Below are 56577 nucleotides of genomic sequence, written 5' to 3'. Positions count from 1 at the left end.
GGACAAGGGCGCGTCCGGGGTTCCCGCCCTGACGGGTTCCGCCTCGCTGACCCTGCGGACCTCCTTCCGCGAGGCCGAGCACCGCACCGCCACCGGCGGGGCGCACGGCGGCGTGGACACCGGTGAGCGCGCGGACGCATCCGGCGGCAAGCGGCTCATCGAGATCGAGGACGGCGACTGGGTCTCCTTCGACCCCGTCAACTTCAAGGGCGTCGACTCCGTGACGGTGGGCGCGTCCTCGGGCGGGCTCGGCGGTGACATCGAGTTCCGCGCCGGGTCTCCCACGGGCAAGCTGCTCGGCAAGGCGACCGTGCCGAACACGGGCGGCTGGAGCAACTTCATCTCGCCGACCGTCGACCTGGCCGACCACGACGGCACGACGAAGCTGTACGCCGTCTTCACCAACCCCGAGTGGTCGTCCGAGAAGGCCGATCTCCTCAGCGTCGACTGGCTGCACTTCAACGGCCCCGGCGTCGAGAAGAAGGCCGGCGCGAAGGTGACGGTCAAGGCGGCCCCGGCAGACGGCTCCGCGCCGCTCGCCGTCAAGCTCACCAGCACGGTGAAGCTCCCGCAGGGCCGTAGCGCGGCCTCGTACCACTGGGACTTCGGCGACAACGCCAAGCCCTCCGGCACGGAGAGCGACAGCGCCGAGCACACCTACGCACGCGCGGGGACGTACACGGCGCACCTGACCGTCACCGACGACAAGGGCGACACGACGACCGGCGCGGTCCGGATCACGGCGAAGTGAGGGGGCGGACATGACAGCCAAGAGGAGAACCGGCATGGAGAGAACCGGCCTGAACGGGACCAGGCGAGCCTTTCTCGGTACGGCGATGGGGCTCGGGGCAGCGCTCGGTACCGCGCTGCCCGCGCACGCGGGTGAGGCGTCGAAGCGCCGGCGTATCCCGCGCGGCGGCATCGGCATGCACCTCTACACGATGCGCGATGTCCTGGCCCGGGACTTCGCGGGCACGCTGGAGCAGCTCGCCGACATCGGCTACGCGACCGTGGGCGTGAGCGGCAGGCACGGGAACAGCGCGGCCGACATCCGGCGGATGCTCGACGCGGTGGACCTGAAGGCGGTCCTCGAACATGTCGCGTACGACACGCTCAAGGGCAGCGGCCTCCCGCAGGCCCTGGAGGATCTGCACACCCTGGGCGCGAAGTGGCCGGTGGTGCCGAGCCTGCCCGGCTCCATGCACACACCGGACGGGTTCCGGGAAGCGGCACGGCAGTTCAATCTCATCGGGCAGGCATCGCGCGACGCCGGTCTGGGCCCGGTCCTCTTCCACAACCACGGCTCCGACCATGTGGTGGTGGACGGCACGAGCCTGTACGACATCCTCCTGACCGAGACCGATCCGCATCTGGTCGGCTTCGAACTGGACGTGTACTGGGCGGCCAAGGGCGGCGGTTCGGATCCGGGGCGGTACTTCGTACGGCATCCGCGTCGGTTCCCCGCGCTCCACGTGAAGGACATGGCACCGGACGGCGGCTTCGCCGACGTCGGTTCGGGGACGCTGGACTTCGCCGCGATGTTCGACAACGCGCGCGTGGGCGGCGTCAAGCAGTGGCTGGTGGAGCACGACACCCCCACCGATCCGTTCGCCACGGCACGCAACAGTTACCGGTATCTGGCGGCGCTGCGGTACTGACGTACTGACAGGCGGTGCACGCACTGCGGCCGAGCTCCCCGGCGGGGGCTCGGCCGCTGTGTGGGTTCGCGCCTCACTCGTGCGCCGACACCGCCCCGAGGAGTTCGCGGATCCGGCCCGTGGCCTCGCCGAACTCGGGTGTCGCCAGCGTCGTCGCGTAGGAACGCTCCGGGGGCAGGCCGACGTCGATGATCTCCGTGATGGTGCCGGGTCGCGGGCTCATCACGACGACGCGGTCCGCGAGATAGACGGCCTCCGGGATCGAGTGGGTCACCAGGAGCACCGTGGTGCCGGTCTCGCGCCAGATCCGGTTCAGTTCGACGTTCATCTGCTCGCGCGTGAGCGCGTCGAGCGCTCCGAAGGGCTCGTCCATGAGCAGGACCGGCGGTTCGTGCAGGAGCGCGCGGCAGAGGGCGACGCGCTGTTGCATGCCGCCGGACAGCTCGTGCGGATAGGCGTCCTCGAAGCCGCCGAGTCCCGTCATGCGGATCAGATCGTCGGCACGCGCGCGTGCCTCGGCGCCCGGGATGCCCCGCATCTCCGCCTGGAGCAGGATGTTGCGGCGTGCCGTGCGCCAGTCCAGGAGGGCGGCGCGCTGGAAGACGTAGCCGATGTCGCGCCGCGGCCCGCGCACCTGTTCGCCGCCGAGGAGCACATCGCCCGACGACGGTGTGAGCAGACCGGCGACGAGCTTCAGGAGGGTGGACTTGCCGCAGCCCGAGGGTCCGACGATCGCCACGAACTCGCCCGCGCGGACGTCGAGCGAGACGTCCTGCAACGCGGTGACGTCCTTCTTCTTCGTACGGAAGCGGACGGCGACGTCGTCGAGGCGCACCGCGGACGACGTCGCATCCCCCGCCGTCGCTCGTGGATGGCCGGTGGTCCGCGGGTCGTCGGTCATCTTGTGAGTCGCGTCCGTCTTGAGAGTCGTATCCGTCTTGAGAGTCGTATCCGTCTTGAGCGTCGCGTCCTTCGTCATTCCCCTGCCGCCCCTCAGCCCTTGATCCCCTTGGCCGCGTCCCAGTAGTCCGCGACGGGCTTGGCCTCCTTGACGAGGCCCGCCTTCGAGAAGACGTCGATGGTCTGCTGCCAGTCCGCCTCGGTGTTGGCGCCGGGCGCCTTGCCCTGTGTCGCGTCGGTGTGCAGCAGGGTGAGCGTCGTCTTGAACTGCTCGGACAGGACGTCCTTGGGCGGCAGTTGCTCGGACGCGCCCTCCATCGAGGCGACCGCGGGCTTAGGGCTCTTCTCGGCGGCGGCCCACGACTCGCTCACCGCGGCGGTCATGCGCTTGGCCAGATCGCCGTTGCCCTGGAGGGTCTTGGGCCCGGCGATGAGGCCGTTGGAGTAGAAGTTCAGGCCGTTCTCGGAGAAGCGCAGGTACGAGACGTTCTTCTTGGCCTTGTTCTGCATGGTGGGGCCCTGGTCGCTCGCGTAGCCGAGCAGCGCGTCCGTCTTGCCGGAGATCACCGCGGCGATCTTGCCCGCCGGGTCGGTGTTCTGGACCTTGACGTCGGAGAGTTCCAGGCCGTTCTTCTCCAGGAAGATCGGGAACGTCTTGGTGAGCGCGTCGCCCGCCGTGCCCGCGATCATCTTGCCCTTGAGGTCGCCGGGCGCCTTGATGCCCTGCGCGTCGAAGAACTGGACCGAGGCGGGCGTCGTCTGGAGGAACACCCCGAGGCTCTTCACCTTGACGCCCTGATCGACGCCCGCGAGCACCGCGGGCGTGTCCGCCCAGCCGAAGTCGGTCTGTCCGGCGCCGGTGGCCTGCACGGTCTTCTGCGAGCCCTGGCCCGCCCTGATGTCCAGGTCGATGCCGTGCTTCTCGAAGATCTTCTGCTGTTTGCCGTAGTAGAACGGCGCGTGTTCGCCGTACGGGTACCAATTGAGCGTCAGCGTCACCTTGTTGAGTTTCTTGCCGGAGTCGCTGGTGCTCGTCTTGTCGTCGTCGCCGCCGCAGGCCGTCGCGGTCACCGCGACGAGGGTCAGGGGGACGAGGCCGGTGAGGAGTCTGCGCGCGTGCATGGGGCGGCCCTTCTCGCGTACGTCGAGCGTTGGACATGGCGGGGTGGGTGCGCCGGCACCGCGTAGTGGCTGTCAGGGGCAGTGGTGGGTGTCAGTGGGCAGAGGTGGGTGTCAGCGGCCGGTGGTGGGTGTCAGTACGTCGTGGTGGCGGCCACGTCCCTGCGGCTCGCGTGCCAGGGGAGCAGCAGCTTCTCGGCGATCTCGACGATCACGAAGAGGACGACACCGATGAGCGACATGACGAGCAGGCCCGCGAAGAGCATCGGGGTGTCGAGGTTTCCGTTGGCCTGGAGGATCACATATCCGAGGCCTTCGTTCGCGCCGACGAACTCGCCCACGACGGCGCCGGTCACGGCGAGGGTGACGGCCACCTTCAGGCCGGAGAACAGGTGCGGAAGCGACGCCGGGAAGCGGATCTTGAGGAAGGTCTGCCAGGGCCGCGCGCCCATGGTGGAGGAGAGCTGGAGCATCTCCGGGTCGACGGCCTTCAGCCCGGTCACCATTGAGATGACGACGGGGAAGAAGGCGATCAGTACGGCGATGAGGATCTTCGGCGCGATGCCGAAGCCGAGCCAGACGACGAACAGCGGGGCGATCGCGATCTTCGGTACGACCTGGGCGAAGAGCAGGATCGGGTAGAGCGTCTTCTCGACGGTCGTCGAGTAGACCATGACGACCGCGGAGAGGATGCCGACGGCCACGGCGATGACGAAACCGAGCAGGGTCTCGTACGTGGTGACCCAGGTGTGCTGCCACAGGTAGTCGGGCTTGTCGAGGATCACGTCGAACGTCGCGCCGGGCGAGGGCACGAGGTACGCCTCGACCATCTCGGTGGCCGCGATCAGCCACCAGGCCCCGAAGCAGACGAGGAGCAGGACGAGCGGACGCCAGCTCTTCTCGGCCGCCTCGGCGGTACGTTGTCGCAGGGTGGGGCGGCTGCGTTCGGCAACGCCTGCCGTTGTGACGGGAGTTGCCTGCAGTGCGCTCTGGCTCACGGTGAACTCCCCTGGCATTCAGTGAACTTCGGCGGCGGTTGCGGAGGTTTCAGCTTCGATGGTGCGGGGTTTCTGTGGTGCGGAAACCGCTTTCAGAAAGCGCTTTCTGGTAAGGTGTCCGCCACGCTAATGACTGGCTGACCGCAGGGTCAATAGGTCGGCTCGAAGTTTCGCGGCGCGAGACGAAGGGGGCGCGGTGCGGGCGCTAGGGCGCGAGCAGGAACCCGGAGCAGAGCGTGGACGCGGGGTGCCCGTGGGCGGGCGGGGGCGTGCGGGGCCGCCCGTGGACGGGGACGAGCAGGCGTCCGCGGTCGGGCGTCGGTTCGAGCAGGCGCCCCTCGTAGGACGAGGGCGGGAGCACGGGCCTCATGTCACCCTGCATGCCGTGGCCCGGACCGCCGGGGTTTCGCCGGCCACCGCGTCGCGGGCCCTGAACGGGACCACGCGGGTCCGCGAGGACCTGCGGCGCCGGGTGCTCGAAGCGGCGGATCGGCTGGGGTACATCCCCAACGCCCATGCGCAGGCGCTCGCCAGCTCCTCCAACAACACGGTCGGCGTCATCTGTCACGACGTCGGCGACCCCTACTTCGCGGCGATCGCGAGCGGCGTGATGGCGGCGGCCGCCGAGCAGGATGTGCTGGTCATGCTGGCCAGCACCTTCCGCGCCCCGGAACGGGAGATCGCGTACGTCTCGATGCTGCGGGCACAGCGGGCCCGCGCGATCCTGCTCATCGGCTCCGGGTTCCAGGACCCGGCGTGGGAAAGGGCGTTGGAGTCGGAGCTGGGTCCCTACATACGTGACGGAGGCCGCGTCGCCGTGATCAGCAGGCACCGGAGCCTCCGCGTGGACACGGTGCAGCCCGAGAACCGGGCGGGAGCGGGCGCGCTGGCGCGGGCCCTGCTCTCGCTGGGCCACCGGGAGTTCGCCGTCCTCACCGGACCCGAGCGGCTCACCACGGTCGCGGACCGCCTGGCCGGATTCCGCACGGCGCTGGCCGACGCGGGGATCGACCTGCCCCCGGAGCGGATCGTGGAGGGTGCCTTCACCCGGGACGGGGGCCATGCAGCGGCGGTCGAACTGCTGCGCCGGGGGCAGCGGCCGACGTGCGTCTTCGCGGTGACGGACGTGATGGCGGTGGGGGCGCTGGGTGCGCTGCGGGAGCGGGGGCTCCGAGTGCCGGACGACGTGTCTCTGGCGGGCTTCGACGACATCCCCTTGGTCGGCGAACTGACACCGCCGCTGACCACGGTGGCACTGCCGCTGACCCGCATGGGCCGGGACGTGCTGTCCCTCGCCCTGCGCGAGCAGGGCACGAGGTCACGCGTGGAGCGGGTACAGGGCGAGGTCGTACTCCGAGCCAGCACGGGACGGCCTACTGTCTGAGGGTCTGCGGCCGGGGGCAACGGCCCGGGGTCTACGGCCCGGGGGCAACGGCCTGCGGGGCTAGGCCCGAGGGGCCGCCAGGCCCGCGTGGCCGCCAGGCCCGCGTGGCCGCCAGGCCCGCGTGGCCGCCAGGCCCGCGTGGCCGCCAGCACCTGACCGCACGACGCGGAAACACGAAGCAAGCCCAAGCAGGAGCACCGCAGAGCAACGCGGCACGCCACCCGCGGGCCGGAGATCACACGGGGCCCGCGGCCTGCGGGATCACCGCAGCCGGCGCCGTCCAGCCCGCCTCATCCCCGCCCCGCCGCCCCGTACCCCGGCAGTATCGGTTCCGAAGTGGACGCCGTGCGGAGGTAGTCGGCCAGGGCCTCCGCGGCGGGAGACGCGGGGCCCGTCTTCGCGCCCCAGGCCAGGAGGTGGTGGCGGTGGGCCCAGGGGTCCTGGAGGGCGCAGGCGTCCAGCGCCAGGGCGGGGTCGATCACGCGGCGGGGGACGATGGCGAGGCCGATTCCCGCCGCGGCCAGCGCGACCAGGACATTGAGGTCGGCGACCGTGGTGCGGTAGCGCACGACCGGCGCGTGCGGGCCGACGTGCCTCTCGATCCAGCGACGCAGCGAGGCACCGGCGTCGAGCCCGACCAGGGGATGCTCGGCGGCCTCGCTGTAGGTGAGCGACGTGCGGCCCGCGAGGATCCCGCCCGCCTGGCCGACCACCACGAGGGAGTCGTCGCCCAGGGGTTCCATGGCCAGACCGCAGTCGCGTGCCTCGTCGTCGAGGACGATGCCCAGGTCCGCCTCGCCGTCGGTCAACATGCGCACGATCTGCGGGGTGCGGTGTTCGGAGACCTGTACGTCGACGTCCGGATGGTCCCTGAGGAACGGTACGAGGGCCTGCGGCACGAGCCTGTGCACCGCGGAACCGCCCCCGAGGAGGGTCAGGGGCGCGGTCGGGGATCTCGTATAGCTCGCGACGGCGCTTTCGAGCCGGACGGTCTGCGCGAGGACCTCGCGCGCGTGCCGGGCCAGCGTGGTCCCCGCCGGGGTGGGTCGCACGCCCCTCCTGCCGCGGATCAGCAGCGCCACACCGGCCTGCTGTTCGAGGGAACGGACCCGGGCGCTCGCCGACGGCAGGCTCAGGTGCATGCGCCGGGCGCCTGCCGTGATCGACCCTTCCGTCACCGTGTCGAGGAAGAGCCGCAGGTCGTCCAGGTCGTAGCGCACGCGTCCAGCCTATGGCACAGCCTTAGGCTGGGTACACCGATAACGCATTGTGGACCCACCGGTCACAGGGCGATGCTCGGCAGGTGTCCGAACTCCTTCTCGTCCTGCTGGCAGGCATCGCCGCCGGAGTGCTGAACTCCGTCGGCGGCGGAGGCACGTTCGTGGCACTGCCCGCCCTGGTCGCCGTCGGCCTGTCCCCGGTGACGGCGAACGCCACGTCGACCATCGCCCTGGTGCCGGGAGCCGTGGCCAGCGGATGGGTCTACCGGCGTGACATCACACCGGTCGGGGCGACATCCCTGACGGCCCTCACGACGGTCAGCGTGGTCGGCGGCGGGCTCGGCGCCGCCCTGCTCCTCACCCTTCCCGCGGCCTCGTTCGACGCCGCGGTGCCGTGGCTGCTTGCCTTCGCCACGGTGGTCCTTGCCTTCGGGCGCCGCCTCTCCCGCACGATCAGCGGCGCGCTGGGCCGCCAGCTCGACATGACTCCGCGGGCCGTCCTGATCGGCCAGTTCCTGCTCGCTCTGTACGGCGGATACTTCGGCGGTGCCGTAGGCATCATGATGTTCGCCCTGTGGGGCATCGGCCTCGGCCTCGACGCCGCCGTCAGCAATCCGATGCGGATCACCCAGATCGCGGCCATCAATCTCAGCGCGACGGCACTGCTCCTGGTCGCCTCGGACGCGCTGAGCGCTCCGACGACGCTCGGCGCCATGTTCGCCGGAGCCCTTGCGGGCGGCTTCACCGGCGCGCACTTCGCACGCCGCCTCTCCGCGAGGCTGCTGCGGGGCATCATCCTGACCACCGCCGTGACGATGACCGTCCTCTATTTCGTGCGTGGTTGAGGTGATCGACATGGCCGGTGCGGCCGACGAGGACCCCGGCGCCGCCGCGTCGCCGTACACCGACGCGACCCGGGCCCGTCTGGCCATGGCCCAGGAGGCGCGCGAGCTCGCGGACCTCGCGCGTGCCGCCGTACCGATCGGGGCATACGAGCTGCTTTCCGACGGTACGACCCGCTCCCCCGGCTCCGTACTGTCCGGCGCCGCCGACGTGCTCAGGGCCGCACACCGGCTCTTCGAGGCCGCCGTCGTGAGCGAACGGCTCGGCGGCGCGAGCTGGCAGCTCATCGGCGAGGTCCTGGGCATCGAGGCGCAGACCGCGCGGGCACGCTTCGCCGCGGCCGAGTCCTGTTTCCGGGAGGAACCGCACTCCCCCACGAGCCACGGCGAAGACGGCTGGTGGCGGGCCTACACGTCGGGCAACCCCCTCGAAGCCGCACTCGACCTCGACGACTGGGTCCTGCGCCACGAGGACGGGGACGAAGGCGGCGACGCAGAGGGCGCCCTCGGCGCCGCGCCGGTCTCCGGCGGTCTGGCGCGGCGCGACCGGCGTACTCACGGGTGAGAACCGGACCCCGTACACCGGGCGCGCCCCGCCCCCGCACGTGCTCCCCCCAACGGGTGTGCCGCCGGTGAGAGTTGATGTCACCTGGGTCGACGCCCGTCCGCGCAGCTGTCCCAACTCCCGGTAATTGAGGGGTAAATAGCAGCCGAATTCCACCCGTATCGGTAATCATGCCGAGCTCCTACTCTGTGAGGCGCACACGCGGGGGATCACCGGGGGGATCACCGGTGGATCACTGTCCGTCTTTCACGGAGGTTGGCAATGTCTGCGTTGTCCGAGGGGATCTACCTGCTCAAGAACGAGGAGAGCGGGCTGTACGCGGGAGTGCAGGGCGCCAAGACGGCACAGAGCGTGCCGATCGTGCAGCAGGAACTGCTCCCGCGAGGACCCGCCCGGTACAGCCAGTTGTGGCATCTGCGGCCCAACGCCGCCGAGAAGGACACCTGGACGCTGCAGAGCGTGCACAGCGCCCTGCGCATGGACATCATGACGGGCCGCGGCCGTGCGGGCTCCCCGGTGCAGCAGTGCCCGGCCGAGACCCGGCGGGACCTGCTGGTGTCCCAGCTGTGGCGTCCGGTGGACATCGGCGACGGCCGGTACACGCTGGTCAACGCGAACAGCGGTCATCTGCTGTCCGTGCACGACGACAGCAGCTCACCGGACGCTGCCCTGGAGCAGGCGGCCAAGCCCGCCCTGGGTCCCCGCACCGCCCAGCAGTGGATCCTGGAGCGGGTGCCCGGCCGCGGCGAGGCCAAGGCGTTCGACGCACTGACGGCCACCCTGGTCTCCGCCGGCGGCGGCGTGCTCGGCACGGTGCTCGGCTCCTTGAGCGGCGCGACCAAGAGGGCGCTCGACGCGGGCGGCGGGATCTTCGAGGCGGCGGCCAAGTCGATCCCGGACAGCGACACGCCCTACGTACGCTTCGACGGTTTCCGCGGGGACGAGTTCGTGCGCTTCTCGAAGCGGCGCGGCATCGAGGCGGGCCCGCGCCGGATCGCCGATCAGTTCCCGCATCTGCCCAAGCCGTTCAGCGACGGCTTCGACGCCGTCGGCCCGGCGCCCGAGGGCAGCGGACACGCCTATCTGGGTTTCGTGCAGGACCAGGCCGTCGAGTTCTCCGAGAAGAGCCACGGTCCCGTCCAGTACGCGGAACACTTCCTGCACCCCGAACTCCTGCACACGGTCGGCGAGTTGTGTGACGTCACCGCCTTCGGTTCCGACGACGGGAGGCTTCTGGTCTTCGGCCGCAAGGGCAGTTGCACGGTCGATCCCGCGAAGGTCGACCTGGCGCGCGGCCCCGTCCACCAGTTGTTCCAGCTGCCAGCCGCGCCGGAGGCCTTCGGGTTCGGGCCTGACGCGGCGTGCACGGCCGTCTCCGGGTCGACGGCCCACTACTTCCTCACCAAGGGCGACGAATTCGTCGTCGTCTCCGAGGACAAGCTGCTTCAGGGCCCGGCCGGGCTCACCGAGGTCTACCCGTGCCTGGACGGCCTCTGGATGTAACCGCGCACGGCATGAGGCCGCTGCCGCGCCGCTACTGCGCCGCTTCCCCCAGCGCGTCGAGGACGGGGCGGATCAGCGGATGCTCCTCGGCCCCGCAGCGCACCGCCGCGAACACCCGGCGGGTGGGGGCGACGCCCTCCACGGGGCGGATCACCACCCCGGAGACGTCCATGCCGCGCAGTGCCGAGCGGGGTACGAGGGCCACGCCCGCGCCCGCCGACGCCAGGGCGACCACGGCCCGGAAATCGTCCGACCAGTGTTCGAGCAGGGGCTGGAAGCCCGCCGCCTCGCAGGCGAGTATCACCACGTCATGGCAGGGGTTCCCGGCGAAGGGGCCGATCCACGCGTCCTTGGCCAGCTCCGCGAGCGGCACCCGCTCCGCGTCCGCGAGGCGATGTGTCTCGGGGAGCACCGCGTCGAACGGCTCCGCGTACAGCGGGACCCGCGTGAGGCGCGGGTCGTCCGCGCCCGGCGCGCCCCGGTACTCCACCGCCACGGCGACGTCCACCTGCCGGTCGAGCACCATCGGAAGGCTCGCGTCGCCCTCCGCGTCCTGGACCCGTACGCGTATGCCGGGCGCCGCGGACGAGAGGCGGGCCAGGGCCGGGCCGACCACCAGGGCGATCCCCGTGGCGAAGGAGGCCACGGTCACCGTCCCCGCCGCGCCCGAGCTGTACGCGGCGAGCTCCGCCTCGGCCCTCTCCAGCTGGGCGAGGACCGCGTTCGTGTGGGAGAGCAGGATCTCGCCCGCCGGGGTCAGCCGGACCCCGCGGGCGCCCCGCTCGACCAGGCGGTGCCCCGTCTCCTGCTCCAGGGCGGTCAGCTGCTGGGAGACCGCGGACGGAGTGAGATAGAGCGCGGCGGCAGCGGCCGTGACCGTGCGGTGGTCGGCCACCGCACGGAGGATGTGCAGCCGTCGCGCTTCGATCATGAGGTCGATTCTCCCAAACCGCGGACCCCAGCGACACCGGCGGCCCGGCCGGCACGCCCGGGCACCCGCGGGCGCCCGGACATCCGCGGCCCCTCAGGCACCCGTGGCGTCCAGCTCCGTCCGCGCCGCCACGAACGCGTCCACCGCGCGGTTCACGTCGTCCGTGGAGTGCGCGGCCGACAGCTGGACGCGGATACGGGCCGCGCCCTGCGGCACCACGGGGTACGAGAAGCCGATCACGTACACGCCGCGCTCCAGGAGCAGCTCGGCCATCCGGCCCGCGACCGAGGCGTCGCCGATCATCACCGGGGCGATCGCGTGGTCGCCCGGCAGGATGTCGAAGCCCTCCTCCGTCATCCGCGAGCGGAAGAGCGCGGTGTTCGCGGCGAGCCGTTCGCGCAGGTTACCCGCCGACTCCAGGAGGTCGATGACCTTCAGCGAGGCGGCCGCGATCACCGGGGCGAGGGTGTTGGAGAAGAGGTACGGGCGCGAGCGCTGGCGAAGCAGGGCGACGATCTCCGCGCGGGCCGCCACGTAACCGCCGGAGGCACCGCCGAGCGCCTTGCCGAGCGTGCCGGTGATGATGTCGACGCGGTCCATGACGCCGTGCAGCTCGGGGGTGCCACGACCGCCGGGGCCGACGAAGCCGACGGCGTGCGAGTCGTCGACCATCACCATCGCGTCGTACCGCTCGGCGAGGTCGCAGATCTCCCGCAGCGGGGCGACGTATCCGTCCATGGAGAAGACGCCGTCGGTGACGATCAGCTTCCGGCGTGCGCCGCCCTCGGCGGCCTCCTTGAGCTGCTGCTCCAGGTCGGCCATGTCGCGGTTGGCGTAGCGGAAGCGGCGGGCCTTGGACAGGCGGATGCCGTCGATGATGGAGGCGTGGTTGAGGGCGTCGGAGATGACCGCGTCCTCGGCGCCGAGCAGGGTCTCGAAGACGCCGCCGTTGGCGTCGAAGCAGGACGAGTAGAGGATCGTGTCCTCCTGGCCGAGGAACGCGGAGAGGCGTCCCTCCAGCTCCTTGTGCACCTCCTGCGTGCCGCAGATGAAGCGCACGGACGCCATGCCGTAGCCCCAGCGGTCCAGTGCCTCGTGCGCGGCGGCGATCACCTCGGGGTGGTCGGCGAGGCCGAGGTAGTTGTTCGCGCAGAAGTTCAGCACCTCGCCGGGGCGCCCGCCCGCGGTGACGGCGACCGTGGCGGACTGCGGGGTGCCGATGACGCGCTCGGGCTTGTGCAGGCCCGCGGCGCGGATCTCGTCGAGGGTGGCGCGCAGATCGTCGCGTACGGAGTCGAACATGCTTGGTTCCTTCAGCAGCTGAGGCGGTCGGGACGGTCGGTGATCAGGAGGTCCGGTCTCAGGAGGTCCAGTCGAGGATGACCTTGCCGCCGCGGCCGCTCGCCGCGTCGTCGAAGGCCGCCTCGAAGTCACGGTGTCCGTAGCGTCCGGTGATCACGGGGGCGAGGTCGAGGCCGCCTTCGAGCAGCACCGACATGGAGTACCAGGTCTCGAACATCTCGCGGCCGTAGATGCCCTTGATCGTGATCATGGAGGTGACGATCCGGGACCAGTCGACGGCGAACTCCTCGGCCGGCAGACCGAGCATGGCGATCTTGCCGCCGTGCGTCATGTTGGCGAGCATGTCGCGCATCGCGACGGGGTTGCCGGACATCTCCAGGCCGACGTCGAAGCCCTCGCGCAGGCCCAGTTCACGCTGCCCCTCGGCGATCGGGGTCTCGGCGACGTTCAGCGCCAGGCTCACGCCGATCTTGCGGGCGAGGTCGAGGCGGTCATCGCTGACGTCGGTGACGACGACGTTGCGGGCGCCCGCGTGCCGGGCCACGGCGGCGGCCATCAGACCGATCGGTCCCGCCCCGGTGATCAGTACGTCCTCGCCGACCAGCGGGAACGACAGCGCGGTGTGCACGGCGTTGCCGAACGGGTCGAAGATCGCGGCCACGTCGAGGTCCACGGGAACGCGGTGCACCCACACATTGGCGGCGGGCAGCGCGACGAACTCCGCGAACGCCCCGTCCCTGCCGACGCCGAGGCCCACCGTGGCGCGGCACAGGTGGCGGCGGCCCGCCTGGCAGTTGCGGCACTTGCCGCAGACGAGGTGGCCCTCGCCGCTGACCCGGTCGCCGATCTTGATGTCCGCGACGTCACGTCCGGTCCCGACGACCTCGCCGACGAACTCGTGGCCGACGACCAGCGGCGCCTTGATCGCCTGCTGCGCCCAGCCGTCCCAGGCCCGGATGTGCAGATCGGTGCCGCAGATCCCGGTGCGGAGCACCTTGATCAGGACGTCGCCGTGGCCGATCACCGGCTCCGGTACGTCCATCAGCCGGAGTCCCGGCTCCGCTTTCTCCTTGACCAGCGCCTTCAACGCAGCGGCTCCTGTCGTACGTCGCTTCTTCCACCGACGACACAGGAATCTTCCCTACGGCGGCGCCCTGGTCCATCGAGGATTTCTTAAGCGCCGCCGCAGCTTTCCTTCAGGCCCTGGTCTGGCCCCGCTCGAAGTAGGCCACGAGCTCCGGATCCAGGTCCGGCACCTCACGCGGCGTGCCCCCGTCGCGCAGCGACTGCGTGGCGCGTACGCCCGCCGCGACCGCCATCCGGGCCGCGACCGGCGACGTGTCGGTGCGCCCGCCCTCGCGCACGAAACGGACGAACTCGTCGATGAGCAGCGGGTCGGAGCCGCCGTGCCCGCCCTCGTCCTGCTCGTCCGGCACCAGGTACTCGGCGTCGGCGTCGGCGCGGTAGGCCGAGCGCCGCGAGTTCCAGACCTTCACCACACCGCCGGGGCCGTCGCCGAAGTTCTCCAGGCGGCCCGCGTCCCCGATGACGGTGTAGTTGCGCCAGTAGTCGGGCGTGAAGTGGCACTGCTGGTAGGAGGCGAGGACGCCGTTGTCGAGGCGCATGTTGACCAGCGAGACGTCCTCGACGTCGATGACCGGGTTGAGGTCGCGCTGGGTGGCCGCCGGCCAGTGCCCGTCCTCGGTGTACCAGTCGTCCGTCTTGGGCTCGCCCGGCGCGCGGCGGTGCGGGTTGTCGCCGTAGACCATGAGGTCGCCCAGGGCCTGGACCTGGCGGGTGTAGCCGCCCGCGAGCCAGTGCAGGACGTCGATGTCGTGGGCGGCCTTCTGGAGCAGCAGGCCGGTGGTGTTCCGCCGTTCGGCGTGCCAGTCCTTGAAGTACCAGTCGCCTCCGTAGGCGACGAAGTGGCGTACCCAGACCGTCTTGACCTCGCCGATGTCACCGCGCCCGATGATGTCGCGCATCAGCCGGATCACGGGCATGTGGCGCATGTTGTGGCCTACGTAGAGGCGTGTTCCCGTCTCGTACGCGGTCCGCAGGATCTCGTCGCAGGCCTCGATGCCGATGTCCAGGGGCTTCTCGACGAACACGGGCTTGTTCTCGCGCAGTGCCTCGCAGGCGAGCGACGCGTGGGTGTGGTCGGGGGTGAGGATCACGAGGGCGTCGACGTCCGGGTCCTCGACGACCTTGCGGTGGTCGGTGGATATCCGGGCGTCGGGGAAGGCCGTGGCCGCCTCCGTCCGCGCGGTGACGTCGTGGTCGGCGAGCGCGATGACGCGGGAGCCCGCGCCGGGCCGGTGTGCGGTGCGGGCGAGCGAACCGCGCAAGCCGTAGCCGAGGACGCCGAGACGGAGGTCGGTCATGGTGTGCCTTTCCGTACAAAAACCTGTGCGAGTGCGGATGTTGCCTATGTACGTGCAGGGTGCACGAGTACGTGCGAAAGCGCCACGCGTCCCGTGCCGGTGAGCTTGATCCTTATGTATCTGGCTTCCGTGTCCGTGTCGAGGAGTGTGGGCCGAAGTGATCGTCCGTCGACGTGCACGGTGGTGGCGTCGGCGAAGTCCGCGTCCTTCGCAAGCCGGACGTCGAAGCCGGACGTCGTCATGGACGCGTTGTTCCAGACCTCGACCTGTCCCACGCGCCGGACATCGCCGAGGTCGACCTGCCACCAGGCGCCCGCTTCGGACAGGGTGCGGGTGTCGGTGGAGGTGTCCCCGTCGGTCGCGTACGCCGCCGGGGCCGCGCCGTCCGTGGAGGACTGGGAGGCGGTGCCGGAGCGGGCGAGGTCCGGGCGGAGCTGTTCGGCCGCCTCCTTGTGCGCGCCGGAGCGGGCGGCCACGGCGAGGGCTTCGGGGGGCAGCCGGTCGAGCTTGGTGTGGTTGTCCTCCATCGTCGATCCGGTGCCGGTCAGGGCCGGGGTGTCGGTGTCGGTCCAGTTGCCGGTGGCCTGGTTCCGGATGCCGTAATCGGCCCAGTTGGAGACCCACTTGTAGCCGATGCGGGTGATGACGTTGCCTTCGACGCGGATGTACGAGGACTGCTCGTCCAAGTAGATGCCGTTGCCGTCGCGTTCGGTGTTGCCGTAGGCGGAGCGGTTGATGTAGTTGCCGGAGACGACCGTGCCGGGCTGGGCGCCCTGGGTGTAGATGGCGCCGCCGTCGTGCTGGGCGTGCTCGACGCGCATCACGTTCGTGATCCGGTTGTCCGTGATCCTGTTGTCCCGCAGGACGGACTCCCTGGCCTCGGGCTGGTTCCAGCCCCAGCCGACGGAGATCCCCGAGTAGGGCAGGTCGTCGAGGGTGTTGTGGTCGACGGTGAGCCCGGCCTCGTATCCGGCCCAGACGCCGACCGCGTCGGTGTACTCGACGCCGGTGCGGCGGATCGTGTTGTAGGCGACGGTGTTGCGCTCACCGGCGAGTTCGGATGCCGGCTTCGGCTCGGTGTCGCCGACGTACACGGCGCCGGACGAGAGGTCCGTGAAGCGGGAGCGGGTCACCGATGTGTCCTTGGTGCCCGCTTCGAGGACGACACCGGCGCCGCCCAGATGCGTGAACTCGGCCCCGGTGACGCTCACATGACGGCCGCCGCGCACGGTGAGGGCCGCGCTCGGCTTGGTGTAGTGACGGCCCGCGTGGTCGACGGGCCCGCTCGCCCCGGTGAGGGTGAGTCCTGCCTGTGTACCCGCGTAGCCCTCGTCGGTGGACGGCTGTCCGTACGCGGCGTACGCGAAGCCGATGCCCTGGACGCGGAGATCGCGGGCGCCGTCGACGACCATCAGCTGCTCGGTCACCGGGGTGAGCACCCGCGCGTGGCGCATGTTCTCGCCCTTGCGCGGGAGGTAGGTGACGGTGCGTTCCCGGGCGTCCCAAACGAACTCGCCCGGCTTGTCGAGGAGTTCGCGGGCATTTTCGAAGTATGCGACCCCGGAGTAGCGCGCCGAGTCGACGGTGGTGGAGTCCCAGGCGGGGCCCGTACGGTTCGTGCCGCTCGCGGAGTTGGTCCAACAGGGCTGCGCGAAGGTGAGGTTGTCGCCTTCGACGCCCGTGATCCGGCAGTGGTAGTCGCGCCAGCGGACCTTGATGACGGCTTCCGCGCCGGTGGGCCGCTGCCATCGGTCGATACCGGTGGCCGTGGCGCCCGTCATGCCGGTCTTCGTGGCGTCGCAGGTGCCCGCCGCGCAGGCCTCGCCCCGCGCGCGTACGGCCCGCTCGCCGTCCACGAACAGCTGGCGCGGGGTGACCCCTTCGGGGACAGCCGCCGTCCAGGTGCCGTCGGCACCCTTGTCCCATCCGGTCAGGGCACGACCGCCGGACAGGACGGGGCGGGCGCCGCGCGCCGCCGCCCAGGTGACGGTGTGCCCGTCGCGCCCGGAGTCGGCGGCGACCAGCTTCAAGGGCTCGCTCAACTCGTAAGTACCGTCTGCCAGTTCAACGCGTACGTCTCGTCCGTCGATGGTGCGGGCGACGTCGCGGGCTGCCTGCGGGGAGCAGGGGCGGGTGGTGGTGCAGGACTCTCCCGAGCCGTTCGGGGCCGCGTGGAGGATCTTGGGGCCGGGGGCGGCGTGTGCGCTCTGCGGGGCGTTGACGGGGCCGCCGGCGCCGACGGCGCCGATCGCCGCTATCGCGAGCGCCGCCGCTGCGATGCGCGGGCGCTGACCCGCGCTCTGCCGCCGCCTCACTTCGCGACACCCCAGTCCGGGTGGCCCGGCATGGGCGGATTGTCGAGGTCGAACAGCCAGTGGTGCAGGAACGTGCCGACCGACTCGTCGCCGGTGACCTCGACGGCGTTGTCGATGAAGTCCCGCGTCGAGGCGTTGCCGTGCCGGTGCTCGGTCAGCCATGACTTCATGACGGCCTCGAACTTCTCCTGGCCGATCTGCTGGTTGAGGGCGTAGAGGGAGACCGCGGCGCCGTCGTAGATGTTGAAGCCGCCGAGCCCGGTGGGTTTTCCGGGCGGGCCGTCGCTCTTGCGGACCGCGTCGAGCTTTGCGTACGCGGTCTTCATCTTCTCCTCGATGGTCTGGAAGCCCTTCTGGTCGGCCCACACGGCCGCGTAGTAGACGGCGGGGCCTTCGTTCAGCCAGGCGTCCTGCCAGGTGGCGGGGGTGACGGAGTCGCCGAACCACTGGTGGGTCAGCTCGTGGACCATGGTGGTCGAGTAGGTGGGCCGGTCGAACCAGGAGGGCCCGAAGAGCGAGAGGGTCTGGTTCTCCAACGCGTCGCCGTAGCCGTCCCGCACGATCTGCACGCCGTAGGTGTCGAACGGGTAGCGCACGCCGAGGGTCTTCTCCAGCCAGGCCAGTTGCCCGCCGGTCTCCTCGGCGATGGGCTTGTACTTCGCCTGCTGGTCCGTGGGGACGAGGTGGCGCAGCTTCACTCCGTGCGGTCCGCGTCCGTACAGGTAGGTCTGCTTGTTGACGGAGATGCCGAGCAGTTCGGGGGCCATGGGGGACTTGAGGGAGAAGTCCCATGTTTTCTTGACCCCGGTGTCGCGGGTGCCGGTGAGGTTGCCGTTGGCGGCGGGTGTCCAGCCGTCGGGGGCGGTGAGGTGGAAGGACCAGGTGGCCTTGTCCGAGGGGTGGTCGTTGACCGGCGCGAAGGTGTCGGCGCGGGAGGCCTGGGCGGCGGAGGCGAAGCCGCCGTCGGACATGTACCTCCAGCCCGGCTGGCCGACCGGCTTGGTCTTGCCGTTGCCGTGGTAGGTCAGTTCGACGTCGAAGGCGCGGCGGTCGCGCAGGCCGCCCGCCGGGGTGACGGTGAGCTCCTGACCGGTCTGGCCGGGGCCGATCACCCACTGCGCCTTCCTGCCGTTGACCTTGATGGCGTCGATGGCCAGCGAGTCGACGTCGAGGTTGAAGGACGACAGGTCTCGGGTGGCTCTCGCCTTGATCTTCATGGTGCCGGTGAAGTCGTACGTCACCGGCGTGAAGTCGAAGGAGAGGTCGTAGTGGCGGACGTCGTAGCCGCCGTTGCCGAGCGTCGGGAAGAGGGGGTCGCCGACGCCGTCCGCTCCGGGGGCCGGGTCGAAGGGCGCGGCGTGGGCGGGGAGGGCGAGCGCGAGGGTGGCGGCCGCGGCTGCGGTCGCCGTCGCGGCGCGGACGGCGCGGGTACTGCGAGGACGGACGGTCCGGGTACCGCGAGTGCGTACGTTTCGGGTCCAGTTCTCAGCCATGGGGCCGCAACGTAGTAATCGCTTACTGTCAGCGTCAATACCTCCGATGTATCCGATGACCCCTCGGACACCGGGCGCAGAGGCCTCGGCAGGCCGCGGCCCGGACAGAAAGACGTAGAAAGATTCCCGGCCCTCTTGCGTGGCATAGCAACCGCTTACATGCTGTCGCGGGATCACTGCCTCACTCCCCCGCCCCACGCCCCGACGCCTCACGGGAGTTCCCCATGCGCATGCCCCGCTCCGGCTCCACCGGGCCACGACGCCGCACGATCCTCGCCGCGAGTGCCGCATCGGCCTTCCTGCCCCTCGCCGCGGGCGGCCCGGCGCGGGCGGCTTCGGACGCGGACCCGTACGACACCCTCCTGGCCCGCGCGGCGACCCAGCTCACCGGCGGGGATTTCGACGCCGCCGACCCGGACTTCGCCGCGGCGCTGAAGGTCCTGGACACCCAGGCGTCCGCGTGGTGGCGGGACTTGGACCGGTCGGCGGGACGCACCGCCCTGTGGGCCGACCTCTCCCCCGCCAAGGAGCCGGGCAACTTCGGCCAGAGCTACACCCGCCTGCGCACGATCGCGACCGCCCTGGCCACCCCCGGCACCTCCCTCAGCGACAGCGCCGAAGCGGCCGCCGCCCTGCTCGAAGCCCTGCGCTTCCTGCACGCCGACGCCTACAACACCGGCCGCCCCGAATCCGGCAACTGGTGGTTCTGGGAGATCGGCGCGCCCCGCGCCCTGATGGACACCTGCGTACTGCTGCGGGAGAAGATCCCCGCGGCCGATCTGACGAAGTACGTCTCCACGGTGGCGAAGTTCGTCCCGGACCCGGATCGCCGCACCAACGCCCCGACCCTCTCCGAGACCGGCGCCAACCGCGCCGACAAAGCCGTCATCGTGGCGCTGCGCGGCCTGCTGGCCCGCGACGCGGACACGCTCGCCCTGGCCCGCGACGGCCTCTCCGACGTCCGGGACAAGGGCAGGAACAGCCTGTTCACGTACGTCACTTCGGGCGACGGGTTCTACGAGGACGGCTCGTTCGTGCAGCACGGCTCCGTCGCCTACACGGGGACGTACGGCAGTGTCCTGCTCGGCAGCGCGGGACAGCTCATCGCGCTGCTCGCCGACTCCGACTGGGCCGTCACCGACCCCAAGACGTCCGTGCTGTACGAAGCGGTGGACCGGACCTTCTCGCCGGTGGTCTTCGACGGCCTGATGATGGACGCGCTGCGCGGCCGTGCCACGTCCCGCGAGAAGGCGCCGGACCACAAGGACGGCGCGGCGGCCCTCACCAACATCCTGCAACTGGCGGACGGCGCCCCGGCCGCGTACGCCGCACGCTGGCGGGCCCTGGCCAAGGGATGGATACGCCGCAACACCTCCCACCCCTATCTGGGCCTGGTCGGCGTCCCCGCGATCGCCCGCGCCAAGTCCGTCGTCGACGACTCCTCGATTCCGGCCACCGACCGGCTCACCGGGCACTTCGCGTTCGCCGGCATGGACCGCTCGGTGCACCGGCGCCCCGGCTGGGCGCTCACGCTCTCACTCTCCTCGAAGCGCATCGCCGCGTACGAGGCGGGCAACGGCGAGAACCTGCACGGCTGGTACACCGGCGACGGCATGACCTATCTCTACGACGGCGATGACCTCGGCCAGTTCGGGGACGGCTTCTGGGCGACGGTCGATCCGTACCGCCTGCCGGGCACCACCGTGGACACGCGCGAACGCGCCGACATCGGCACCGGCGGCGGAACGGGGACCTACCTCCCGAAGAACGCCGTCGCGGGCGGTGCGGTGCTCGACGGCCGGTACGGCGCCGCCGCGATGGAGCTCATGGCCGACGGCAGCACGCTGCGCGCCAGGAAGGCGTGGTTCTTCCTCGACAACGCGGTCGTCGCCCTGGGCACCGGCATCACCGCGAGCGACGGCCGGAGCATCGAGACGGTCGTCGAGAACCGCAACCTGCACGAGAGCGGCACGCCCCGGCTCACGGTCGACGGCCACCGGCAGCCCTCGCACCCCGACTGGTCGGCGACCCTGCCCGGCGCCGACTGGGCCCACCTCGAAGGCACCGGCGGCTACGTCTTCCCCGATCACCCCGACCGGCCCGCACACCCCGCCCGCCTGCACGCCCTGCGCGAGGAGCGGACCGGCACCTGGCGGGCGGTCAACACCGGCGCGGACACCGGAGGCAGCACCACCCCGCTCACCCGCCGCTATCTGACCCTGTGGCTCGACCACGGCGTCTCCCCCGCCGCGTCCTCGTACGCCTACGTCCTGCTGCCCGGTGCGAGCGCCGCCGCGACCGCCGTCTGGTCCCTTTCACGGCCGGTGCGCATCGTCGCCAACAGCGCCACCGCACAGGCCGTCGAGGCCCGCCGCGACGGGCTGCTCGCCGCGCACTTCTGGCAGCCGGGCAGCGCGGCCGGGATCACGGCATCGGACCCCTGCACCGTGATCGTGCGACGCGGCGGCGACGGCATATCGCTCGCCGTGGCCGACCCGGGCCGCACCGGCACGACCCTCACCCTGGAACTGCCCTTCCCCGTACGCAAGGTGGTCCGCGCCGATGACACGGTCACCGTCACGCCGGGCCGCCGCCCCGTCGTCACCGTCCGCGTCGACGGCTCCCGCGGCCGTTCGCACACCGCGCACCTGCGGTGACTCACCTGCCACGAAGGAAACACGGACCCGCCATGCCCGCACCGCACCTGGCCCTGCCGCCCACCGACCGCGTCCTGTCCCCGCTCACGGGCTGGACCCGGTCCCACTGGGAGGCGCTCGCCGACCGGCAGCTCGACGCTCTGGTTCCCTACGCGACGCCGAACTTCGCGCAGTACCGGCTGCCGGGGCGGGGCAGTTGGTCGGGGGTCGTGTCGGACGGGCTCGAAGGCTACGCACGGTCATTCCTCCTCGCCTCCTTCCGGATCGCGGGAGCGGGCGGCGATGGCGGCAACGTCGACCCCCACCTCCTGGAACGCTACGCGCAGGGTCTGACAACGGGCACGGACCAGGACCGCGCGGGCGGCGAGGCCTGGCCCCGACTCAGCGACTGCTCCCAGCAGATGGTGGAGGCCGCGTCGATCGCGATCGGCCTGCACGAGACCCGCCCCTGGATCTGGGACAAGCTCGACAGCCGGGTCCAGGAACGGGTCGTCGACTGGTTCTCCGGCTTCGTCGGCGGCCGGACCTGGGACAACAACTGGCGTCTCTTCCAGGTGGTGTCCGAGCAGTTCCTGGCTTCGGTCGGCGCCCCGTACAGCAAGGCGGACATCGACGGCGGCCTCGACCGCATCGAGGACTGGTACCGCGGGGACGGCTGGTACACGGACGGCGACGGGCGCAACTTCGACTACTACATCGGCTGGGCGATGCATCTGTACCCCCTGCTGTGGGCGCGCATGGCGGGCGAGGACGACGGAGGGCGCACCGAGGTCTACCGCGAGCGCCTGGCCCAGTTCCTGGCCACGTACCCGCACTTCTTCGGCGCCGACGGCGCCCCCGTCCACCAGGGCCGCTCCCTCACCTACCGCTTCGCCGCGACCGCCCCCGTCTGGATGGGCGCCCTCGCGAACTGCACGCCCCTGGCCCCTGGTCTCACGCGCCGCCTGGCGTCCGGCACCGCACGGCACTTCGTGGAACGCGGCGTTCCTGACGAGCGGGGGCTGCTGCCGCTCGGCTGGTACGGGACGTTCCTGCCGTCCACCCAGGCCTACTCGGGTCCGGCGTCCCCGTACTGGGCCAGCAAGGGTTTCCTCGGTCTGCTCCTGCCCGCCGATCACCCGGTGTGGACGGAGCGCGAAGTCCCGCTCCCCGTCGAGGAGTCCGACCAGTACACGGCGCTCCCCCAGCCCGGCTGGCTCCTGCACGGCACCCGCCACGACGGCATCGTCCGCCTCGTCAACCACGGCAGCGACCACAACCCCCTGGAAGGCGAGGCGACCGACGACCCGCATTACGCGAAGTTCGGCTACTCCACGGCGACCGCCCCCGAGACCGCACCTAGCGCGTGGGACCGCAACGTGGACAACCACCTCGCCCTGCTCGCACCGGACGGCACCGCTTCCCGCCGCCGCCGTATCCACCCGCTGCGCTGCGAAGGACGCACGGCCGTCTCGCGTCACGACGCGCTGCTGCCGGGCACGGAGGGCGAGTTCCCGGTTCTGACGACCAGCGTGCTGCACGGGCCCTGGGAGATCCGCGTCCACCGCATCCAGGCCCCGGCGGGCACGACCGTCCGTGAGGGCGGCTACGCGGTGGCCGACGAGAAGCCGCCGTACGCCGAGCAGGGGCCCGGCTGGGCGCTCGCCCGTACGGAATCCGGGCTGACCAGCGCCCTGGTCGCACTCCACGGATGGGACGAGGAGACGGGCATCGCCCGCGAGGTGGCGGCCAACGCCTACGGGCCGCACTCGGCGACGCCCTGTCTGACGTTCGCCGGGCATCCGGGCGGCACCGGCATCCACGTCACGCTCGTCGCCCTGTCCGGGGACACCGTCCGTCCTGCGGCTCTGCGGGAGTCCGTCGCGTGCACGGTGGAGGGCGACTCCGTCCGCGTCCGTTTCCCCGACGGAACGGTACTCACGGCGTGAGTCAGATCCCGCCGTCCTCCCGGCGGTGGATCTGCTCGATCAGCTCCGCCGCCATCGCCTTGATCGTCTCGAGGCCCGCCCTGCCCCACGGCCGGGGCTCGACGTCCACGACGCAGACCGTGCCGAGCGCCGTGCCCGTGCGGTCGATGAGCGGGGCGCCCAGATAGGAGCGGATCCCGATCTCGTCGACCACCGGATTGCCCGCGAACCGCGGATAGTCGACGACGTCCTCCAGGACCAGGGCCTTGCGCCGCACGACGACATGCGGGCAGTACCCGTGGTCGCGGGCCATGTAGCGGTGCCCGGTGTCGTCGGGGGTGTGCAGGCCCGCGAAGAACTGCTGGTTCTCGTCGATGAAGTTGACCATGGAGTACGGCGCGCCCGTGACCTCGGCGAGCCGGTCGGCGAAGGCGTCGAAGGCGAGGTCGGGGCGCAGGCCTATGCCGAGCCTGCGCAGCCGCCGCACCCGGCTCGGCGCCTCCTTGTCGACGGGGGTGAGCAGCAGGTGCGCTGTCGTGTCGTACATCAGGTGTGGGCTCCGTAGCTCGGGGCGGCCGGGGCATGGGCGAGCAGGTGCTTGACGAGGGTGAGCAGTGTCGCGATGCCGGAGCTGGAGATCCGCGCGTCGCAGCGCACGACGGGCACCCGGGGGTCGAGGTCGATGGCGGAGCGCACTTCTTCGGGTTCGTAGCGGTAGCCGCCGTCGAATTCGTTGATCGCGACGATGAAGCCCATGCCGCGCTGCTCGAAGAAGTCGACGGCCGCGAAGCAGTCCTCCAGACGGCGGGTGTCGGCCAGGACCACCGCGCCGAGCGCGCCTTCGGAGAGCTCGTCCCACATGAACCAGAAGCGTTCCTGCCCGGGCGTTCCGAAGAGGTAGAGCACATGTTCGGGATCGAGGGTGATGCGCCCGAAGTCCATGGCCACGGTGGTCGTCGTCTTGTTCTCGACGCCCGACAGATCGTCGGTGCCCTCGCTGACCGTGGTGAGGAGCTCCTCCGTGCTGAGCGGCGCGATCTCGCTCACCGCGCCCGTGAAGGTCGTCTTGCCGACCCCGAAACCGCCCGCGATCAGGATCTTCAGCGCGGTGGGGAAGGGGTCAGAGCTGTCGTCGTAGTCCATCGAGCACTGCCTCCAACAGGGACCGGTCGGTGGGGTTGTGGTAGAAGTCCGGGGCTCTCAGGGTGAGCGCCCCGCAGTCGACGAGATCGGAGAGCAGCACCTTGGTCACGGCCGCGGGCAGCTTCAGCTGCGCGGCGATCTCCGCGACCGACGTGGGTGCCGCGCAGAGCCCGAGCGCCGCCGTGTGATCGGGCCCCGGGTAACCGATGACCGGTGTTCCGGTGGCCATCACCTGGGTGAGCAGGTCCATGTGGGCGGTCGGCCGGGTCCGTCCGTCGCTGACGGTGTAGGGGCGGACGAGCCGCCCGGCGGATTCGTCGAGCCATGGCCCGTCGTGCGGGGCCGCCACGCTCAATGCCTCATCGGCGCGGGTTCGCCGGCGAGCTGCCGGGGGGCGGTCATCAGGTAGGGGCGCACGCTCTTGACGAGCATCGCCATTTCGTAGCCGAGCACCGCCGCGTCCGCGTCGCGCCCGGCGAGCACCGCCAGACAGGTGCCCGAGCCCGCCGTGGAGACGAACAGGAGGGTGGAGTCGAGCTCCACGACGACCTGGCGTACGTCGCCGCCGTCGCCGAACCGGATGCCCGCGCTGCGTCCCAGTGAGTAGAGCCCGGAGGCCAGGGCCGCCATGTGGTCGGCGCTGTCCGGGTCGAGGCCGTGGACCGACTTCACGAGTCCGTCCGAGGAGAGCAGGACCGCGCTGTGGGTGTGCGGAACGCGCTGCACGAGTCCGCTCATCAGCCAGTCGAGGTCGGATACCTGCCCTGTCGGCGCATCGCTCACCATGGTGGATCGACTCCTTGCGTACGAGGATCTGCCGGGGCAGATGGGGTGGTGGCCGGGTGGTGAGGTTCAGCCACCCTGGTCGCCTCCGTCACGGGGGACGTTGAGGTCGGGTGCGGGTGCCGGGTCGCGCGTCTCCTGCGCGGCGGCGAGTCCGATGCCGCGCTGGAAGGCGGCCATCAGGCCCGGGTCGTGGCCGACGTGGTGTTCGCTCTCCGGGCGGGGAGCGGGGGCGTCCCGCAGCTGGGGCGCGATGTGTTCCTGGGCGCGGCGCTTGGGCAGCTGGGGCTTGCCGACCCGGCCGCGTACGGCGCCGTTGAGGGGGGTCGGCGGTGTCCCGGCGTGCTCGGCGACGGCCTGCCGGTCGTGCGGCCTGATCCCCGGCACGGCTTCGGCCGGGGTCGCTCTGCCCTCCCTGCCCCGCACGGGCAGCGGGGCGGGCGCGGAGCCGTTCGCCGCGGGGATCGGTTGCGGGCGGGCGGCGGCGGGGACCGGCTCCGGGCGGGGGGCCGCCGGGGGCGCGGGTGCCGCTTCGTGTACGGCGGCGGGGGCGGTCGGCGGGACGGGCTGCGGGGCGATCGGCGGCATGGACTGCGGGGCCGCTTGCGGATGCTCGGCGATGCCCGGATCGTGCTGCGGCTCGGTGCCGAGGAGGCCCTGCGGCAGGATCAGTACGGCCTGCACGCCTCCGTAGATGTTGGTCTGGAGGCGGACCGCGATGCCGTGCCTGCGGGCGAGCGCGGAGACGACGTAGAGGCCGATCCGCCCGTCCTGGAGGAGGCTCGCGACGTTGACCTGGTCCGGGTCGGCGAGCAGGTGGTTCATCTTGTTCTGCTCGGTCAGCGGCATGCCGAGCCCGCGGTCCTCGACCTCGACGGCGAGTCCGGCCGTCACCAGGTTGGCGCGCAGCAGGACCTGGGTGTGCGGGGCGGAGAACACCGTGGCGTTCTCGACGAGTTCGGCCAGGAGGTGGATGACGTCGGCGACGGCGTGGCCGCGCAGGGTGCCCGCGATCGGCGGCACCAGCTTGACGCGTGAGTACTGCTCGACCTCCGCGATGGCCGAGCGGAGCACCTCCGTCATGGAGACGGGGCTGCTCCACTGGCGGCGCGAGATGGCGCCGCCGAGGACGGCGAGGTTCTCGGCGTGCCTGCGGATGCGGGTGGCCAGGTGGTCGACGTGGAAGAGGCCCTTGAGCAGGTCCGGGTCCTCGACGTCGTTCTCCAGCTCGTCGAGGATGGAGATCTCGCGGTGCACGAGGGACTGCAGGCGCCGGGCCAGATTGACGAAGACTTCGACCTTCTGTTCGCTGCCCGCGTGGCTGGAGAGCTGCGAGGCCTGCACGACGGCGGCGACGGCGACGTCCTGGGCCCGCGAGAGCTCGTCGGCGAGCAGCCCGAACTCGTCGCCGTCCGGGGCGGTTCTGACGGGCGCCCGGCGCGGGGGCGGTCCGTCGCCGCGGCGCAGTTTCTCGACGACTTCGCGCAGTTCGGCCTGGCCGCGGGCGGTGGTGCGGCGCAGGGTGCCGACGCGCTCGCGTACGGCGGTCGCGGTGCGGTCGGCGGCGATGGCGGCGATCACGACGCTGGCCAGGCTGATGGCCCCGGCGGCGCCGAGGACGAGGAGGAGCGGGGGTTCGAGCGGGCCGGGGGCCGACCGGACGATGAACAGGACGGCGGCACCGGCGCAGAGCAGCACCGCGACGACGGGGAGCACGGCGATGCGCAGGAGCTGCGGCCGTATCCGGGCCTCGGGCAGCGGCGCGGCGGGTCGGCTCCCTGGTCTCCCGTGCCGTCCGCCCTCACGGCGGTCTGCGCGGGCGGCCGGTGAGCGAAGGTGAGACATCAGCGTCCTCGGTCAGGGAGCGGGCTCCGACGGGCGCGCGACGCGTGGCTTCGCGGCATCGCCGTACCGGTCGGGAGGGCTCGGGCGGGATGGCCGTCATGATCCCTGCGTCGACCGGCGGACACTCACGGTAGTCACCAACGCTTGAAGTGCGTGGGGCAGTTGACAAAGTCCGGCACTCAGCATCCCGCTCTGGTATGACGCGTCGCACGACCGTCTGATTACGACGGGAACTCGGCACCCGATCAGGACGTGGACTCGCGCCTGCCCGAATCCCGTTGAGAATCCGACGTCGATTGACGAAAGTCGGTGCCATGCTTTTCTTCTGCTATCACCGCGACCGGTCCGGCTCCCTGAAGCTGCGCGAAGAGCTCCTGGAGGACCACTGGTCCTACATGGACCGGTACGCGGCGGAGCTGATCGCCCGCGGCCCGACGTTCGCCGCCGACGGCGAGACGCCCACCGGAAGCGTGCACATCGTCGACCTGCCGGATCCCGCTGCCGCACGCGCGTTCGCCTTCGACGAGCCGAACTACCAGGCGGGCGCCTACCGCGACGTGCTGCTGCGCCGCTGGCGCAACACGCTGGGGCGCACCATGTGGGATTTCCCCGGCGGGAACGAGGGCGGCAACAGGTACCTGGTCATCGGCCTCGGCTCGGGGTACTCCGCGGATCTCGACGTGCCGCCCGGCGGGGACGAGGTCATCGCGTACGGGCCGCTGCTGTCCGACGACGACGCCACCTGGCTGGGCACGGCGGCGCTGGTCCGGGCCGCGGACCCGGACGCGGCCCGCGCCGTCCTGGTCCCGCGGCGCTACGCCTCGGTCGAGGTCCACGACTGGGAGTTCGGCGGTCGGCGGTGATCCGGCGAACGGCATGACGCAGCGGCCGTCCGGCACGGCTGCTGGGCGGCGCGTCGCCTACGGCCGCGTCGCCTACGGCCGCCCCGCAGCGCCAGGCGCGACCGGAGCCATCGGCCGCGCCCGGAGCCGTCAGCCGACCCGCGCCGCCTCGGGCTCCCCGGTGCCCTCCGTGCCCGTCCCGCGAGCGGCGGGCTGCGCCCGCCCGGTGGCCGCGACGACGGTCTCCGGAGAGGTCCATCCGCCCGCCGGCTCGATCGCGACGCCGCGCCACCACGGCTGCGCCGGGACGGAGTCCGACGCGGGCTCGAACGGCTCCCCCGGCACGGGCAGCGCGATCTTCGCCCCCGCGGCGCCCGCCGCGGCCACCGTGCCCTCACCGGGTGCGGACCACGGGTGCGGTGCGAGGTTGAACGTGCCCCAGTGGATCGGCAGCATCACACCGTCGGGCCGCCCGCCCTGGAGATCCAGGTGCGCGCGCACGCCCTCCTCGGGCGTCATGTGGATGTCGGGCCAGAACTCGGAGTAGGCGCCGATCTGGATCATCGTGACGTCGAACGGGCCGTGTTCGGCGCCGATCTCCCGGAAACCGCTGAAGTAGCCGGTGTCCCCGCTGTGGTAAACGCTGTGCTCGGGTCCCGTGACGGCCCAGGACGCCCAGAGCGTGTGCTGGAAGTTGCGCACGCCGCGACCGCAGAAGTGGCGCGCGGGCGTCGCCGTCAAGGTCAGGTCCCCGACCTTCGCGGTCTCGTTCCAGTCCAGCTCGCGCAGCCGGTCGGCGGGGACGCCCCAGCGCTCCAGGTGGGCGCCGACGCCGAGCGGCACGGCGAACACCGTGTCCGTGCCGGCCAGGGCCCTGATGCTGGGCATGTCGAGGTGGTCGTAGTGATCGTGCGAGATCACCACCACGTCCACCGGGCCGAGCGCCGCGAGCGGCACCGGCACGGGATGCAGCCGCTTGGGGCCGACCCAGGAGAAGGGGGAGCACCGCTCGCCCCAGACCGGGTCGAACAGCACCCGCCGCCCGTCGATCTCGGCGAGCACACTGGAATGCCCCATCCAGGTGATCCGCAGGCCGTCGGCCGGCGGCTTCGCGAGGTCGGCGAGGGTCGTGGAATGCACGGGAACGGTGCCCGATGGGCCGCGCCGGATCCGCTCCTCCTTGCGGAAGTAGATCTTCGCGAACTCGAGCGACGAACCGGTGGGCCGGGTTCGCGCCCCTTCGGGGTTCTGGAAGGACCCGTCGGCGAAGTTCGGCGATCTGTGGATCCTCGCGAGCCGCTCACCGGCCGGATCCGCGCCGAAGGCGGCGGTCCTGAGCGAGCGGAGCCCGGGGCTCAGCGAACGGGACACAGCACCTCCTGGAAGGGATAGGTCAGATCTCCATTATGTGCACCGCTTGCGGCGACGGCCGTCCGGAGGGACCCGCACCGGCCACGCGCGCTTCGCCGCATGGTGTACTGCTACTGATTCCCCATTCAGTAGGAGATCGCTTCATGTCACCGGCTCACACGCCTCTGCTCTCCCTCACCTGGACGGATCACATCACCGGCCACAGGGGTTATCTGGTCGTCGACCGTCTCGTACGGGGTGTCAGCAGCGGCGGGCTGCGGATGCGCCCCGGCTGCACCCTCGACGAGGTCGCGGGCCTCGCGCGCGGGATGACGATGAAGGAAGCCCTGCACTACGACCCGAGCGCCCGCTACATCCCGCTCGGCGGCGCCAAGGGCGGCATTGACTGCGATCCGCGCGCCCCGGAGGCCTATGACGTCCTGGTGCGCTACCTGCGGGCGATGCGCCCGTACATCGAGAGCTCCTGGACCACGGGCGAGGATCTGGGTCTCACCCAGGACCTGGTCGACAAGGCGGCGGCGGACGCGGGCCTGGTCTCCTGCGTCCAGGCCGTCTACCCGCTCCTGGACGACGAGGCGGCGGCCCGTGACCGCCTGGCGGACGCGTTCGCCGTACGGGTCGACGGGATCGGCCTGGCCGAGCTGGTCGGCGGGCACGGGGTCGCCGAAGCGGTCCTGGCCGCCCTCGACCGCGCCGGCCACGCGCACGCGGGCGCGCGCGTGGCCGTGCAGGGTCTGGGCACGATGGGCGGTGCGACCGCCCGCTACCTGTCGCGCGCGGGCCTGACGACGGTGGCCGTCGCCGACATCAGGGGCACGATCGCCAACCCGGCCGGGCTCGACGTGGAGGCGCTGCTCGCCGCCCGCGACGCGCACGGCACCGTGGACCGCTCCGTCCTGCGCCCCGGCGACCGCGAGCTGCCGGGCGACGAGTGGCTGGCCGCGGAGGCGGAGATCCTGGTCCCCGCCGCGGTGTCGTACACCGTCAACCGGGTCAACCAGGCGCGGATCAAAGCCCGTTGGATAGCGGAGGCGGCCAACATGCCGGTCCTTCCGGAGGCGGAGGTGCTGCTCGCGGAGCGCGGCGTCACCGTCCTGCCGGACGTCGTGGTCAACTCCGGCACCAACGCCTGGTGGTGGTGGACCCTGTTCGGTGACATCGGGGCCGACGCGGACGAGGCCTTCGCGTACACGCGGCGCTCGATGCGGGCCCTGGTCGACGTGATGCTGGGCCGCGCGGAGGCGGACGGCACGACCCCGCGCGCCGCTGCCCACGCGCTGGTCGCCGATCGCCTGCCGGCGATCGGCGAGCGGTTCGGCTGGTACGCGGCCTCATAAGCACACGCAGACACGCGTAGACCGGAGGTGTATAGGCTGCCCGGCGTGGCGAGAGTGCGGTTGGGCGTGGCGGAACGGCGGGCGGAGCTCCTTGCGGCGACCGTCGAACAGATCGAGGTGCGCGGTGTGGCGGCCGTGCGCATCGCGGACGTGGCCGCGGCGCTCGGGGTGAGCAACGCGCTGGTCCTGTACCACTTCTCCACGAAGGAGAAGCTGGTGTCGGCGGCGTTCACGCATGCCGCGGAGGCCGACCTCGCCCACCTGCGCACCGTCCTGAAGCGCCGCACCACGGCCCTGCGCCGCCTGCGTGCCGCCGTCCGCTGGTACGCCCCCACCGGCCAGGCCAAGGGCTGGCGCCTGTGGATCGAGGGCTGGTCGGCCGCGCTGCGCGAACCGGCCCTGCGTACGGTCACGCGCGACCTGGACCAGCAGTGGAAGGCGGCCATCGCGGGCGTCATCGAAGAGGGCGTCGCAGCAGGCGAGTTCACCTGCTCCGACCCGCGCGACGCGGCCCTGCGTCTCACGGCCCTGCTGGACGGCCTCGCGGTGCAGATGACCTCGTACGGCGGCACGCTGCCGCGCGCCCGGATGCTGGCCTGGGTGGACGAGGCCCTGACCCGGGAGCTCGGCCTGCTCCCGGCCGGCTCCCCCACGGGCTGACGGCTGCCGTCAGGACGCCGACTCGATGTGCATCCGGACGGTGTAGGGGTCCACGCTGCCCTTGGCCTCCACGTGGTCTCCCGACGACTCTCCGCGCAGCCGCCGCCCGAACCACGGCACCAGGTACTCGCGCGCCCAGTTGATGTCGTCGCGCCGCACCTCGAGCGTGCCGCGCGGCGGCTCCGGGGGCCACGGCTGGTCCGGGTCCGCGGGGACTTCGAGGCCAAGGACCTGGCCCGCCCGGAGCGCCACGCGGGTGTGCCCCTCGGCGGACAGGTGCAGGCGGTCGCCGTCCCAGGCGCGGCGGTCCTGGATGGTCTTGAGGGACCACAGGTCGAGGACCGGGCAGCCGTAGCGGTCGGCGATGGCGCGGACGTGGCCGTTGTACGTGGCGATCTTGCCGCGCAGGTGCTTGAGGACCGGCACTCCGCGGGTGTCGAAGCCCGTGGTCACCATGACCGTGCCGACCGCCGACGTGAGGTCGGCGACGGCCCGCTCGAACCGTTCGGCGACCTCGTCCGGGTCGGTGCCGGGGCGGATGATGTCGTTGCCGCCCGCGCAGAACGACAGGAAGTCGGGGCCCATCTTCTTGGCGAGCGGCACCTGGTCGGCGACGACCTGGTCGAGCAGCTTGCCGCGCACGGCGAGGTTGGCGTACCGGAACGTGTGCTCCGGCATCCGGTCGTCGAGCAGGACGGCCAGGCGGTCGGCCCAGCCGACGAACGTGCCGTCCGGGCCGGGGTCCCCCACGCCTTCGGTGAAGCTGTCGCCGACCGCTGCGTAGGAGGTGAATGTGTCAGGGATGAAGGATGTCGACTCTGCTCTCACATCGTCATATCTTTCACCTCGCTAAGTGACCTACGCCACCGTAGGGAGGGGTTGACGGGGGGTGAGATAAGCCACCGGTCAAGTTTCCTTCAAGCCCGGAATACGCGGCGGACTCGTGCGGCACCGACCGGCATCACCTGTGAGGCAACGCTCATGCACCGGCAGTGATTGCCTCAGGAACCCATGTCGTATGGTCGAAGCCGCAATCCCCACCGGCGAGTCGCGCCGGCGGCCGCTTGGGAGGAGCCCCCGTGACGCAGCAAGTCCCTCCAACAGAGCTGTCGGAGTTGTCGGAGCCCGAGCTGACCGGAGTCCGCAACTTCCGTGACGTGGGCGGACTTCCGACGGTGGACGGCCGCCGGGTCCGGCCGGGCCGGCTCTTCCGCAGCGGTCACCTCGCGCACGCCACGGCGGCCGACACGGCGTTCCTCACCACCCTGAACCTGCGCACGGTCTACGACTTCCGCAACGCGGCCGACCAGCGCCTGGAGGGCCCGGACGTCGAACTGCCCGGCGTACGCAACGTGAACCTGCCGCTGACCGACCCGGCCCACGGCGCCGAGTTCTGGACGATGGTGCGCGACGGCGACCTCGACCAGCTGCGCGCGGCCCTGGCCGACGGGCAGGCCGCGGGGCGCATGACCGACACGTACCGCGAGATCATCAGGGACCGCACCGCCGAACACAGCCGCGTGCTGCACGAGATGGCCGCGGACAGCGTGCCCGCGCTGATGCACTGCGCCGCGGGCAAGGACCGTGCGGGCCTCTCGATCGCGGTCGCCCTGCTTGCCGTGGGCGTCGAGCGCGACGCCATCGAGGCGGACTACCTGGAGTCGAACGCCACCCACCGCCGCTACAAGGTGCGCCGCGGCGACAACTCCCCCAGCGCCCTGTCCCCCGAGGTCATGGAGCTGCTTAGCCCGCTCTTCGAGGCCCGCGCCGAATATCTGGCCGTCGCCTTCGAGACGATCGAGCAGACCTGGGGCGACACGGAGACCTACCTCGCCGAGGGCCTCAAGGTGACCCCGGAGACCCGCGAGCGGCTCCGCGAGCACCTGCTGGACTGATCCCCCGCGCCACCCGGCCCTACTGGTTCTGCGCGCCCAGCGTGAACAGCAGGTAGATGAAGGCGGCGAAGAGGTGGCCGACGGCCACGTAGACGATCAGCCGGACCCACAGGCCGCGGGGGAACTTCTCCTCCAGGGACATCTTCTTCTTGGCGGGCACTGCGGCGGGCACGGAGTCCTGCCCGGACTGCTGCGCTTCGGGTTCCGTCATCGCGATTCTCCCGGGGTGGGGCTGAGCGGGTCCCCGCCGAGGCACAGCGCGGTGGCGGGGCTCTGCAGCAGGGTGTGGACGAAGAGAAGGTCGGTGCCGAGGTGGTCGGCGGCGGCGATCCGGTGCGGGGTCAGCGAGTCGAAGTGCGCGCTGTCGCCGGGATCGAGCGTGTACGCGGTGTCGCCGAGCCGCAGCCGCAGGCGCCCCTGGAGGACGTACAGCCATTCCTCGCCGGGGTGGACACGCACGATGTCGCCCTGGGCCCCGTGCGGCACGTGCACCCGCAGCGCCTGCATGCCGCGGCCCTGCGCGCCCGCCTGCCAGTAGGTCCAGCCGCCCGCCCTGGTCGGCTCCATGTCCGAGGAGCGGACGATCGCGTCCCGGTCGGCGGGCGTCTCGCCGAGGAGCTCCGAGACCGTCGTACCGTAGGTACGGGCCAGTGCGAGCAGCATCGGCAGGGACGGCTGGCGCTGCCCGGTCTCCAGACGGGAGAGATGGGCGGGCGAGAGCCCGACGGTGCGGGCCGCGGCCTCCAGCGTCAGCGCGGCACGGCGCCGCAGCTCACGCAGTTGCGGGGCAACGGCCGGCAGGACATCTGCGCCCTCCGGTTGGGGCTCGGCATCGCTCATACCCCGATTGAGCCAGGATCTTGCCTCCGAGGCAACTTTATTGCCTCAGAGGCAAAAGGTCCGCGCCACGGCCTCAGCGGTTGGCGACCGCCTGCTTAACCAGCGTCCTCCCGAAGTCCCACATCAGGCCGCCGCCGCTGTGCGCCTCGTCCATCACCGCGGTGAAGGCCTCCACGAAACGGTCGACCTCCCGCTCCCCGACGATCAGCGGCGGGATCAGCTTGATGACCTCCAGATGGTCACCGGAGACCTGGGTGAGGATGCGGTGCTTCTGCAACAGCGGCACGACCACCATCTGCGCGAAGAGCCCCTTGCGTGCCGCCTGGAGCATCGTCCAACGGCCGCGCAGCTTGAGCGACTTGGGCCGGCCGAACTCGATGCCGACCATCAGGCCGCGGCCGCGCACCTCGCTCAGCAGCTCGTAGCGGTCCACGAGCGCGCCCAGGCGTGACTTCAGCAGCTCACCGGTCACGCGCGCGTTCTCGACGGTCTTCTCGTCGTCCATGACGGACAGGACCGCGAGCCCGGCCGCCATGGCCTGCGCGTTGGACCCGAAGCTCGCCGAGTGCACGAGCACCCGGTCCATGGACGAGAAGACCTTCTTGAAGATCCAGTCCTTGCCGAGGGTCGCGCCCACCGGCACATAGCCGCCCGACAGCGCCTTGGCCACGCACACCAGGTCCGGCTCGACGCCTTCCTCGTGCTGGTAGGCGTAGAAGTCGCCGGTCCTGCCCAGACCCGTCTGCACCTCGTCGGCGATGAGCAGCGCCTTGTGCCGGCGCAGCAGCTCCTGGGCCGCGAGCAGATAGCCGGGCGGTGTCTCGTGCACGCCCTTGCCCTGGATCGGTTCCAGGATGAGCCCGGCCACGTCGCCCTTCTCCAGCTCCCTCCGCAGCGCGTCGAGGTCACCGAGCGGGATCGCCGTGTCGGGCAGCAGCGGTGCGAATCCGTCCCGGAAGCCGGACTCGCCGTTGACCGAGAGGGAGCCCGTCGTCAGGCCGTGGAAGGCGTGGGCGCAGTACAGCACCCTGGGCCTGCCCGTCGCGTACCGCGCGAACTTCAGCGCGGTCTCGACGGCCTCCGTGCCGCTGTTGCCGAAGAACACCCGGTCCAGGTGCGGGCTGTGGGTCAGCAGCTTCTCGGCGAGGAGGCCGGGCAGCGGCTGGCAGTCGAAGCGCGTCAGATCGGCGAGCGAGGCGTCCAGGACGTCATGCAGGGCCTTGCGTACGACGGGATGGTGCCGGCCGAGCCCCATCACCCCGAAGCCCGCGAGCATGTCGAGGTAGTCGTTGCCCTCCGCGTCCCAGAAGTATGCGCCCTCGGCCCGTTCGTAGACCTTGTCGAAGCCGATGGTGTGCAGCATGCGCGGCAGCTGGTGGTTCAGGTGCCGCGCATGCAGTTCGTAGCGCTCGGCGCCCCGCTCGGCGAGGAGTCTGCCGAGGTCGAACTCCTTGGTCATGCTGTGTGCTCCTTGGCTGCGAGGGTGGCGCTGATCCGCCCCGCGATCTCGACCGGCGTGAGCCCGACGTCCGCGAGCACCTCGCCGCGCTTGGCGTGCGCGAGGAACTGCTCGGGGATGCCGAACCGCCGTACGGGTACGTCGACTTCGGCTTCCGAGAGCGCGAGCGATACGGCCGCGCCGACCCCGGCCGCCCGGCTGTTGTCCTCGACGACCGCCACGACACGGTGCCCGGCGGCGAGCGCGGGCAGCTCGGCGTCGACCGGCTTGACCCAGCGCGGGTCGACCACCGTGCAGGTCAGGCCGCGCTCCCGCAGCAGCTCCGCGGCCTGCAGACAGACGGGCGCCATCACGCCGACCGCCACGACGAGCACATCGGCGTCGGGGTCCTGGCTCAGCACGTCCATGCCGCCGATCCGGTCCACCGCGGGGATCGCGGGCCCCACCGACTCCTTGGGGAAGCGCAGGAGCGTCGGCGCGTCGTCCACGGCGACCGCTTCCCGCAGCTGCGCGCGCAGTTGGTCGGCGTCGCGCGGCGCGGCGATGCGCAGCCCCGGCACGACCTGCAGGATCGACATGTCCCACATGCCGTTGTGCGAGGCCCCGTCCACGCCCGTGATCCCGGCCCGGTCGAGGACGAAGGTGACGCCGCACTCGTGCAGCGCGACATCCATCAGGAGCTGGTCGAAGGCGCGGTTGAGGAAGGTGGCGTAGACGGCGACGACGGGGTGCAGGCCGCCGGTCGCGAGCCCGGCAGCGGAGACCGTGGCGTGCTGTTCCGCGATGCCGACGTCCCATACGCGGTCGGGGTAGGTCTGGGCGAACTTGGTCAGGCCGACCGGGTGCAGCATGGCCGCGGTGATCGCCACCACGTCGTCCCGCTCGGCCCCGATCCGTACGATCTCGTCGCCGAACACCGAGGTCCAGGAAGGCCCGTTGGAGGGGGCGAGCGGTTCGCAGGTCAGCGGGTCCATCACGCCGACCGTGTGGAAGCGGTCGGCTTCGTCGGCGAGCGCGGGTTCGTAGCCTCGGCCCTTCTCGGTGAGGCAGTGGACGATGACGGGGCCGTGGAAGCGTTTCGCGCGTCGCAGTGCCGACTCGACGGCTCCGGTGTCGTGCCCGTCGATGGGCCCGACGTACTTGAGTCCCAGGTCCTCGAACATGCCCTGCGGCGCGAAGGCGTCCTTGAACCCCTTCTTGGCGCCGTGCAGCGACTCGTACAGGGTGTGGCCGACGACGGGTGTGCGCTGGAGTATGTCCTTGCCCCAGGCCAGGACCTGTTCGTAGCTGTCGGTGGTGCGCAGCGTGGCGAGGTGGTCGGCCAGACCGCCGATGGTGGGGGCGTACGAACGCTCGTTGTCGTTGACGACGATGATCAGCGGCTGGTTCTTCGCGGCCGCGATGTTGTTCAGCGCCTCCCAGGCCATGCCGCCGGTCAGCGCGCCGTCTCCGATGACGGCGACGACGTGGCCGCGCTCCCCCAGGACCCGCCGCGCCTTGGCGAGGCCGTCGGCCCAGCCGAGCGCGGTAGACGCGTGGCTGTTCTCGACGATGTCGTGCTCGGACTCGGCGCGCGAGGGGTAGCCGGAGAGGCCGCCCTTGCCGCGCAGCTTGGAGAAGTCCTGCCGGCCGGTGAGGAGTTTGTGCACGTAGCTCTGGTGGCCGGTGTCCCAGACGATGCGGTCGATCGGTGACTCGAAGACCCGGTGGAGGGCGATGGAGAGTTCCACCACCCCGAGATTGGGCCCGAGGTGACCTCCGGTCCTGGCGACCGCGTGCACCAGGAACTCCCTTACCTCCTCGGCCAGTTCGTCGAGTTCGGACTCGGTCAGTGCCTTCAGGTCGCGCGGCCCCCGAATGGTTTCCAGGATGGTCATGCTCGGGCCCCCTCTGTGGTTGAACTCAGCTCACGGTGACGTCGGGCACCCCTGAGGTGACGCCCTCGCCCTCCATCTGTGCGGCGATCTTCATCGCCTCTTCGATGAGCGTCTCTACGATCTTCGATTCGGGGACGGTCTTGATGACCTCGCCCTTGACGAAGATCTGCCCCTTGCCGTTGCCGGACGCGACACCGAGATCCGCCTCACGGGCCTCCCCCGGCCCGTTCACGACACACCCCATGACCGCGACGCGCAGCGGCACTTCCATGCCGTCCAGGCCCGCCGTGACCTCGTCCGCCAGCTTGTAGACGTCGACCTGGGCCCGCCCGCAGGACGGACAGGAGACGATCTCCAGGCGGCGCTGCCTGAGGTTCAGGGACTCCAGGATCTGGATGCCGACCTTGACCTCCTCGGCGGGCGGCGCGGACAGCGAGACGCGGATGGTGTCGCCGATGCCCTCGCTCAGGAGCGCGCCGAAGGCGACCGCCGACTTGATCGTGCCCTGGAAGGCCGGACCGGCCTCGGTCACGCCGAGGTGCAGGGGGTAGTCGCAGGCCGCCGCCAGCTGCCGGTAGGCGTTGACCATGACCACCGGGTCGTTGTGCTTGACCGAGATCTTGATGTCCCTAAAGCCGTGCTCCTCGAAGAGCGAGGCCTCCCAGAGCGCCGACTCGACCAGCGCCTCCGGGGTCGCCTTGCCGTACTTGGCGAGCAGCCGCTTGTCGAGCGAGCCCGCGTTGACGCCGATCCGGATCGGCGTGCCGGCGTCCGACGCCGCGCGGGCGATCTCGCGCACCTTGTCGTCGAACTGCTTGATGTTGCCGGGATTCACCCGCACCGCCGCACAGCCCGCGTCGATCGCCGCGAAGACGTACTTCGGCTGGAAGTGAATGTCGGCGATCACCGGGATCTGCGACTTGCGCGCGATCGTGGCGAGCGCGTCCGCGTCGTCCTGCGTCGGGCACGCGACCCGCACGATCTGGCAGCCGGACGCCGTCAGCTCCGCGATCTGCTGCAGCGTCGCCCCGATGTCGGACGTACGCGTCGTCGTCATCGACTGCACCGAGACGGGCGCACCGCCCCCCACGGCCACCGGCCCGACCTCGATGCGCCGCGCGAGGCGACGCTCGGCGATCGGCCGGACCGGCAGCTCAGGAAGGCCCAGTGCGACAGGCGTTCCAGGGGTCATGACGTCACCCCGCGCGGTTGGCGGAGACCGTCTCACGGGCGGCGCGGATGGACTCCTTGAGGGAGCCCATGGTGGCCAGGACGGCGGTCGGCTCGTAGCCGCAGTGCGCCATGCAGTTGGCGCATCGCGGGTCCTTGCCGCGGCCGTACTTGCTCCAGTCGGTCTCCTCGATGAGCTCCTTGTACGTGGGGACGTACCCGTCGCTCATCAGGTAGCAGGGGCGCTGCCAGCCGAAGAGCGAGTAGTTCGGGATCGCCCACGCGGTGCAGGGGAAGTCGGCCTTGCCCTCCAGGAAGTCGAGGAACAGCGGCGAGTGGTTCAGCCGCCAGCGCAGCCTGTTGCCGCCCGCGAAGGCCTTCTTGAACAGCTCGCGGGTCTGCTCGACGCCCAGGAAGTGCTCCTGGTCCGGCGCCTTCTCGTAGGCGTAGGCGGGCGAGAGCATCATCTCGTCGACCTGCAGTTCGTCATTGAGGAAGTTCAGGACCTCGATGATGTTCTGCGGCGTGTCGTTGCTGAAGAAGGTGGAGTTGGTGGTGACCCGGAAACCGCGCTTCTTGGCTTCCTTGATCGCGGCCACCGCCTCGTCGAACACGCCCTCCTTGGCGACGGATTCGTCGTGCCGCTCGCGCATGCCGTCGATGTGCACGGCGAACGCGAAGTAGGGAGAGGGAGTGAACTTCTCCAGCTTCTTGCGCAGCAGCATGGCGTTGGTGCAGAGGAAGACGTACTTCTTCTTGGCCACCAACTGCCGCACGATCTCGTCGATGTGAGGGTGCATCAGGGGCTCGCCGCCCGCGATGGACACCATCGGCGCACCGGACTCGAGCACGGCGCCCACGGCCTGGGCCACCGGCATACGCTGTTTGAGCACTCCGGCCGGGTGCTGGATCTTGCCGCACCCCTCGCATGCGAGGTTGCACGCGAAGAGCGGCTCCAACTCGACGATCAGCGGAAACTTGTCACGCTTGCGGAGCTTCTGTTCAAAGAGATACGTCGCGACCTTGATGGTCTGGCGCAGCGGCATGGCCATCTGGCTCACCTCCGAGGGAGCAAAGAAGAACGGTGCCATTCGAAAAATGCGGGAAGCACGGCACGAAGAACACGGAAAGCCGATATTCCACCGCGTACCGTGCCGACGCGGACGAGTTCGTGCTGTGGGGCGTCCACGACCACCCGGACGGCGGCAACCGGCCGGTCTCCCGCCCTCAGCGCGCTGTGCAGCGTCACGGCGGACTCCATGTCCACCGCGATCGCTCCCGTGGCGAGCAGGGCGGCGCGTTCGTGGGCGCGGACGACATGGTCGGAGCCGGTCAGCGGTCCGGTGTGCACGGTGCGGCCGGGCATGGCCCGCATCAGCTCCTCGACCAGCAGTTCCGTACCGACACAGGGCGTGTGGCCGTGTGCGTCGCGGGTCTGGTCGGCGACGACCAGATCACCGGGGTGCATGCCGGGTGCGAGCCCGGCGCAGAAGCCGGTGGCCACGACGGCGGCGTGGCGCAGCGGTTCCTTGCCGAGTGCGCCGGTGACGGCCCGCTCGGCGTTCTTGGGGCCCATGCCCGTGCGGAGCACGGTGAGCCGCCCGGGGGCGCCTGTGCGGTCTCCCGTGCGCAGGGCGAGGTGCTCGATGCCGAGCGCGCAGGCGATCAGCAGCGGTGCGGGGCCAGGCGCGGCCGGGGTCCGGTCCATCAACCCCCCTTGGCGCAGAGGCCCGCGAAGGGTTCTCCGTTGACGTACCGGCCGAGTGCGGTGAGCGGGAACACCTGCCGGTAGAGGTGGTAGTTGATGGAGAAGTCCCAGGGGAAGCCGGTGCCGGTGAAGTAGGGCTCGTCCCAGGATCCGTCCTCCCGCTGGGTCTCGGCGAGCCAGGCGATGCCCCGCTCCACGGCCTTGGACTCGTGCTCGCCGGCCGCGAGCAGCGCGAGGAGCGCCCACGCGGTCTGTGACGCGGTGGAGGCGCCGTGGCCGCGCCACTCCTCGTAGCGGTAGGAGCGCAGGTCCTCGCCCCAGCCGCCGTCGTCGTTCTGTACCGACTCCAGCCAGCTGACGGCGCGGCGCAGCGCGAGGTGGGAGGCGGGCAGGCCCGCCGCGACCAGGGCGGGCACCACGGACCCTGTTCCGTATACGTAGTTGACGCCCCAGCGGCCGAACCACGAGCCGTCCGGCTCCTGTTCGGCGAGCAGCCACTCGATGCCGCGGCGGGTGCGCGGGTCGTGTGCCTTGCCCTCGATGGCGAGCATCTCGACGACGTGCCCGGTGACGTCGGCCGACGGCGGGTCGATGACCTCGCCGAAGTCGCAGAACGGCAGCCGGTTGGGGAAGGGGCTCGTGTTGTCGGCGTCGAAGGCGGCCCAGGCGCCGTTCCTCGACTGCATGCCCAGGGTCCAGCGCGCCCCGCGGGAGATCGCGTGCTCCATGCGCGCGCGGTCGGGGTGTTCGACCCGGCGCAGGGCCAGGATGACCTCGGCGGTGTCGTCGATGTCGGGGTAGTTGTCGTTGTGGAACTCGAACGCCCAGCCGCCGGGGGCCAGTTGGGGCTTGCGTACGGACCAGTCGCCGGGCCGCGCGATCTCCTCGCCGAGCATCCAGTCGGCCGCCTTGATGAGCTGCGGGTGGTCGGCGGGCACGCCGGCGTCGGCAAGTGCGATGGTCGCCAGGCAGGTGTCCCAGACCGGCGACTGACAGGCCTCGATCATGCGGGCGCCGTCCTCGCGCCAGACCGCGAACCGGTCGAGCGAGGCCAGGCCGGCCTTGAGGACCGGGTGTTCGAGGTCGTAGCCGAGCAGGTGCAGCGCGATCACGGAGTAGACGGCGGGCGGCTGGATGCCGCCCCAGCAGCCGTCGTTCTCCTGCCGTTCGATGATCCAGCGGGCGGCGCTGTTCATCGCGGCCTTGCGCACCCGGCGCGGGGCGACCCTGTGGTAGAGGTGCAGCGCCTTGTCGAGCCGCTGGAACACGCCGTCCCAACTGCCCATGGGAGCAAGGGGTTTGCTCGGGTTCGGCACGCGCGCGTCGCTGTGCAGCTCTTCGAGGGCGAAGGGCGCGGGCCGGACGGGTCGCTTGGCGGAGACGACGGTGAGCGGCACGATCGTCTGGCGGGCCCAGCACCCGAAGTCGTAGATGTTGAGGGGCAGCCACTTGGGGAAGTAGATGAGCTCCGGCGGGAGTTCGGGCAGGTCGTCCCACTTCCACCAGCCGAACAGGGCGAGCCAGATACGGGTGAAGACGCGGCTCTCTGCGATGCCGCCCTGGTCGCGGATCCAGGCGGCGGCCCTGGCCATGTGCGGGTCGTCCGGGGCGTCGCCCGCCAGACGCAGCGCGACGTACGCCTCGATGGTGGTGGAGAGTTCACCGGGGCCGCCGAAGAAGGTGGCCCAGGTCCCGTCCTCGCGCTGCTCGCCGCGGATGAAGAGCGCGGCGGCGCGGGTGGTCTCCTCGTCCCGGATTCCCAGGAACTGACGGAGCAGCAGGTCTTCGGCGTCCATCGTCACGTTCGTGTCGAGGTCGCCCTTCCACCAGCCCTGCGCGTCCTGCTGCGAGAGCAGGAACGCGGTGGAGCGCTCTATGGCGCGCGCGGCAGCTTCATGTGGCCCTGGCGGCGCGGCGGTCGTGTCGAGTGGCTGGCTGGCCGAAGGTGCGCGGGGCGTCACCGCTCCGGTGCTTCCGTCGGTCGTCGCTGTCATGGCTTCCCCTTCGTGCAGTCGTCTTCTCTGCTGTGGGTCCGCCGTCGGCCGACGCGCTGGGCGCCGGCCGGCGACTGCGAGCGCTATATCTGCTCGATAGTGATCATCTCTTTCGTACGACGACGAAGTCGGCGAGCGCGACGAGCTGGGCCCGTACTTGCTCGGGCATCTCGATGGTGTCGAGCGCCTCGATGGCGATGGTGTGCTGGCGCCTGGCCTCCTCGGCGGTCCACTCGCGGCCGCCCGCCTGCTCGATCAGGGCGGCGCGCGCGGCGAACTCCTCCTCGGAGAAGCTGTCGAAGTCGTTGCTCTTGGCGTCGGCCGCGAGCAGCTCGCCGAGCTGCTCGGACGCCGGACCGCCCGCGTCGAGCGCGGCCACGACCGGCAGCGACTTCTTGCGCTGGCGCAGGTCGCTCCAGGTCTGCTTGCCGGTGGACTCCGGGTCGCCCCAGATGCCGAGCAGATCGTCCACGGCCTGGAAGGCGAGGCCGAGGTGGTAGCCGTACTTCTCCAGGACGTCGGCGGTGCGGTCGTCCGCGCCGCCGAGGACGGCGCCGATGGAGACCGCGCAGGCGAGGAGGGCGCCGGTCTTGTTGCCCTCCATCTCCAGGCACTCCTCGACGGTGACCCGCTCGCGGTGCTCGTAGGAGATGTCCTGCGCCTGGCCGTCGATCAGGGCGCGGGTGGCGGTGGTCAGGCGGCGCGTGGCGCGGCCCGCCTCGACGGTGCCGATCTCCAGGAGGATCTCGTTGGCGAGCGCGAAGAGGGCGTCGCCGACGAGGATGGCCTGCGCGGGGCCGTGCACCTTCCACACCGTGTCGCGGTGGCGGCGCTGCTCGTCGCCGTCCATCAGATCGTCGTGCAGCAACGAGAAGTTGTGCACCAGTTCGACGGCGACAGCTCCGGGTACGCCGACTTCCGGCGCGGCCCCCGCGGCTTCCGCGGAGAGCAGGGCGAGCGCGGGGCGCACGGCCTTGCCGCCGTCACCGTCCGCCGGGTTGCCCTCGGCGTCGATCCAGCCGAAGTGGTAGGCGGCGACGGTGTCCATGGGCGGCGCGAGACGGTCCACGGCCGACCGCAGCACCGGGGTGGCCAGCGTCCTTCCGCGCTCGAGCAGTGAGGTCACGTCCACCGTGTCGGCAGCCGATTCGGCCGAGGGCACAGTCGGCACAGTCTCTCCTCTTGTTCCGGAGCTGAAATTCTGGGGAGCTGCCCCCAGAAGGTCTGGCTTCACGCGGCCTCCTCGAAATCGAAGAGATGATCACGCGGTCGGTCCAGAGCGGAGAGGGCTGCCCCGGCGGCACTGATGCCACTGCGGACGGCGCTCTCCATGGTCGCGGGCCACCCGGTGGCGGTCCACGCCCCGGCCAGGTACAGGCCGGGAGCCTTGGTGCGAGCGCCGGGCCGCAGCCGGCCCACGCCGGGAGTCGGCGCGAACGTCGCCGTGCGCTCCCGGGTCACGAAGAAGTCCCGTACCTCCGCGCCGTGCGCGGCGGGCAGCAGCCGCTCGAGCTCCGGCAGATAGCGCTCGCGCAGCGCGGCGACGGGGGCGTCGATCTCGTCCCGGGCGGCGGACTGGGACAGTGCGAGGTACTGGCCCTCGGCGAGGCCGGAGGCGTCGGTGCGGTCGAAGACCCACTGCACCGGCGAGCCGATGGCCGCGAAGAAGGGCCGCTTGAGGACCTTGCGGTCGTACACGACGTGGATGTTGAGGATCGGTGCGGTGTCGATGTCGAGGAGCCGGTCGGGCTCGTCGAGGGCGCCGTCCGGGAGCAGGTCGTGCGTCTCGTGCTGCGGCACGGCGAGCACGACCGTTTGCGCCTCGATGTCCTCGCCGGGAACTTGGACCTTCCAACCCCCGTTCTGTGTACGGGAGATGGAGGTGACTCGTGTCCTCAGTTCGGTTCGCACGCCCGCGGAGTCGAGCGCCTTGCGGGCGAGCGTGTCATGGAGATCACCGAGGGGCACGCGTGCCCAGCCGATGTCGCCGGCGCCCGGCCGGGAGAGCAGGCCGGTCTTGAAGACCATCGCGGCCAGTCCGAGCGAGGAGTCCCCCGCGACGGCGTTCAGCGTGGCCACACCGACGAGGTCCCACAGGGCCTCGACGGCACGCGGCGACTGGCCGCGCGCGGCGAGCCAGCTGCCGAAGTCCTGGCCGTCGAGCTTGGGGTCGGCCGGATCGAGCCCCTTGAGGGCGAGCGCGGCGCGGCCCACGGCCGCGCGCTCCGCGAGCGACAGGTGCGGATAGGTGGCCAGGCTTGCCGCCAGGTGCAGCGGCACGGGCAGCGCGGTGCGCCGCAGGCGACCCAGGCGCCGCCGGTCGGCGTCGAGCACGGGCACGTCGAGACGTTCCTGCAACGGCGCGAGAGCCGCGCCGTCGACGCGGTCGAGGAACCAGCGGTAGGCGTTGCAGCAGCGCAGATAGACGTGCTGGCCGTTGTCGACGGTCAGTTCGCCGCGCTTGAAGGAGAAGGCGAGCCCGCCCAGGCGCGGGCGTCCTTCGAGCAGCGTCACGCGCAGGCCCGCGTCGGCGAGGGACAGCGCCGCGGTGATGCCGGCGAGACCGCCGCCGACCACCACGGCGGCCCCCCGTCCTGCTTCGCCGTCGGCCTCCGCGGCCGGCCGGATGTCGTCCTTGCTCATGCGCTTCCCCCCTCGGCCGTTGCAGTCTGGGACGCCGGGCCGGAGCGGAGGGTTGCCCACCGGTTGCACGAGGTTGTCCTACGTTCGCCGCATCTGCCGTGGTTGCCCATCAAGTACGCCTCCTGATGGTCTGTCGGGAGATGGTGCGCGCATCGAGACCGGAGAGTCCGCGCACGGCGACATACGCCTTTTCGCGGCCCGGCAGCGAGACACGGCCCCGCAGGACCGCGTCCGGCTCCCGCTCGATGCGGTCGAGGAGCCGCCGGTAGATGCCCGCCATGGCGGCGACGCAGGCCCCGCTGCGCCGGTCGAGCATCGGAAGGAGCCGATATCCCTCGGCGAAGAGCGCCCGCGCCCTGCGCACCTCGAAGTGCACGAGCCCGGCGAAATCGGACCCGGCGGGCGGCTCCGCGCCCGAGAACCCCGCGGAGCAGCCGAACTTGGCGAGATCGTCGGCCGGCAGGTACGTGCGGCCGCCCTCCGCGTCCTCGCGAACGTCACGCAGGATGTTGGTCAGTTGGAGCGCGAGGCCGAGCGTGTCCGCGTACTCCGGCGCGCGCTCGGCGTGGGGCGCCCCCCGCTCCGTGCCGAACACGCCGAGGGAGAGCCGCCCGATGGCCCCGGCCACGCACCGGCAGTAGACCTTGAGGTCCTCCCACGTCTCGTACGTCTCGCCCCGGACATCCATCAGGACGCCGTCGATCAGTTCGTCGAGGCCGCCGAGCGGGATGGGGAAGTGTGCCGCGGCATGCGCGAGCGCCACCGCCACGGGGTCGGTGTCGTCCTCGTCCACCTGCCCCTCGCGGATCCGGACGAGCAGCGCCCTGGTCTCGTCGAGGCGCTCGGCCTTGACGTCCGGGGCGAGCAGGCCGTCGCCGATGTCGTCCACGCGCCGCGAGAGGGCGTAGAGGGCCGACATGGCGCGGCGCTTGGGCATCGGAAGCAGCCTGATGCCGTAGGCGAAATTGCGTGCCTGCTGTCCGGTCACGGCCTCGCAGTAGCTGTATGCGGCGAGTACCGGCGCGGACACGTTCGGGCCTGACTCCACGGTCCGGCTCACCCCTCTCCTCGCAGAACCGCTCCCACCTCACGCAGCAAACGCGGCTTGGCGGGCTTGGGCGGTCCGGGAAGTACGTCGTATCCGGCGGCGGCGATCGCGTGGACCGCCGCCCTCCCCCCAGCCACGAAGCCCGCAAGCAGCACCTTCAGCCTGCCGTGGACGCTACCCACCAAGGGGGTTCCTTCATTCAGGAGGCAGCGGGCGCGTTCTGCTTCGTACGCGACCAGCGCGCGCACCGATGCGCCTGCTGTCGGTACGGCCAGGTCCCGCTCCTGGACATGAAATCGCTTCATGTCCTGTGCGGGCAGGTAGATGCGGTCCCGCTCCAGGTCCTCGGCGACATCCTGGAGATGCTCGACGATCTGGAGGGCGGTGCACACGGCGTCCGAACGGCGGATGCGCTCCGGGGTCGCGGTGCCGGTGATGCCGAGGACGAGCCGGCCCACGGGGTTCGCGGACAGCTCGCAGTAGGCGAGCAGGTCGTCGTACGTCTCGTAGCGTGCGACGACCTGGTCCTGGCGGTTGGCCGCGATCAGGCCGAGGAAGGGCTCGGGCGTGAGGCCGCAGCGGCGCACGGTGGGCTGGAGGGCCCGCATCAGGGGGTGCCTCGGGGTGGAGTCGAAGACCCGGTGCAGGTCGGCCTCGAAGGCGTCCAGGAGGGCGAGCCGGTCGTCGGCGGCCCCGGGGTCCACACCGAGGTGGCGGGCGTCGGCGCCGCCGGGGGCCAGGTCGCCGTCGCCGATGTCGTCGACGAGGCGGGCGTAGCCGTACACGGCCATGAGGTCGTCGCGCCAGGCGCGGGGCAGGAAGAAGGGCGCCACGGGGAAGTTCTCGTCCGCGGCCTTCGCGAGGACGGCGGATGCGTCGCGTAGCTGGAGATCATCCGTAGCCATTGCCGTCACATCTCCCGTTCTACACTGCCGACCCATTACATCCTATTTCGGACACGCCGCCCGGCACTCCGCGAGGCGGTCCGTGTCATGAGCCGGGGCGCCGCGCGATATCGCCCCACTTGCCGCGAATCAGCACCGGTACAGCTTACGTTGTACAACGCAGCGTGCGTCGTCGGGGTGTTCCGCGCATCACAACAACACACCGATTGGCGTCAATCTTCCCCGGGCCAGGGGGACTTGAGAGGCCCGAAGTGACCGCTGAGGCGGCCAAAGACACAGGACGCAGAAAGGTCCCGCCGGGTTGACTCCGGCGGGACCTTGTCTCATTCGGGTGTACGGGAGGGGGCTATTTGCCCGTGAACTTCTCGTACTCCTTTATGACCTCGTCGGTCGGCCCGTCCATGCGCAGCTCGCCGCGTTCCAGCCACAGGACGCGGTCGCAGGTGTCACGGATGGACTTGTTGTTGTGGCTGACCAGGAAGACCGTGCCAGCCTCCTTGCGGAGCTCGCGGATGCGGGCCTCGGAGCGCTTCTGGAACTTGCGGTCGCCCGTCGCGAGCGCCTCGTCGATCATCAGTACGTCGTGATCCTTGGCGGCCGCGATGGAGAAGCGCAGGCGGGCCGCCATGCCGGAGGAGTAGGTGCGCATCGGCAGGGTGATGAAGTCGCCCTTCTCGTTGATCCCCGAGAAGTCGACGATGTCCTGGTAGCGGTCCCTGATCTGCTCGCGTGTCATGCCCATCGCGAGCCCGCCGAGTATGACGTTGCGCTCGCCCGTCAGGTCGTTCATCAGGGCCGCGTTGACGCCGAGCAGCGAGGGCTGGCCGTCGGTGTAGACCTTGCCCTTCTCGGCGGGGAGCAGCCCGGCGATGGCACGCAGCAGCGTCGACTTGCCGGAGCCGTTCGAGCCGATCAGGCCGATGGCCTCGCCGCGGTAGGAGGTGAAGCTGACGCCGCGCACGGCGTGCACCTTGCGCACGCCCCGCTCCTCGCCGCGCTTGAGGATGCGGCTCAGCGCGGAGGTGGCGCTGCCCTTGCCCGTCTTCGCGCCGTTCACGCGGTAGACGATGTGCAGCTCGTCCGCGATGACGGTGGGGATGTGCGTCTTGTCGGGGTTCTTGTCCTCGTCAGCCACGGCCGTAACGCTCCTCAGCCTTCCAGAAGTACACGAAGCCTCCGACCGCGACGAGCACGGCCCAGCCGCCCGCGATCGCCCAGGACCAGTAGCCCAGCGGGAGGTATTCCACGCCGTAGCCGTCGATCAGCGCGTACCGCATCAGGTCCATGTAGATGGCCGCCGGGTTCCACTGCAGGATGTCCGCGATCCACTCCGGCTTGCCCTTGAGCATGACCGGGATGGAGAACATCACGCCGGACGCGTACATCCACGTACGCATCACGAACGGCATCAGCTGCGCGAGGTCGGGGGTCTTACTGCCGAGCCGCGCCATGATCATCGCGAGGCCCGTGTTGAACAGGAACTGAAGGGCCAGGGCCGGGACGATCAGCAGCCATGACAGCTTGGGGTAACTGCCGAAGCCGATCGTGATCACGAACAGCACGATCATCGAGAACAGCAGCTGCTGGAGCTGCTGCAGCGAGAACGAGATCGGCAGGGACGCCCGCGGGAAGTGCAGCGCCCGCACCAGACCGAGGTTGCCCGCGATCGCCCGGACACCCGCCATCACCGAGGACTGCGTGAAGGTGAAGACGAAGACACCGGTGACCAGGAAGGGGATGTAGACCTCGCGCTCGAAGCCCCGGTCCGCTTCGAGGATCAGGCCGAAGATCAGGAAGTAGACGAGCGCGTTGAGGAGCGGCGTCGCCACCTGCCACAGCTGGCCGAGCTTGGCCTGGCTGTACTGGGCGGTCAGCTTCGCCTGCGAGAAGGCGAGGATGAAGTGGCGCCGTCCCCAGAGCTGGTGGACGTACTCGAAAAGTCCGGGCCGTGCGCCGCTGACGGACAGACCGTACTTGGCGGCGAGCTCGGCGCGGGAGAGCCCGTCATCGGGCGACGGGGGCGCGCTCACCGCGACTCCGCCGTCATGCGTTGTCTCACTCACGAGTGGAAACTTTCGTCTTCAGATGCGCAGCCGGTCGGGCGTAGGCGTGGGCCAGGGACCGGGGTATGGCCCAGATGTTCTCAGACCCGAGCTTCTCAGATGACAGGAGGTCGGCCCAGTCGGGTCAGGCGCCACACCGTACGCCACCTCATCGGCCTGCGAGGTCCGCAAGGCGTCGTCCAGCCCTCCTTGAACCCGCCGAACCAGGCCTTCAGCGCCGGTCCGGAAGGCTTCCTGGCCAAGGTCAGGAGCATCCACACGCCGAGGTAGACGGGGACCAGGAGTGCGGGCAGGTTCCGGCGGGCCAGCCAGACGCGGTTGCGGGCGACCATCCGGTGGTAGACCGCGTGCCGCGAGGGGGCGGTCGTCGGGTGGAAGAGCACCATGTCGGCGCGGTAGTCGATCATCCAGCCCGCGTTCAGGGCACGCCAGGCGAGGTCGGTCTCCTCGTGGGCGTAGAAGAACTCGTCGGGCAGCCCGCCGACCTCGGCGATGACCTGCGAACGGACGGCGTTGGCGCCGCCGAGGAAGGTCGTCACGCGCGAGGAGCGCATCGGGTCGGCCGCGCGCAGGCGCGGGACGTGCCGGCGCTGGGTCTCGCCCGTGTCCGGGTCGGCGATGCGGAAGCTGATGATGCCGAGCTTCGGATCGGCGGTGAAGGCCTCGCGGCACAGCTGGGCCGTGTCCGTGTTGGCCAGGAGGCCGTCGTCGTCCAGGAAGAGGAGGATGTCGACGTCGGTGCCGCCGGGGCCGAACGCCTCGATGCCGACGTTGCGCCCGCCGGGGATGCCGAGGTTCTCGGGCAGCTCGACGGTGCGTACGCCCTCGGGGACGTCGGGCACGGGGGCGCCGTTGCCGACGACCACCACCTCGACCGGGTCGCCGTCCTGCTTGGCGACCGAGTCGAGCAGGGCGCGCAGCTCCTGCGGCCGGTTGCCCATGGTGATGATGACCGCGCCGACCTTCGGGGGCCGGCTCCCCGCCGCACTCACTTGAGCCTGCTCGAGGCGAGGATGGACACGAGGTGCAGCAGCGTCTGGAGCAGTGCGATACCGGCGAGTACGGCGACACCGAGCCGCGAGAAGAACAGGTCGCCCCGCACCTGGTCCACGATCGCGAGGACCAGGATCAGGAGGGACGCCTCGATGCCGAGGACGAGCCGGTGGAACTTCAGGGCGCCCGCCGCCCTGCGGGCCAGGGCCATGCCGGAGGAGCGCGGCTCGGAGGCCGACTCCTTGACCGGTGCGAGGCCCTGCTGGTGCCGGGCGACACCGACGAGGTCGGTCTCCGCCTTGATCAGGATGGCGCCGAGCGCGGCGAGCGTGCCGAGGAAGGCCCACAGCCAGTCGATCCGGCCCGAGCCCCACAGGTCGGCGGCGCGCAGGCCGAAGCCGACCAGGACCGCGGCGTCGCACAGGTAGGCGGCGACCCGGTCGAGGTAGACGCCCGCCATGGAGTACTGCTTGCGCCAGCGGGCGATCTCGCCGTCGACGCAGTCGAGCAGGAGATACAGCTGGACCATGATCACGCCGAGCACGGCGCCCGTGATCCCCGGCACCAGAAGCGCCGGGGCGGCGAGGGCGCCGGCCACGGTCATCAGATACGTGAGCTGGTTGGGCGTGATCCTGGTGTTCACCAGGTAGCGGTCGCAGCGCAGCGAGATCTCTCGCATGTACAGGCGTCCCGCCCAGTGCTCACCGCTGCGCCGGTCCTTCACCCCTATGGGGTGAACGACGGGGCGGAGTTCAGCTACCGATGGCCTTGGCATAGTCGGCGTATGCGTCCTTGATCTGGTCGGAATTCAGATTGAGGTGCTCGAGGATCGTGTAGCGCCCGGGGCGCGTCTGCGGGGCGTACTCCACGACCTGGACGAACTCGTCCACGGTGAAGCCGATCTCCTCCGGCGTCACGGGCAGACCGTGCCTGCGCAGCACCTCCACCATGTACGCGGACTCCTCGTGTGCTCCGCGCAGGAACATCGCGAAGGCCGCGCCCAGGCCGCACTGCTCGCCGTGGCTCGCCGCGCGCTTGGGGAAGAGGAGGTCGAAGGCGTGGTTGATCTCGTGGCAGGCGCCGGACGCCGGGCGGGAGTCGCCCGACACGGACATCGCGATGCCGGTGAGGACCAGACCCTCGGCGAGGACCTGCAGGAAGCCGTCGTCGCCGACGCCGCCGGGGTGACGCAGGACCGCCTCGCCCGCCTGGCGCGCCATGGCGGCCGCGAGGCCGTCGATGTCCTCGCCGCGTTCACGGGCGGCGAGCTCCCAGTCCGCGATCGCGGAGATGTTGGACAGGGCGTCGCCGATGCCCGAGCGCACGAACCGTACGGGGGCCTCGCGGATCACGTCGAGGTCGATGACGACCGCGATGGGGTTCGGCACTCCGTACGAGCCGCGGCCCGCGTCGTTGTCGAGCGTGGCGACCGGCGAGCACAGGCCGTCGTGCGACAGGTTCGTCGCGACGGCGACCAGCGGCGCGCCGACCCGCGCCGCGGCGAACTTGGCGCAGTCGATGATCTTGCCACCGCCGAGGCCGACGACCGCGTCGTAGCGGCCCTTCTTGATGGCGTCGGCGAGCTTGATGGCGTCGTCGAGCGTGCCGCCGCCCACCTCGAACCACTCGGCGGTGGGCAGCTGCGGTTCGAGCCGCTGGCGCAGGACCGCGCCGGAGCCGCCGCTGATGGCGACGGCGAGCTTGCCGGTTGACGAGCAGATCCGCTGGTCGGCCAGGACCCCGGCCAGGTCGTTGAGCGCCCCCGGCCGGATGTCCACGACGACCGGCGAGGGGATGAGCCTCGTCAGTACTGGCACGCGATCTCCCGGCCCTTGGCGAGGTCGTCGTGGTTGTCGATCTCGACCCACTTGACGTCGCCGATCGGCTCCACGTCGACCTTGAAGCCGCGGTTGACGAGCTCCTGGTAGCCGTCCTCGTAGTACAGGTCGGGGTCGCGCTCGAAGGTGGCCTTCAGGGCGTCGGCCAGCTGCTCGGCGGCGTCGCCCTCGATGAGCGTGACACCGATGTACTCACCGGTGGCCGTTGCCGGGTCCATCAGCTTGGTGATCTTCTGGACGCCCTTCTCGGGGTCCACGATGACCTTCATCTCCTCGTCGGCGAGGTTCTTCACCGTGTCGAGGGCGAGGATGATCTTCTTGCCGTCGCCGCGGGCGGCGAGCAGCGTCTTCTCGACGGAGACCGGGTGCACGGTGTCGCCGTTGGCGAGGATCACCGTGTGCTTGATCGCGTCACGACCGCACCAGAGGGAGTAGGCGTTGTTCCACTCCTCGGCCTTGTCGTTGTCGATCAGCGTGAGCTTGAGGCCGTACTTCTCCTCGAGCGCCGCCTTGCGGTCGTAGACCGCCTCCTTGCGGTAACCGACGATGATCGCCACCTCGGTGAGACCGATCTCCGCGAAGTTGCCGAGGGTCAGGTCGAGGATGGTGGTGTCACCGTCGACCGGCACCAGGGCCTTGGGAAGCGTGTCGGTGTAGGGGCGAAGACGCCGTCCGGCGCCGGCCGCCAGCACAAGGCCGATCATGCGGGTTCTCCTTCATCGTGTACGGCGGGTGCGCCGCGCTTGTGAGCGGTCACCCAGTAGCGGATGCTCTCGACGAGCACCACAAGTGCCACAGCCCCGGCGAGTGCCGTGAGCGCGACGGTGAAATCTGTGCCGGTGAACAGAGCGGCGGCGACAGCGACCACCAGGGCCCTGCCTTCGTGGCCGACGATCGCCCGCACCAGCCAGTGCGGAGGGGCGCCGGCGTCGCCGCGGATGCGGTACACCGTGTCGTAGTGATGGTAGGCGACGGCGGACACCAGTCCGAAAGCCGCGGGCAGGGCGCCGTTCACGTCCGCCTTGGCGGCGAGCAGCAGGATCGTGCCGTACTCGGCCGCGCGGAAGAACGGCGGCACCAGCCAGTCGAGGGGGCCCTTGAGGGGGCGGGCGACGGCCAGACCCGAAGTGATGACGTAGATCACCGCGGCGACGACGACCCACGGGCTGCCGTAGGACGTGAGGCCCGCCACGCAGGCGAGCACCGCGCCGCCGGCGAAGGCGAGGGCTGGTGCGGGCACGGGCAGGCCGCCGGGCCGCAGGGCCGCGAAGGCGGAGGCGAGCGGGCCGGTGTCGGCGAGGTCCGCCAGGGCCTGTGCGGCGCGGTCGGTGCGGGTCGCCCTGCGGGTCAGCGAGCGCAGGACGCGGCCCGCCGTGGTGTAGCAGGCGGCGAGGCCGCAGCCGACGAGCAGGACGATCAGAGTGATGCGCGGGGTGGTCACCGCGGTGAGCACGGCGATCAGGGCCCAGCGTTCGCCGATCGGCAGCACGATCATGCGGCGCAGCCAGACCGTCCAGCCGACGCTGTCGAGCTTGTCCGAGAGGGCCGCGGTGGGGCTGGTGTTGGCGGTCGCGTCGTGATTCGCCTCGTTGAAGGAGAAGTCCACGACGTGCCGGGAGGTCTGCAGGACCATGGCGCCGAGCGCGAGCGCCCAGACGTCGTCGCCCGTGGCGTTGGCCGCGCCGAGCGCCAGGCCCGCGTAGTAGGCGTACTCCTTGGCGCGGTCGAAGGTCGCGTCGAGCCAGGCGCCGAGCGTCGAGTACTGCAGGGAGTAGCGGGCGAGCTGCCCGTCCGTGCAGTCCAGGACGAAGGAGAAGAGCAGCAGCAGCCCTGCCGCCACGAAGCCGGCGCGGGTGCCGGTGGCCGCGCAGCCCGCCGCGATCAGGGCGACGAGCAGCGAGGCGGTGGTGACCTGGTTGGGGGTCAGGCCCCGGCGCGCGCACCAGCGGGCGATGTAGCGGGAGTAGGGGGAGATGCAGTACGTCGTGAAGAAGCCGTCCCGCGACTTGACGGCGGTGCGCAGGCGTACGGCTTCGTCGTCCACGGCGGCGACGGCCTGGCGTGCCTCGTTGCGGGCCTGCGGGTCGCTGGGCACGGTGGCGACGAGGGTGCCGAGGTCGGGGCGGTGCAGCGCGCGGCCGCCGGCCTCGATCGCCTCGGCGACGTGGTCGGCGAGCGCCTCGACCGCGAGGGCGGAGCCGCCGCCGTTGCCGGAGCCGGTGGTGGCGCCGAGCGCGCGCGTCAGGTCGGCCCTGGCCTCGGGCTTGGCGGTGACGGCGCCGGTGACGGCCGATGCCGCGAAGCGCGGGTCGGTGAGGCCGAGGCGGAGCGCGTGGACGTGGCCCACGAAGCGCGCGTCGACGATCGCGACCCGCTGCCCGGCCGGGACGGCGGCGAGCAGCGTCTCGGTGTCCGCCGCGTCGGAGGCGACCCGGACGTCAAACCCCAGGGACCGCAGATCGCCTTCGAGCGGCGACCCGGGGACCGGCTGACCGGTCAGGATGGCGGTCGACAGACGAACTCACTCCTTGATTGCCGGCGCGGCTCGCGCCGGGCAGGTGCGTGATGAGGGGCGCCCCTGGCCGACAGGGCCGGGCGGCACGTCGGCAGAGGCTATCGGATGATGGGAAGCAGGCGTTCACCGCCCGTTTACGGCCCGATAAGCGCGACCCGGGAGGGCATCCGCCGACGCGATCATCATGGTCGATCGGGGGCGGCCCCCACAAACCGCGCTTCGTGCGACCGGCACAAACGACATAAAGTCGACGCCCATGACATGGATGATCACAGGTGGAGCGGGTTATATCGGGGCACATGTGGCGCGGGCGATGGCCGGTGCCGGTGAGCGGGTCGTCGTTCTGGACGACGTCTCGGCCGGGGTGCCCGAGCGGCTTCCGGCGGACATCCCACTCATTAGGGGCTCTTCGCTCGACGGTGACCTGCTGCGGCGGGTCTTCGCCGAGCACGGCGTGACGGGTGTGGTGCATCTCGCGGCCCGCAAGCAGGTCGGCGAGTCCGTGGAGCAGCCGCTGCGCTACTACCGGGAGAACGTGGGCGGCCTGGTGACGCTGCTCGAAGCGGTGGCCGAGGCCGGCATCAAGCGGTTCGTCTTCTCCTCCTCGGCCGCGGTGTACGGGAACCCGCCGGACGTGGACCTGGTGACGGAGTCCACCGACTGCGTCCCGATCAACCCCTACGGCGAGACGAAGCTCGCCGGGGAGTGGCTGGTGCGGGCCGCCGGGCGGGCGCACGGCATCGCGACGGTGTGCCTGCGCTACTTCAACGTGGCGGGCGCCGCGGCTCCCGAACTCGCGGACACCGGGGTCTACAACGTGATCCCGATGGTCTTCGACCGGCTCACCCGCGGCGAGTCCCCGCGGATCTTCGGCGACGACCACCCGACGCCGGACGGCACGTGCGTGCGCGACTACATCCACGTCGCCGACCTCGCCGACGCGCACCTCGCGGCGGCACGCCGCGTCGAGGCGCACCCCGAGGGCGACCTGACGGTGAACATCGGCCGGGGCGAGGGTGTTTCCGTACGCGAACTGATCACCCTCATCGGCGAGATCTCCGGCGACAGCAGGCCTGCGCTCGTCGAGCCGCGCCGCGAGGGCGACGCGCCGCGCGCCGTCGCCGACGCGGGCCTCGCCGCCGAGGCGCTGGGCTGGAAGGCGCGGCGCACGGTACGCGAGATGGTCGAATCCGCGTGGGCCGGCTGGTGCCTCCACCATCCCGAGGCGCGCCGCGGCTAGCGACGCCAGCGCTCTGACCTGCGGTCATTTCCGCAGGTCAGAGCATATGACAACGGTATTCAGTGCCGTGTTGCCGGGTACCCCCTCCCCGTAGTTCACTGTGATCGCGACAGACGCGCGACCGGGGAACAGAAGACCGATACCGAGCACACGGAGGCGGCTTCCATGGGGGCAGGGCACGACCACGGACACGCACATCAGCCGGGCACCGCGACGGCGGCGTACCGGGGGCGGCTGCGTATCGCGCTCGGAATCACCGTCACCGTCATGGTGGTCGAGATCGTCGGCGGCATCATGGCGGATTCGCTCGCGCTCATCGCGGATGCGACGCACATGGCGACGGACGCCCTCGGTCTGGGCATGGCGCTGCTCGCGATCCAGTTCGCGAGCCGCCCGGCGACGGAGAACCGCACGTTCGGGTACGCCCGCGCGGAGATCCTGGCCGCGCTCGCCAACTGTCTGCTGCTGCTCGGCGTCGGCGGCTACGTCCTGTTCGAGGCGATCCAGCGGTTCATCACGCCCGCCGAGACCGAGGGCGGGCTGACCATCGTCTTCGGCGTCGTCGGCCTGGTGGCGAACATGATCTCGCTCTCGCTCCTGATGCGCGGCCAGCAGGACAGCCTGAACGTGCGCGGCGCGTTCCTGGAGGTCATGGCCGACGCGCTGGGCTCCCTGGCCGTGATCGTGGCGGCGGTGCTCATCCTGACGACCGGCTGGCAGGCCGCGGACCCGATCGCCTCCCTCGTCATCGGCCTCATGATCGTCCCGCGTACGGTGAAGCTCCTCCGGGAGACCCTGAACGTGCTCCTGGAGTCCGCGCCGAAGGGCGTCGACATGGCCGAGGTCCGCTCGCACATACTGGATCTGCCGGGCGTCGAGGACGTCCACGACCTGCACGCCTGGACCATCACTTCGGGTATGCCGGTCCTGTCCGCACATGTGGTCGTCAGCACCGAGACGCTGAACGCGATCGGCAACGAGAAGATGCTGCACGAACTGCAGGGCTGCCTGGGCGACCACTTCGACGTCGAGCACTGCACGTTCCAACTGGAGCCGGTAGGCCACGCGGAACACGAGGCGAAGCTCTGCCACTGACCGTCCACCGCTGCGGGTGACTTCCGGTGGTTCCTTGCCGGGAGGGGCCCTCGCGTACGGCAGACTTGAAGCTCGAAGACCGAAGCGAAGGATGGGTATGCCGACCACACCTGCCACCGCGACGAACAGCTCGTC

At 70.9% G+C, this 56577-nt stretch carries 52 protein-coding genes (2 of these 52 only partly in view); 15 read left to right on the top strand and 37 right to left on the bottom strand.

Translation table 11 applies throughout. The features are described from left to right. Window positions 1-751, top strand: partial view of a ThuA domain-containing protein gene (locus tag ABZ906_RS04570; RefSeq protein WP_361377226.1) — the 3' end only. Its footprint begins 2768 nt before the window's first position; only the last 751 of its 3519 coding nucleotides appear in the window; its start codon lies off the left edge, out of view; it ends in the stop codon at window positions 749-751. A gap of 85 nt (window positions 752-836) precedes the next feature. After that, a complete protein-coding gene (locus ABZ906_RS04565; protein WP_361378088.1) occupies window positions 837-1658 on the top strand; it encodes a sugar phosphate isomerase/epimerase in 822 nt (273 codons plus the stop codon). Between the two features lie 73 nt (window positions 1659-1731). Here ABZ906_RS04565 and ABZ906_RS04560 read toward each other — a convergent pair whose 3' ends face one another. The 4 genes from ABZ906_RS04560 to ABZ906_RS04545 form a co-directional block, all read right to left on the bottom strand. Continuing rightward, window positions 1732-2559: an ABC transporter ATP-binding protein gene (locus ABZ906_RS04560; protein WP_361378086.1), complete on the bottom strand. Its 828-nt coding sequence runs from the start codon at window positions 2557-2559 to the stop codon at window positions 1732-1734. A gap of 92 nt (window positions 2560-2651) precedes the next feature. After that, on the bottom strand, window positions 2652-3680 hold the full coding sequence (locus ABZ906_RS04555) for an ABC transporter substrate-binding protein (protein WP_361185532.1): 1029 nt from the start codon (window positions 3678-3680) through the stop codon (window positions 2652-2654). Between the two features lie 131 nt (window positions 3681-3811). Next, the gene (locus tag ABZ906_RS04550) at window positions 3812-4693 is read right to left on the bottom strand and encodes an ABC transporter permease (RefSeq protein ID WP_361377224.1); all 882 of its coding nucleotides are present in this window, start codon (window positions 4691-4693) and stop codon (window positions 3812-3814) included. 187 nt (window positions 4694-4880) lie between these two features. After that, window positions 4881-5045 (bottom strand): hypothetical protein, encoded by a 165-nt coding sequence (locus tag ABZ906_RS04545; protein ID WP_361377223.1) that lies wholly within the window; start codon window positions 5043-5045, stop codon window positions 4881-4883. 15 nt (window positions 5046-5060) lie between these two features. Between ABZ906_RS04545 and ABZ906_RS04540 the strand changes: the two genes are divergently transcribed. After that, window positions 5061-6059 (top strand): LacI family DNA-binding transcriptional regulator, encoded by a 999-nt coding sequence (locus ABZ906_RS04540; RefSeq protein ID WP_361377221.1) that lies wholly within the window; start codon window positions 5061-5063, stop codon window positions 6057-6059. A gap of 290 nt (window positions 6060-6349) precedes the next feature. Here ABZ906_RS04540 and ABZ906_RS04535 read toward each other — a convergent pair whose 3' ends face one another. After that, window positions 6350-7279 (bottom strand): LysR family transcriptional regulator, encoded by a 930-nt coding sequence (locus ABZ906_RS04535; RefSeq protein ID WP_361377218.1) that lies wholly within the window; start codon window positions 7277-7279, stop codon window positions 6350-6352. 83 nt (window positions 7280-7362) lie between these two features. Between ABZ906_RS04535 and ABZ906_RS04530 the strand changes: the two genes are divergently transcribed. The 3 genes from ABZ906_RS04530 (at window position 7363) to ABZ906_RS04520 (ending at window position 10189) form a co-directional block, all read left to right on the top strand. After that, entirely contained in the window at window positions 7363-8124 is a 762-nt protein-coding gene (locus tag ABZ906_RS04530; RefSeq protein ID WP_361377215.1) for a sulfite exporter TauE/SafE family protein, read from the top strand. Next, the gene (locus ABZ906_RS04525; RefSeq protein WP_361377212.1) at window positions 8117-8686 is read left to right on the top strand and encodes a hypothetical protein; all 570 of its coding nucleotides are present in this window, start codon (window positions 8117-8119) and stop codon (window positions 8684-8686) included. Before ABZ906_RS04530 ends, ABZ906_RS04525 begins: the two co-directional genes overlap by 8 nt. Window positions 8687-8947: 261 nt before the next feature. Beyond that, on the top strand, window positions 8948-10189 hold the full coding sequence (locus ABZ906_RS04520) for an RICIN domain-containing protein (RefSeq protein ID WP_361377209.1): 1242 nt from the start codon (window positions 8948-8950) through the stop codon (window positions 10187-10189). Window positions 10190-10220: 31 nt separating this feature from the next. On the opposite strand, the gene ABZ906_RS04515 is transcribed toward ABZ906_RS04520, so the two are convergent. From ABZ906_RS04515 to ABZ906_RS04490, 6 genes are all read right to left on the bottom strand, one after another. Continuing rightward, on the bottom strand, window positions 10221-11120 hold the full coding sequence (locus ABZ906_RS04515; protein ID WP_361185513.1) for a LysR family transcriptional regulator: 900 nt from the start codon (window positions 11118-11120) through the stop codon (window positions 10221-10223). A gap of 93 nt (window positions 11121-11213) precedes the next feature. Continuing rightward, entirely contained in the window at window positions 11214-12422 is a 1209-nt protein-coding gene (locus ABZ906_RS04510; RefSeq protein ID WP_361377206.1) for a glycine C-acetyltransferase, read from the bottom strand. A gap of 58 nt (window positions 12423-12480) precedes the next feature. Next, window positions 12481-13509, bottom strand: coding sequence for an L-threonine 3-dehydrogenase (tdh, locus tag ABZ906_RS04505; RefSeq protein ID WP_361377203.1), 1029 nt, complete (start codon window positions 13507-13509; stop codon window positions 12481-12483). Window positions 13510-13618: 109 nt separating this feature from the next. Continuing rightward, window positions 13619-14806 carry a Gfo/Idh/MocA family oxidoreductase gene (locus ABZ906_RS04500; RefSeq protein ID WP_361377200.1) on the bottom strand — a complete coding sequence of 396 codons (1188 nt, stop codon included), beginning with the start codon at window positions 14804-14806 and terminating at the stop codon, window positions 13619-13621. A 44-nt stretch (window positions 14807-14850) separates the two neighbouring features. Next, window positions 14851-17064 carry a right-handed parallel beta-helix repeat-containing protein gene (locus ABZ906_RS04495; RefSeq protein WP_361378083.1) on the bottom strand — a complete coding sequence of 738 codons (2214 nt, stop codon included), beginning with the start codon at window positions 17062-17064 and terminating at the stop codon, window positions 14851-14853. A gap of 53 nt (window positions 17065-17117) precedes the next feature. Then, window positions 17118-18614 (bottom strand): M1 family metallopeptidase, encoded by a 1497-nt coding sequence (locus ABZ906_RS04490; RefSeq protein ID WP_361377197.1) that lies wholly within the window; start codon window positions 18612-18614, stop codon window positions 17118-17120. 224 nt (window positions 18615-18838) lie between these two features. Here ABZ906_RS04490 and ABZ906_RS04485 point away from each other — a divergent pair, with 224 nt between their 5' ends. Next, on the top strand, window positions 18839-21271 hold the full coding sequence (locus tag ABZ906_RS04485) for a polysaccharide lyase 8 family protein (RefSeq protein WP_361377194.1): 2433 nt from the start codon (window positions 18839-18841) through the stop codon (window positions 21269-21271). Between the two features lie 32 nt (window positions 21272-21303). Further along, the gene (locus ABZ906_RS04480; protein WP_361377191.1) at window positions 21304-23199 is read left to right on the top strand and encodes a DUF2264 domain-containing protein; all 1896 of its coding nucleotides are present in this window, start codon (window positions 21304-21306) and stop codon (window positions 23197-23199) included. A gap of 1 nt (window position 23200) precedes the next feature. Here ABZ906_RS04480 and ABZ906_RS04475 read toward each other — a convergent pair whose 3' ends face one another. The 5 genes from ABZ906_RS04475 to ABZ906_RS04455 form a co-directional block, all read right to left on the bottom strand. Continuing rightward, window positions 23201-23728 (bottom strand): GAF domain-containing protein, encoded by a 528-nt coding sequence (locus ABZ906_RS04475; protein WP_361186077.1) that lies wholly within the window; start codon window positions 23726-23728, stop codon window positions 23201-23203. Then, the gene (locus tag ABZ906_RS04470) at window positions 23725-24321 is read right to left on the bottom strand and encodes an ATP/GTP-binding protein (RefSeq protein ID WP_361185495.1); all 597 of its coding nucleotides are present in this window, start codon (window positions 24319-24321) and stop codon (window positions 23725-23727) included. The genes ABZ906_RS04475 and ABZ906_RS04470 overlap by 4 nt, the downstream gene beginning before the upstream one ends. Next, complete coding sequence (locus ABZ906_RS04465; protein WP_361185493.1) at window positions 24299-24670, bottom strand: DUF742 domain-containing protein; 372 nt, start codon at window positions 24668-24670, stop codon at window positions 24299-24301. Before ABZ906_RS04465 ends, ABZ906_RS04470 begins: the two co-directional genes overlap by 23 nt. A gap of 2 nt (window positions 24671-24672) precedes the next feature. Next, a complete protein-coding gene (locus ABZ906_RS04460; RefSeq protein WP_190080592.1) occupies window positions 24673-25107 on the bottom strand; it encodes a roadblock/LC7 domain-containing protein in 435 nt (144 codons plus the stop codon). A 66-nt stretch (window positions 25108-25173) separates the two neighbouring features. Beyond that, on the bottom strand, window positions 25174-26949 hold the full coding sequence (locus ABZ906_RS04455) for an ATP-binding protein (protein WP_361377188.1): 1776 nt from the start codon (window positions 26947-26949) through the stop codon (window positions 25174-25176). A gap of 314 nt (window positions 26950-27263) precedes the next feature. Here ABZ906_RS04455 and ABZ906_RS04450 point away from each other — a divergent pair, with 314 nt between their 5' ends. After that, window positions 27264-27812, top strand: a complete 549-nt coding sequence (locus ABZ906_RS04450; RefSeq protein ID WP_361377185.1) for a YciI family protein — start codon at window positions 27264-27266, stop codon at window positions 27810-27812. Window positions 27813-27941: 129 nt separating this feature from the next. On the opposite strand, the gene ABZ906_RS04445 is transcribed toward ABZ906_RS04450, so the two are convergent. Next, window positions 27942-29162 carry an MBL fold metallo-hydrolase gene (locus ABZ906_RS04445; RefSeq protein WP_361377182.1) on the bottom strand — a complete coding sequence of 407 codons (1221 nt, stop codon included), beginning with the start codon at window positions 29160-29162 and terminating at the stop codon, window positions 27942-27944. 143 nt (window positions 29163-29305) lie between these two features. On the opposite strand from ABZ906_RS04445, the gene ABZ906_RS04440 reads away from it, so the two are divergent. Together ABZ906_RS04440 and ABZ906_RS04435 are read left to right on the top strand one after the other, a co-directional pair. After that, the gene (locus tag ABZ906_RS04440) at window positions 29306-30499 is read left to right on the top strand and encodes a Glu/Leu/Phe/Val dehydrogenase dimerization domain-containing protein (RefSeq protein ID WP_361377179.1); all 1194 of its coding nucleotides are present in this window, start codon (window positions 29306-29308) and stop codon (window positions 30497-30499) included. 45 nt (window positions 30500-30544) lie between these two features. Further along, window positions 30545-31159, top strand: a complete 615-nt coding sequence (locus tag ABZ906_RS04435) for a TetR family transcriptional regulator C-terminal domain-containing protein (RefSeq protein WP_361377176.1) — start codon at window positions 30545-30547, stop codon at window positions 31157-31159. A 9-nt stretch (window positions 31160-31168) separates the two neighbouring features. Here ABZ906_RS04435 and ABZ906_RS04430 read toward each other — a convergent pair whose 3' ends face one another. Next, entirely contained in the window at window positions 31169-31987 is an 819-nt protein-coding gene (locus ABZ906_RS04430; protein ID WP_361185476.1) for an SGNH/GDSL hydrolase family protein, read from the bottom strand. A gap of 251 nt (window positions 31988-32238) precedes the next feature. Here ABZ906_RS04430 and ABZ906_RS04425 point away from each other — a divergent pair, with 251 nt between their 5' ends. After that, entirely contained in the window at window positions 32239-33054 is an 816-nt protein-coding gene (locus ABZ906_RS04425; RefSeq protein WP_361185474.1) for a tyrosine-protein phosphatase, read from the top strand. A gap of 19 nt (window positions 33055-33073) precedes the next feature. Here ABZ906_RS04425 and ABZ906_RS04420 read toward each other — a convergent pair whose 3' ends face one another. From ABZ906_RS04420 to ABZ906_RS04330, 19 genes are all read right to left on the bottom strand, one after another. Next, the gene (locus ABZ906_RS04420) at window positions 33074-33196 is read right to left on the bottom strand and encodes a DUF6126 family protein (protein ID WP_190080972.1); all 123 of its coding nucleotides are present in this window, start codon (window positions 33194-33196) and stop codon (window positions 33074-33076) included. A gap of 65 nt (window positions 33197-33261) precedes the next feature. Continuing rightward, window positions 33262-33894, bottom strand: a complete 633-nt coding sequence (locus ABZ906_RS04415) for an XRE family transcriptional regulator (protein WP_361377173.1) — start codon at window positions 33892-33894, stop codon at window positions 33262-33264. 73 nt (window positions 33895-33967) lie between these two features. Further along, window positions 33968-35353, bottom strand: a complete 1386-nt coding sequence (locus tag ABZ906_RS04410; RefSeq protein WP_361377170.1) for an aspartate aminotransferase family protein — start codon at window positions 35351-35353, stop codon at window positions 33968-33970. Next, the gene (gene dxs, locus ABZ906_RS04405) at window positions 35350-37230 is read right to left on the bottom strand and encodes a 1-deoxy-D-xylulose-5-phosphate synthase (protein WP_361377167.1); all 1881 of its coding nucleotides are present in this window, start codon (window positions 37228-37230) and stop codon (window positions 35350-35352) included. Before dxs ends, ABZ906_RS04410 begins: the two co-directional genes overlap by 4 nt. 25 nt (window positions 37231-37255) lie before the next feature. Continuing rightward, on the bottom strand, window positions 37256-38422 hold the full coding sequence (gene ispG, locus ABZ906_RS04400) for a flavodoxin-dependent (E)-4-hydroxy-3-methylbut-2-enyl-diphosphate synthase (RefSeq protein WP_361377164.1): 1167 nt from the start codon (window positions 38420-38422) through the stop codon (window positions 37256-37258). Window positions 38423-38426: 4 nt separating this feature from the next. Next, the gene (gene hpnH / locus ABZ906_RS04395) at window positions 38427-39452 is read right to left on the bottom strand and encodes an adenosyl-hopene transferase HpnH (RefSeq protein ID WP_361185462.1); all 1026 of its coding nucleotides are present in this window, start codon (window positions 39450-39452) and stop codon (window positions 38427-38429) included. A 5-nt stretch (window positions 39453-39457) separates the two neighbouring features. Then, complete coding sequence (locus tag ABZ906_RS04390; protein WP_361377161.1) at window positions 39458-40108, bottom strand: 1-hydroxy-2-methyl-2-butenyl 4-diphosphate reductase; 651 nt, start codon at window positions 40106-40108, stop codon at window positions 39458-39460. After that, window positions 40108-42102, bottom strand: coding sequence for a squalene--hopene cyclase (shc, locus tag ABZ906_RS04385; RefSeq protein ID WP_361377158.1), 1995 nt, complete (start codon window positions 42100-42102; stop codon window positions 40108-40110). Before shc ends, ABZ906_RS04390 begins: the two co-directional genes overlap by 1 nt. A gap of 103 nt (window positions 42103-42205) precedes the next feature. Then, window positions 42206-43264 carry a polyprenyl synthetase family protein gene (locus ABZ906_RS04380; RefSeq protein ID WP_361186075.1) on the bottom strand — a complete coding sequence of 353 codons (1059 nt, stop codon included), beginning with the start codon at window positions 43262-43264 and terminating at the stop codon, window positions 42206-42208. Between the two features lie 68 nt (window positions 43265-43332). Next, a complete protein-coding gene (gene hpnE, locus ABZ906_RS04375; protein WP_361377155.1) occupies window positions 43333-44745 on the bottom strand; it encodes a hydroxysqualene dehydroxylase HpnE in 1413 nt (470 codons plus the stop codon). Window positions 44746-44854: 109 nt separating this feature from the next. Next, window positions 44855-45805, bottom strand: coding sequence for a presqualene diphosphate synthase HpnD (hpnD, locus tag ABZ906_RS04370; protein ID WP_361377152.1), 951 nt, complete (start codon window positions 45803-45805; stop codon window positions 44855-44857). After that, entirely contained in the window at window positions 45802-46698 is an 897-nt protein-coding gene (hpnC, locus tag ABZ906_RS04365) for a squalene synthase HpnC (protein WP_361377149.1), read from the bottom strand. The genes hpnD and hpnC overlap by 4 nt, the downstream gene beginning before the upstream one ends. A gap of 346 nt (window positions 46699-47044) precedes the next feature. Continuing rightward, window positions 47045-47833 (bottom strand): ABC transporter ATP-binding protein, encoded by a 789-nt coding sequence (locus tag ABZ906_RS04360; RefSeq protein WP_361185445.1) that lies wholly within the window; start codon window positions 47831-47833, stop codon window positions 47045-47047. Next, window positions 47826-48761 (bottom strand): ABC transporter permease, encoded by a 936-nt coding sequence (locus ABZ906_RS04355; RefSeq protein WP_361185442.1) that lies wholly within the window; start codon window positions 48759-48761, stop codon window positions 47826-47828. The genes ABZ906_RS04360 and ABZ906_RS04355 overlap by 8 nt, the downstream gene beginning before the upstream one ends. Window positions 48762-48856: 95 nt before the next feature. After that, entirely contained in the window at window positions 48857-49702 is an 846-nt protein-coding gene (locus tag ABZ906_RS04350; protein ID WP_361378080.1) for a glycosyltransferase, read from the bottom strand. A 47-nt stretch (window positions 49703-49749) separates the two neighbouring features. Next, window positions 49750-50529, bottom strand: a complete 780-nt coding sequence (locus ABZ906_RS04345; protein ID WP_361185440.1) for a CDP-alcohol phosphatidyltransferase family protein — start codon at window positions 50527-50529, stop codon at window positions 49750-49752. Further along, window positions 50507-51571 (bottom strand): iron-containing alcohol dehydrogenase family protein, encoded by a 1065-nt coding sequence (locus tag ABZ906_RS04340; protein ID WP_361185437.1) that lies wholly within the window; start codon window positions 51569-51571, stop codon window positions 50507-50509. Before ABZ906_RS04340 ends, ABZ906_RS04345 begins: the two co-directional genes overlap by 23 nt. Further along, window positions 51559-52296 (bottom strand): phosphocholine cytidylyltransferase family protein, encoded by a 738-nt coding sequence (locus tag ABZ906_RS04335; protein ID WP_190080615.1) that lies wholly within the window; start codon window positions 52294-52296, stop codon window positions 51559-51561. The genes ABZ906_RS04340 and ABZ906_RS04335 overlap by 13 nt, the downstream gene beginning before the upstream one ends. Then, window positions 52293-54107 (bottom strand): DUF5941 domain-containing protein, encoded by a 1815-nt coding sequence (locus ABZ906_RS04330; protein ID WP_361186071.1) that lies wholly within the window; start codon window positions 54105-54107, stop codon window positions 52293-52295. The genes ABZ906_RS04335 and ABZ906_RS04330 overlap by 4 nt, the downstream gene beginning before the upstream one ends. A 256-nt stretch (window positions 54108-54363) precedes the next feature. Here ABZ906_RS04330 and galE point away from each other — a divergent pair, with 256 nt between their 5' ends. From galE to idi, 3 genes are all read left to right on the top strand, one after another. Continuing rightward, a complete protein-coding gene (gene galE / locus ABZ906_RS04325) occupies window positions 54364-55347 on the top strand; it encodes a UDP-glucose 4-epimerase GalE (RefSeq protein ID WP_361185434.1) in 984 nt (327 codons plus the stop codon). A gap of 165 nt (window positions 55348-55512) precedes the next feature. Then, window positions 55513-56442 carry a cation diffusion facilitator family transporter gene (locus tag ABZ906_RS04320; protein ID WP_361377146.1) on the top strand — a complete coding sequence of 310 codons (930 nt, stop codon included), beginning with the start codon at window positions 55513-55515 and terminating at the stop codon, window positions 56440-56442. Window positions 56443-56539: 97 nt separating this feature from the next. After that, window positions 56540-56577 carry the 5' portion of an isopentenyl-diphosphate Delta-isomerase gene (gene idi, locus ABZ906_RS04315; RefSeq protein ID WP_361377143.1) on the top strand. It continues 556 nt past the right edge of the window, so the window shows 38 of its 594 coding nt (coding positions 1-38); its start codon is at window positions 56540-56542; its stop codon lies beyond the right edge, outside the window.

The sequence above is a fragment of the Streptomyces sp. NPDC046925 genome (genome assembly GCF_040644915.1).
Taxonomy (GTDB): Bacteria; Actinomycetota; Actinomycetes; order Streptomycetales; family Streptomycetaceae; genus Streptomyces.
The sequence above is the reverse complement of the archived record's forward strand: the minus strand, read 5'-3'. Positions and strand labels throughout refer to the sequence as shown.

Bases quoted from the DNA above. Each gene is read 5' to 3' on its own strand.
- ABZ906_RS04520 (WP_361377209.1), top strand. From the start codon at position 8,948: ATGTCTGCGTTGTCCGAGGGGATCTACCTGCTCAAGAACGAGGAGAGC.
- ABZ906_RS04455 (WP_361377188.1), bottom strand. From the start codon at position 26,949: ATGTCTCACCTTCGCTCACCGGCCGCCCGCGCAGACCGCCGTGAGGGC.
- ABZ906_RS04420 (WP_190080972.1), bottom strand. From the start codon at position 33,196: ATGTCCCTGGAGGAGAAGTTCCCCCGCGGCCTGTGGGTCCGGCTGATC.
- ABZ906_RS04560 (WP_361378086.1), bottom strand. From the start codon at position 2,559: ATGACCGACGACCCGCGGACCACCGGCCATCCACGAGCGACGGCGGGG.
- ABZ906_RS04515 (WP_361185513.1), bottom strand. From the start codon at position 11,120: ATGATCGAAGCGCGACGGCTGCACATCCTCCGTGCGGTGGCCGACCAC.
- ABZ906_RS04320 (WP_361377146.1), top strand. From the start codon at position 55,513: ATGGGGGCAGGGCACGACCACGGACACGCACATCAGCCGGGCACCGCG.
- ABZ906_RS04545 (WP_361377223.1), bottom strand. From the start codon at position 5,045: ATGAGGCCCGTGCTCCCGCCCTCGTCCTACGAGGGGCGCCTGCTCGAA.
- ABZ906_RS04470 (WP_361185495.1), bottom strand. From the start codon at position 24,321: ATGGACTACGACGACAGCTCTGACCCCTTCCCCACCGCGCTGAAGATC.
- ABZ906_RS04480 (WP_361377191.1), top strand. From the start codon at position 21,304: ATGCCCGCACCGCACCTGGCCCTGCCGCCCACCGACCGCGTCCTGTCC.
- ABZ906_RS04550 (WP_361377224.1), bottom strand. From the start codon at position 4,693: ATGCCAGGGGAGTTCACCGTGAGCCAGAGCGCACTGCAGGCAACTCCC.
- ABZ906_RS04390 (WP_361377161.1), bottom strand. From the start codon at position 40,108: ATGGACCGGACCCCGGCCGCGCCTGGCCCCGCACCGCTGCTGATCGCC.
- ABZ906_RS04410 (WP_361377170.1), bottom strand. From the start codon at position 35,353: ATGACCAAGGAGTTCGACCTCGGCAGACTCCTCGCCGAGCGGGGCGCC.
- ABZ906_RS04555 (WP_361185532.1), bottom strand. From the start codon at position 3,680: ATGCACGCGCGCAGACTCCTCACCGGCCTCGTCCCCCTGACCCTCGTC.
- ABZ906_RS04490 (WP_361377197.1), bottom strand. From the start codon at position 18,614: ATGGCTGAGAACTGGACCCGAAACGTACGCACTCGCGGTACCCGGACC.
- ABZ906_RS04450 (WP_361377185.1), top strand. From the start codon at position 27,264: ATGCTTTTCTTCTGCTATCACCGCGACCGGTCCGGCTCCCTGAAGCTG.
- ABZ906_RS04510 (WP_361377206.1), bottom strand. From the start codon at position 12,422: ATGTTCGACTCCGTACGCGACGATCTGCGCGCCACCCTCGACGAGATC.
- ABZ906_RS04345 (WP_361185440.1), bottom strand. From the start codon at position 50,529: ATGCCAAGGCCATCGGTAGCTGAACTCCGCCCCGTCGTTCACCCCATA.
- shc (WP_361377158.1), bottom strand. From the start codon at position 42,102: ATGACAGCGACGACCGACGGAAGCACCGGAGCGGTGACGCCCCGCGCA.
- galE (WP_361185434.1), top strand. From the start codon at position 54,364: ATGACATGGATGATCACAGGTGGAGCGGGTTATATCGGGGCACATGTG.
- hpnH (WP_361185462.1), bottom strand. From the start codon at position 39,452: ATGGCCATGCCGCTGCGCCAGACCATCAAGGTCGCGACGTATCTCTTT.
- ABZ906_RS04460 (WP_190080592.1), bottom strand. From the start codon at position 25,107: ATGGTGAGCGATGCGCCGACAGGGCAGGTATCCGACCTCGACTGGCTG.
- ABZ906_RS04335 (WP_190080615.1), bottom strand. From the start codon at position 52,296: ATGATCGGCCTTGTGCTGGCGGCCGGCGCCGGACGGCGTCTTCGCCCC.
- ABZ906_RS04415 (WP_361377173.1), bottom strand. From the start codon at position 33,894: ATGAGCGATGCCGAGCCCCAACCGGAGGGCGCAGATGTCCTGCCGGCC.
- ABZ906_RS04565 (WP_361378088.1), top strand. From the start codon at position 837: ATGGGGCTCGGGGCAGCGCTCGGTACCGCGCTGCCCGCGCACGCGGGT.
- ABZ906_RS04500 (WP_361377200.1), bottom strand. From the start codon at position 14,806: ATGACCGACCTCCGTCTCGGCGTCCTCGGCTACGGCTTGCGCGGTTCG.
- ispG (WP_361377164.1), bottom strand. From the start codon at position 38,422: ATGACCCCTGGAACGCCTGTCGCACTGGGCCTTCCTGAGCTGCCGGTC.
- ABZ906_RS04350 (WP_361378080.1), bottom strand. From the start codon at position 49,702: ATGGGCAACCGGCCGCAGGAGCTGCGCGCCCTGCTCGACTCGGTCGCC.
- hpnC (WP_361377149.1), bottom strand. From the start codon at position 46,698: ATGGCTACGGATGATCTCCAGCTACGCGACGCATCCGCCGTCCTCGCG.
- hpnE (WP_361377155.1), bottom strand. From the start codon at position 44,745: ATGAGCAAGGACGACATCCGGCCGGCCGCGGAGGCCGACGGCGAAGCA.
- ABZ906_RS04485 (WP_361377194.1), top strand. From the start codon at position 18,839: ATGCGCATGCCCCGCTCCGGCTCCACCGGGCCACGACGCCGCACGATC.
- ABZ906_RS04440 (WP_361377179.1), top strand. From the start codon at position 29,306: ATGTCACCGGCTCACACGCCTCTGCTCTCCCTCACCTGGACGGATCAC.
- dxs (WP_361377167.1), bottom strand. From the start codon at position 37,230: ATGACCATCCTGGAAACCATTCGGGGGCCGCGCGACCTGAAGGCACTG.